The following is a 42,914-nucleotide window of genomic DNA, read 5'->3' as shown; positions in this document are numbered from 1 at the left end:
AAACTCTTTGATTAATTGGAAAAAAGGGTAAAAAACACGTTATAATAAAAAGAGCCTTAAAATAGGAGTAGATAAAAACGATGAAAAAACAGGTTCTTGCATTCATAGGGTTAATAAGCTTTATTATGATTTTAATAGGGTGCTCAAGTCAGCAAAGTGAAGATAACAAAGGGTACGTAATCCAAGGTCGCATCATGGAAGTGAAAGAGGATGAAATTTTAGTTGCGAACGTCATTCCTAGGGACGTAGCGCTTAATTATACGACAAACGAAGTATTAGGTGATGATACCATTCAGCCTATTTACTTAAAGGTGCCTGATTCATCTGTTACCTACAAAAAAGGTCAACTAGTGAAAGCATGGTTAAAGAAAGGTGAAAGCGTCAAGTACACAGTCCCAGCAAAAGGGAATGCGGAAGAAATTCAAGTGATTAAAGAAGGTAATTAACAGCCAGGTAAAGTGGAAAGCACGTGATCCGCTTTGCCTGGCTGTTTTGTGAGAAGCTGGAAACAGAAGTGAGGATACCAAAAAGTGAATTGACATAAAAGGAAATTATCACTATAATAGTTTTAGTTCATATAATTTGTATACTAATTATTTTTATGGAAATTAACATGATAATTGTTTAAAGGAAAGGAAGGAATGAAATGAGTAAGTCAAAGCTATGGACGAAAGATTTTGTAGCCGTCTCGATGACGAGCTTTTTTATTTTTGTTGTTTTTTATATGATGACAGTTACGCTTCCTTTATATGCTACAGACATTTTACAAGCAGATAAAGGCAGTTTAGGACTTATTGTTACAGTGTTTTTAATTTCAGCTATTATTTTTCGCCCGCTCTCTGGAAAATGGATGATTACCTTTGGTCAAAAGAGAATTCTAGTCATTGGAGCGGTGCTTTTTTTAATTGGTTCGGTTTTATATAGTCAAATCAATTCACTTTCAAGTTTGCTGCTGCTTCGCGTATTGCACGGAATTGGGTTCGGAATGGCAACAACAGCTACTGGGGGAATTGTAGCAAACGTTATTCCTGATGATCGTCGTGGAGAAGGAATGGGCTACTTTGCTACATTTATGAACCTAGCGATGGTAATTGGACCGTTTATGGGATTAACACTAATCGAAGTATCTGGGCATTCAGCCGTTTTTACAGTAGCAATTGTAGCATCAGTGTTAGGGTTATTATGTAGCTTGGTACTAAAAGTTCCAACGCTAAAAATAGTGAAAAACTCTACAGAAGTGAAGGCATCTTTCCTAGCAAGCCTATTTGAATTCAAAGCACTTCCGATTGCATTAGCTGGCTTTGTGCTTTCATTTGCGTACGCAAGCATTATTTCGTTTGTGTCTGTCTTTGCTAACGAGATGAACTTCACAAGCGTAGCAAGCTATTTCTTTGTTGTGTATGCGGTTTGTTTATTATTGTCTCGTCCATTTACAGGAAAATGGTTTGACCGCTATGGTGAGAACTTCGTTGTTTATCCAGCCATTCTACTGTTTACAATCGGTGTATTTCTTATCAGTCAAGCGTCTTCAGGGACGACTTTCCTACTAGCTGGTGGCTTGATTGGAATTGGGTTTGGAACGTTAACATCAAGCTTACAATCTATTGCAATAAAAGTATCACCACCGCAGCGTCGTGGAGTTGCCACAGCTACGTTCTTTGTTTTATTTGATTCAGGATTGGGAGTGGGATCCTCTGTATTAGCGGTTGTCTCTGGTTCAATTGGTTATCAAGGAATGTACGGTGTGTGTGCTATTATTGGTGTGATGGCACTTGTAGTTTATTATGCTCTGCACGGTCGCTATTCGAAAGTTACCTCTAGGGTAGCGTTGGAAAAACAGATAGTAAATAAATAAAAAATTGGTGAAAAAGCTTAAAAAAGCACAGTGAAGAAATTATTCGCTGTGCTTTTCTTTCGTTTCCTTACCCTTGTAAAATTATATATAGCACATTGACGCGTAATAAATAGTGTTCAAATTATTTACTTTGAGATAAAATGATTTACAAATATAAATGTAACTTTTATAATTAAATTAACTTACAAAAAGTAACCAAATGGAATGTAAAGCATCCAAATTGGAAGGATGACATTAATTAGTTTAAAATAAGAATGTAATGTGATTGTCAGGAGGAACCAATATGTTAAATGAAAAAGTGATAGATGCACTAAAAGATAAAGTAAATGTCATTAATAATCAAGATCATTATATATACGTTGTAGGACCAATTCGTTTACCGGTTAACTTAGAAGGAGAAACTAAAATCTTTCAATGGTATTCTTGGTTACGTTCGGATGATGTGGAACAAGGAGAACTTAGCTTAGAAGAGCTAGTTGAACAGATGAATTCTGCTAATTTAGCTGATTTACAGCAGTCTAGCGTACTTGTATATGGAGACTTTAAAGAAGCGGATCAAGCATTAATTCGCATGCACAGTATTTGTCATACAGGTGATATTTTTGGAAGCAAGCGTTGCGACTGCGGATTCCAGTTGAAACAATCCATGAAGATGATTACAGAAAACGGAGCGGGTGCCTTATTTTATTTAGCAAATCATGAAGGAAGAGGAATTGGCTTATTTAGTAAAGCCATGGCTTACGTGCTTCAAGAAAATGGGTTTGATACGGTTGAAGCGAACGAAGAGTTAGGGTTCGCTGATGATACTCGTCAATATAAAGAAGCAATCAGCGTGCTAAAGCAGATTCGTAGAAAGCCGGTTATTTTAATTACAAATAACCCAAAAAAGCTTACGGCATTAGAAGAGAACGGTGCTTCATTATCTGGCCGTATTCCACTTTGGGGAGACGTATCAGAGTTTAATGAAAAATATCTTCAAACAAAAGTGCAGCGCTCCGGTCACTTAGGTGAGGAGGTACTGGTTTGATTAGTCACGAATTTTACATGAACATTGCAATTCAAAATGCAAAGGCTACAAAAGGGCAAACGGACCCTAATCCACTTGTTGGATGCGTGATTGTAAATGATAACCGCATTGTAGGAATTGGTACGCATTTAAAAGCGGGGGGTCCTCATGCTGAAATTCATGCTTTAAATATGGCCGGTGAGTTAGCAAAGGGAAGCACGGCATATGTTACGTTAGAACCGTGTTCCCACCATGGTCGCACCGGTCCTTGCGCAGAAGCGCTTGTTCGAGCAGAAGTGTCAAAAGTCGTCATTGCTACGCTTGACCCAAACCCACTTGTGGCAGGACGAGGAGTAAGTATTTTAAAGAATGCGGGCATTGAAGTTGAAGTGGGGATATGTGAAGAAGCATCTCGTCAAATGAACGAGGTGTTTAATCACTTCATTACGGTAAAAAAGCCGTTTGTTATTTTAAAATCTGCCATTACGCTAGATGGCAAAATTGCAACGGCGTCTTCTCACAGCAAATGGATTACGTCAGAAGATGCTAGAAAAGATGTTCATCAACTTCGTCACGAAACAGGTGCAATTCTAGTCGGGGTTCAAACAGTTATTGAAGATAATCCATCATTAACAACTCGTCTTGAAGGTGGTCGCAATCCAATTCGCATCGTGTTGGATTCAAAGCTAAGAACGCCGCTGGACGCAAAAGTAGTGACGGATAAACAAGCGCCAACGTGGATTTTTACAACGAGTAATTATGATGATAGAAAAAGAAAATCTCTTGAAGAACAAGGTGTAAAAGTCTTTGTCACAAGCGGTGAAAAGCATGTGAACTTATCTCAAATGCTTGAAATAGTGGGTGAGCATTCGGTTTCTTCTCTTTTAATTGAAGGTGGAGGACAAGTGAACGCATCCTTTATTGAACAACAGCTAATTAATAAGCTCGAGCTTTACGTGGCACCAAAGATTGCTGGAGGTGAAGATGCCCCTACTTTTGTGGAAGGAAAGGGTGCTGAGAAAATGTCAGACGCACTAGAGTTTGAGCATGTTACCGTAACACAACTGGGCAGAGATTATAAATTTAGCGCGTATCCAATCTATGAATAAAAGCTGGCTCTTATAACCTGCATCTTAGCTGTTAGGCGTATTCTAACAGCTAAGATGCAGGTTTTTTATGTATGGTTTCGACAGTCAGTAGCTTATTTTGTGAAATTTGCGAAACTTATATTGTGTTTTATCGTTTATTTTGATACAAGGACCTATAAACGTCTTGGAAAGCGGATTTTATGTCTTTAGATAAAGGAATTTGCTTAAGAAAAAGAGAAACACATACTATTGGTTGAAATTTTATATAAGGGTGAGGAATGAGATGAGAGAGTACAGAATTGGGCGTGTCATGAGAGAACTTCGAAAAATGGCGGAGCTAACTCAACAAGAATTAGCAAAAGATATTTGTACCCAAGCGCAGATTAGCAAAATTGAAAATGGTGAAGAGTATCCTTCTAGCATTACGCTGTATAAGCTATCAAAGCGTTTGGGCGTAGATGTAAACTATTTTTTTGATACAGTTGAGTCTCCCCGATTAGATTATGTGGATGCAGTAAAATCACTTATCCGTCAATATATTCGCCAAAGAGACTATGAGGCGATTGACCATATTATAAAGAAGGAAAAAGAAAGTCCATTGTTTCAACCAACGCTAAATAAGCAGTTTTTAACGTGGCATGAAGGAATTTGTACGTATTACTTGCATAAGCAAAAAGAGAAAGCATTCAGTCTTTTATACGAAGCGATTGACTATACCAAGCAGTCGAAGACGTTTTATAAAGAAAAAGAAATTGAGATTTTAAACAGCGTAGCTATCATTTATCATGAAGAAAAAGAATATGAAAATGCAGAAGAACTATATAGACAAGCGCTAAAGCATATAACGGCACTTCCACAAATTCGTCAAGAGATGCTGAAGGTTCGTATTTTATATGGATTATCGAAAACATTAGCTGATATGAAACAGTACGAAGAGTCGATTACCTACAGCAGTAGAGGAATCGATCTTTGCATAACCAATGAGTCCATGTATTTATTTGGTGAACTTCACTACCAAACTGGTGAAAACTTAATAAAGCTTGGAAGAGTTAAGCAAGGGAAAGAATACTTAGAGAAATCCGTCCATATCTTCCAGTTACAAAGGAATGAAAAGTTCACGGAGTTAGTGAAAAGTGAAATTAATGAACTTTTCGTATGAAAAAACAAAAATATTCCTATTATTATAATTATTGAGAAAATAAGGCGAATTAGAAGAATAAGCCCGTTTAAACAGGTATATTCGCCCATATCATCAAATTCACGAAAAAAAATCTTATGCTACACTAACATTAATCACAATAAGGGGAGGAAATATCTATGAAAAAATTATTAGTAGGATTAACATTAGCATTTACATTGGTGGCAGGTGTAGCATCAGTTGGTGCAGTAACTCAGGAAAGTCAAGTAACAACTTTAGGGTTACCGAACCAACATTGATTATAACGATTTTCTCAATATCACAATAATAAGTCCGCTGTAGAGCTTTTTTCAGTAGACCCCCTCTATGAAATAAATGTATGAATTAAGCCCAACCTGTTCTTGGTTGGGCTTGTTTTTTGTTGTTCTCGTTAATTAAGGTGAAGTCTATAAAAGTTAAAATGAAATAACTGAAATGGCCATGACTATCATCATGGCCATTTCGGTTATTTCATTTTACGCATAATCACAAATTCATTTTCGTTTAACATCAAATCGTTTGATACGTGCTTATTTGTCCATAAATCAATGCTGTCAGCAAATGAAGTAGGAAATTTAACCTTTAATGAACGGTTTGTTGGATTAATGATAATGAGTAGCTCTTCATCACCAAGCGTTTTGCGATAGCTTACAAGAGACTCATTTATAGCATGGAACGAGAATTCTCCCTTGGAGAAAGCTGGGCTTTGTTGACGAAGTGAAATAAGTTTTTGAACAAAATGAAATAATTCAAGGTCCTGTTTGTTTTCATCCCATTCCATACACTTACGGCATAAGGGGTCATCTCCACCTGTCATGCCAATTTCGTCACCGTAATAAATACAAGGTGTTCCAGTGAAGGAAAGTTGGAACAAATAAAGCAGCTTTAAACGATTTGTATCTTCTTCACATACGGTTAAAATTCGCGCTGTATCGTGGCTACCTAACAGGTTAAAAGCAACCTCGTTTACGTGCTGCGGATAAGATTGCAACACGTGAACCAGTTCGTTTTGGAATTGCTCTACGGTAGTTTGTTTTTTTGCAAAAAAGTCAATCGCTGCGTTTGTAAAGCGGTAATTCATCACAGCATCAAATTGATCTCCCTGCAGCCAAGGCATTGCATCATGCCAAATTTCACCTAGGATATATGCGTCCGGTTTAATTGCTTTTACTCGGTTGCGGAACAATCGCCAAAAATGGTGATCTACTTCATTCGCTACATCTAATCTCCATCCGTCAATATCAAATTCTCGAATCCAATACTCTGCTACTTCTAGTAAATAATTTTGCACATCTTTATTTTCTGTATTTAACTTTGGCATGGTTGGCTCAAAGGAAAACGTACGATAAGATAGCTGGTTTCCTGGATTAAGCGGGAATTTGGCAATGTGAAACCAATCCTTGTATTTCGAGCTTTCACCGTATTTAATAACGTCTTGAAACGGTTCAAAATAGTAGCCGCTATGATTGAAGACGGCGTCAAGCATGATTTTAATATCGCGTTTGTGACATTCGTCTACAAGTCGCTTAAATGTCTCTTTATCTCCAAAATGTGGATCAATTTCAAAATAATCAATTGTATCGTATTTATGGTTGGTCATTGCTTTAAAAATAGGTGTGAAATAAATGCCGTTAATTCCTAGTTCAATAAGGTGATCGAGATGATTAATGACCCCTTCAAAATCGCCACCAAAAAAGCTGCTTTGAGTAGGTGTTTCTCCCCATGATAAGGTGTTCGTTGGGTTTAACTTTGGATTTCCATTCCCAAAACGCTCAGGAAAAATTTGATACCAAACCGTGTCTTTTACCCATGAAGGAGGGGAGAAAACATCTATTTTATTTAAAAATGGAAAAGCAAAATAGTAGTGACAATGGGTAGGAACATCTTCAAAAAATCCTCTTTCCGTATACGTTAAAGATTCTTTTCCATCGTTGCAAATAAATCCGTATCGTAAGCGAGCATGTGGAGGACGAATGATAGCCTGCCAATAATCGAACAAGTCATCAGAACCTACAAGCTTCATAGAACTTGTTGAATAAATCCATTCACCGTTTTCCCATATGTAAGGGTCACCATGAATAAGAGTCACATCTTGGAGATCTCCTTTTTGAGCCTGCAATCGGATATGTAGAGTTTCTTCATCGTACGCATACGCAAAATTATTTTTCGGTCGATGATAAATAGAAGAACGAAGCATTAGAAACATCCTTTCAAATTTAATTTATTAATTTGTTTAATTAATATTGATTGAATCTTATATTATGAGTATTTTAATAATGTGTCAATAGAAAAACATAAGAGTTTTATTTTAAAAAAGATGGTGTAAGTGCTTACAATAATAGAAAACCGGATTATAATGATGAACCATAAATAAATTAATTAAAATAATTAATTAATTGTTGGGTAGGGGGTTTTATTATGAAGATAAAGAAAATCATTGCAGCTTTACCTCATGATCAAATTGGTCAGCTAGCACTAGAAGGTGTCATTGCACCCGTGACAGTAGAGTCATCAACTGTATCGGCATTTACAGAACAATCAATCCGAGCAGAATCTTATGCTGGGAAACTTTACGGACTACCAAAAGCTATTGAAACACCTATTTTTCTATATAATAAAGACCTTATGAAGAAGGCGCCCAAAACGATGAATGAACTTTACGAAATTTCAAAATCTAATCAAAACGCAGGGCAATACGGTTTCTTGGCTCCATGGGATAATTTTTATTTTGCCAATGCTGTATTGAGCGGTATGGGAAGCTATGTGTTTAAACAAGAGAAGCAATCGCTAGATCCAACTGATATTGGACTACATAGTGATGGGGCGATAGATGGGGTCAGCTATATCTCAAAATGGTACAACGAAAACTTGTTTCCAAAAGCTATTATTGGTGAAAATGGTGGCTCTACCTTAGAAGCGCTTTTTCAGAAGGGAAAGTGGCGCTATTATTTCAATGCGTGCATGGTATAATAAAAAATACCAGTAAATACAAAGATGTAATAGGAGATAGAGAGATATGGTATTAAAAGGTCAAAATACAGCGCGAACAAAACAGTTAAATCAGTCATTGGTACTCAGAGTTTTGCTGCAAAACGGACCGATGTCGAGACAGAAAATTGCTGAGATTACACAGCTAACACCAGCAACAATTACTTATATTACAGCTGAATTGATCCAGGAAGGCTTTATCATTGAGCGCGGAGATGTTCAAGAAGGAACAAAGCGAGTAGGGCGAAAATCCATCGCGTTGGATTTACAAGGCGATGCTTATTGGGCAGTTGGAGTTCACATTAGTATGGAGACAATCCGAGTGGGGTTAGTAAACCTAAAAGGAGAGACGCGTAATATTCAAGTGGTTCCTGTTCCAGCAGATTTTAACCTGGAAGAGTATTTAGAGTTTGTGGCACGTAGAATTAGTGAGTATATTAATGCGCAAGAAGTAGACGTAGCGAGCATCGGGATCGGCTCATTGGGAGCAGTTGATTTGAAAGAAGGTAAGCTTTTAGGAAACGATATAATTGGTTGGCCTGATGTGCCCATTGTGCAATATCTAAAGCAGAAGTTAAAGCTTCCTATTTATTTTGATAATAACGTAAGTGCCTTAACTTTAGCAGAAAAGATGTTTGGACAAGGAAAGCAAGTTGCTGATTTTATGTGTTTGTACCTTGGATATCGTATCGGAGCAAGCTTAGTGTTGAAAAGCGAATTATATCGCAGTGGGTTAACAGGAGCAGGTGAGTTCGGCCATATGACATACCTGCCAGATGGAAAGCCATGTTGGTGCGGAAGCAGCGGCTGTCTCAATCAATATGCATCAGAGCAAGCCATTGTAGAAGAACTACAGGCACAAGATATCCAAGAAGTGCTACAGCGAGTAGCCAATCAAGAAGGTAAAGCTAGGCGCGTTGTTGAAAAAGCAGCTGAGCGAATAGCGGTCGTTCTGGCTTCGTTTGTGAATATGGTTCACCTTAAAAAAATTGTTGTGTCTGGTCCATTAACCCTTGCTGGCGTTGATCTAACGTCAATTATTAAACAGGAAGTGAATGAGCGATCTTTCTTAGCTCGTAAGGAGGAAGTAGAAGTTATTTCATCCGAACTTGGAGAATATGTCGAGATTATTGGTGCCGGTAGCTTAGCGTTATGGTATAGCGTGTATCAAAAACAAGTATAAAGGGTGTGAAAAGCGCTCTTTTCTTTTAAATATATTATTTAATTTAATGAATTAATATAAAGAGTGAATTAGTTTGAGTGATCATTCAATTGTTGAAATTTCAAATTTTAAATCTATTCATTTGCAGAACGAACGTAATTGGTATGTTTATTTACCACCTAGCTATAAACAAGCACAAAATACCACGTATCCTGTGCTCTATATGCATGATGGTCAAAATATTTTTCATCCAGCCTTCAACCGCCAATTATGGAACGTTCATCATGTGGTAAATAGACTTGTTGAGCAGGGGAAAATGCAAGAAATTATTATTGTTGGAATTGAAAATATGAAAGAAGAGCGAGCGAATGAATATAGTGTGCAAGTCCCTCCAGCTCTTGCTTGCATTCAACCGAAAGGAGAATATCAAGTTGAGAATGAACGCATCGTTTCAATTGCGAAAGATGGAACGATTATCCCTAAGTCTGTGGGCAAAACCGTTGTTCAGTTTCAGAGTGAAGGAATAGTAAGCTCAAAAGAAATTGAAATCGTAGATTACCTATCTGATAGAGTGCCCGTTTCCATTCAAGTGAACAGCAAAGATGCATTGTTAGATGCATTAAGGATTTACGCCGATTTACCTCTTAAGAAGGTGGATTCTCACCATTTCTATAATCGGTTTATACTACCTATTGATACTGGATTGGGTTTTCGTCTTTACTTAGATGATGGCAAAGGAGAAGTTGACGATTATGGTGCTCCGATTCATCATTGTATAATGATTACACATCCACTTCATAAAAAGTTCACGGTAAAAAGGTGGTTGTAAAAAGCAAGGGTCCGTTTGGATCCTTGCTTTTTATGTCCTATTAATTTGTTTTGCTATTTTGATCTTTGTTACGCTTATTTCCTTTTGAATTATCTCCGCTCGTAATTTCTTCGCCCATTTCAACCATTTGATGCTGAGTTTTTGGGTTGCTTTGATTTGCACTACCTTTATTGTTTTTCTTTGTCATAATCATCATTCTCCTTTTAAAAAGTTGGTAACGAATCTAAGTTGTTTGTTTTATCATGGTCAGGTACGCTGCGAATATATGTATCGCCGTCTTTTCCAATAAACGTCGTAACGTGTTCAATTTCACCGGAGGCGACACGCTTCATGGCTTCCTCGTAGTTCAGTATCTGACCACTTTGTGTTTTAAATTCAGTTAAGTTTCCTTTATCATCTTTGCGAACGGCAACAAATTGATCCATGTTTTTCACCTTCTTAGTTATGATTATGAAGAAACCTACACATTTTTATCATGGCTAAACTGTAGAGTTTTATTCCTTTTAAAAGGTAAAGAAGCTTTTGTCACGAATAACATAACAATAAATTAAAGTAGGAGGTACATACATGACAACATTTAACTGGCATCAGGAAGCACATTCACAGTGGAATCAAAAAGTTTCATTCTGGAATCAAAAAAGTGAAAATATGTGGAAAAACGGGAGTAGAAAAGGAGTTATCCCTTTAGTTCAACAGCATGTTAAGAAAGATGGTACCGTCATAGATATTGGATGTGGAGATGGGTACGGAACGAGGCTGTTAGCACAAGCGGGGTACAAAGCACTTGGAGTCGATTTATCAACAGAGATGGTTGAAAAAGCAAAAGAATTGCATGAGCACGTTGCGACATTTAAAGCAGCAGACGTTATGGATCTTCCTTTTGATGATGATTTAGCAGATGCTGTAGTCGTCATTAATGTCCTCGAATGGACAGAACAGCCGTTAGTAGCATTAAATGAAATCAAACGAGTGGTGAAGTCTGGAGGTCATGCATGTGTAGGAATATTAGGACCAACAGCACAACCAAGGACCAATAGCTATCGTCGTCTGTACGGAGAGAACGTCATTTGTAATACGATGATGCCGTGGGAGTTTCAACAGCTTGCTTTTGAAAATGGTTGGGAGATTATAGATGGTGAAGGTGTATATAAAAAAGGAGTAAACCAAGAAACACTTGTACCATTGTCTTCTGAGTTGAAGCAGTCATTAAGCTTTTTATGGTTGTTTATATTGAAAAAAATGTAAAAAACACATAAACCAAATGTAGCTCAACATACCAATGAAGTAAGACTGTCAGATTAAAGAGGGATGAACGTGGAGCAAAAAAGACATGAACTCACGAAAGAAAGTCGACCTCATTTCCCGTTGCTTCCTTTTTAGATGATAATGGAGATCCCGTTGCAGCACTACCTACACCCGCAGCAGATAATGTATATAACGTTTATATCAACGGAGTACTCCAACAAGCAGGATTAAGCGTTATTACTCCTGCGCAGGTAACAATCAGTGCACCTGTACCCCTTGGTGTTCCAGTGGTATTAGAGCTTGATGATTTCGCAGACGTGACCTCAACGTCTACTTCCATCACAAACTTAGATGTTGATACAACCATTAGTACGTAAGGAATATGCAGTACACCAAAGAAGGAGTAACAAATGTTACTCCCTTTTTGATGTGTGTTCAACTATATAAAAGGAAAGAGTCAATCTCTGTATCTAATGCAAGCTTTTTTCTTTAAACTCGTGGATGACGTTCGTTATTAACAGAATATCTTTGTAAATCTCATCTCGAATGCTTGAATTTGAACAATTACGATAATCTGCCAGCAGCCGATTTAACTCATGATGAAATAGAAACGCTTCTTTTTTTGTAATCATTTTAAAAACTCCCTAACGTTTCAGTAAAGACTTCTGAGGTAGAATGAGGAGCTGATAAAACAGCTATACAGCTTATCATTAACAGATTCATTTAACATCATTCTGTTAAAAGTCTCTTTATATAGTATTTACTCTGTATTTACATAAATTAAACCTCGGGTTACGTTCCTTTTTTTAGAAAATAGTTGAAGTGGGTTTCTGTACGTGTCGCTATAAGCGAATGCAGCATAATTTAAATATAGGGAGGAGACAAGCGATATGAAAAAAATTTATCTTGATGCAGGACATGGTGGTCACGATTCAGGGGCCGTGTCAAGTGGGCTGCTTGAAAAAAATTTAGTATTAAAACTTCAGCAATACATGATTCAATTTTTTAATGATCAATATACGGGGTTTACCATTCGCACTACGCGTACAACGGATGTGTTTTTGTCACTAAGTGAAAGAGCAAGTCGGGCAAACGCATGGGGAGCAGACGCATTTATGTCTATTCACGTGAACGCTGGAGGTGGAACAGGATACGAAGATTATATTTATACGGGTCGAAGAGTTAGCTCTGTTTCGTTGCGAAATGCAGTACATGGTGAAGTAAAGAAAGTAATAGGCGGTTACAACCATCCAAACCGAGGGAAAAAAACAGCCTCTTATGCCGTGCTTCGTCGTACAAATATGCCGGCTGTTCTAACTGAAATTGCTTTTATTGACCGAGCTGCAGATGCGACTTTGCTTAAAAACGAATCGTTTTTACAGAATATAGCCTATGCCTATGCAAAAGGAATGGCAACTTTTTTAAGGTTGCCTGCAAAATCAGGGGCTACACCTACGCCAACACCAACACCAGTTTCAACGCCGCCAAAAGCACCTGCAAAACCGCAGCCAACACCACCAAAGCCTTCAGCTCCGCCACCTTCAACTTCGGGAGATACTGTTATTCGTACCATTCAACAAACGTTAAATTCTCGCTATAAAACAGGCATTGCTGTAGACGGCATTTATGGACCTAATACAAAAGCAGCGCTTATTAAAGGTCTACAGTCTGAGCTGAACACGCAGTTTAATGCTCGCTTAGCCGTAGATGGTATTTATGGGAGTAATACAAGGAATGCCGTTGTAAATATTGTACAAGGGGCTCGTGGAAATTTAACATGGATTGCACAAGCCGCTCTTTATATTTCTGGCCATAATCCAGGCACTATTGACGGCATTTTTGGCACCAACACGTTAAGTGCAGTAAAAGCATTTCAGCGTAGCAAAGGCCTTTCCGTAGATGGAATCATTGGTATAAATACGTGGCGTGCATTATTTTAAAGAAATAAGCGGACTCTAGAGAGAGTCCGCTTTGTTTGTGACCAGGTTCTTTCATTTCCACTCATAAGGCGTTTCTTGGTAAACATAATAGTTTAACCAGTTCATGAATAATAGATTTGCGTGCGAGCGCCACGTTTTGAGCGGAGCACGGGTTGGATCATCATTTGGAAAATAGTGCTCAGGCAACTTTGCATCCATTCCTTTTGTTTTGTCCCGCATAAACTCATCTTGTAGCGTCTGAACATCATATTCAGGATGACCTGTTACGAAAATGAACTTTTCATCCTTTGACATGACTAAGTAGACACCTGCTTCTTCTGAGTGTGATAGCAACGTTAGATCGGGGTGAGTTTTCACTTCATTTAAGTCCACATCTGTATTGCGTGAATGAGGGGAGAAAAAGAGATCATCAAACCCTCGCAGAAGCTTAATAGGCTCTTGAAGAGAAGTATGTGTGAACACACCTGTACATTTTTCGTCAAGCGGTCTTTTATCAATGTTAAAATGATGATATAACCCAGCTTGAGCTCCCCAACAGATATGCATCGTTGACGTAACGTTTGTTTTACACCAATCCATAATCTCAGTGAGCTCCGACCAGTAATTCACATCTTCAAATGGAATATGTTCAATTGGTGCACCGGTGATGATCATGCCATCAAACTTTTGGTGTTTAATTTGCTTAAAGGTTTTGTAAAACTGCTCCAAATGATTTTTACTCGTTGTCTTCGCTTCATGGGTTGCTGGGTGCAGAAGCGTAATATGTACCTGTAACGGTGAGTTACCCAGCAGACGAAGCAGCTGTGTTTCAGTTTTTTCTTTTTCAGGCATTAAATTTAAAATCGCAATATTTAAAGGGCGAATTTCTTGATTAAATGCCCGGACATCATCCATGATAAAAATACGTTCTTTTTCTAAAATTTCTTTTGCTGGTAGATCACGCGGGATGTTAATAGGCAATAAAACTTCCTCCTGTTTTTTCGTAATATAACGTGCAATCAATCACTATATATAGTGAGCGCACAGATTTTTTTATCTCTTGAATGGTTTTTTCAAAGACGATTTTCATTTCTATATACAATACACTATTATATGAATATACAGAATATTAATCAACTGAATTTTCGAAAAAGTAGAGTTTCTTATTCGTAATTTAAGCCAAAAATGATACAATATCAACAGTAAGTGCTAGATAATACTTAGATAAGACTAATATACATAAATAAGGTTCTTTTAATGGTAAAAAGAGCGTGCATTCATTTGTATGAAAAAGGAGAAGGATAACATGACAACCAAGAAACAAGTGAAAAGTGATTTACAAATCGCTCAAGAAGCAAAGATGAAACCGATTAAGGATATTGCAGCTCAGCTAAGTGTTTTAGAAGAGGAGCTCGAGCCATACGGCCATTATAAAGGAAAGCTTTCATTGGACATTATGGAACGCTTAAAAGACCAAAAGGATGGCAAGGTTATTTTGGTGACGGCCATTAATCCGACCCCTGCGGGTGAAGGGAAGTCTACGGTAACTGTAGGACTGGCACAAGCCCTTCAACAGCTGAATGAAAAAGCAATTATCGCCATGCGTGAGCCTTCTTTAGGTCCAGTCATGGGAATTAAAGGAGGAGCAGCTGGAGGTGGCTATGCTCAGGTTGTGCCGATGGAGGACATCAACCTTCATTTTACGGGAGACCTTCATGCCATTACAACAGCAAACAATGCGCTATCAGCTATTATTGACAATCATATTCACCAAGGTAACGAGCTAGGAATTGATACGCGTAAAGTAACATGGAAGCGCGTCGTTGATTTAAATGATCGTGCACTTCGTCAAGTAGTAGTCGGGCTTGGTGGTCCAGTTCAAGGTGTACCAAGAGAAGATGGCTTCGATATTACAGTAGCATCAGAAATTATGGCCATTTTTTGTTTGGCAACAAGCGTTCAAGATTTGAAAAAACGATTAGCTCGCATTGTAGTTGGTTATACATATCAAAATGAGCCAGTAACGGTCGCTGATTTAAACTCGGAAGGAGCACTGACCCTTCTCTTAAAAGATGCGATTAAGCCTAATCTCGTCCAGACGTTAGAGCATACGCCAGCTCTTATTCATGGCGGTCCATTTGCTAATATTGCCCATGGGTGCAACAGCGTGATTGCAACGAAGATGGCGGCTAAATTAGGTGACTATGTTGTGACAGAAGCAGGATTTGGAGCTGATTTAGGAGCAGAAAAGTTCTTAAATATTAAAGCACGAATGGCAGATATTAAGCCTGAAGCCGTTGTGCTTGTTGCAACCGTCCGCGCATTGAAAATGCACGGAGGCGTTCCAAAAACTGAGTTAAGTAAGGAAAATATTGAAGCGCTACAAGAAGGCATGAAGAATTTAGAAAAGCATATTGAAACAATTCGCGCATTTGGAGTTCCGTGCGTCGTGGCAGTGAATCGTTTCGTTACGGATAGTACAGGAGAAATTGAAACGATTATGAGCTGGTGTGAAGAAAACAGCGTAAAAGTAGCCCTCACAGAAGTGTGGGAAAAAGGTGGAGCTGGCGGTATTGATTTAGCAAAAGAACTTCTCCAAATCATGAAAACAGAAGAGTCAAACTTTGCACCGATTTATGATTTATCAGCGACAGTTGAAGAAAAAGTAGAAACGATTGCAAAAGTAGTGTACGGAGCGAGTGGCGTAGATTTCTCTCCAAAAGCCCACAAGCAAATCGCCCAGTTTGAACAATACGGATGGTCGTACTTACCGATTTGTATGGCGAAAACACAGTATTCACTAAGTGATGATCAAGAACTATTAGGAAGACCTGAAAACTTCCGCATCACAATTCGTGAGTTTAAGCCATCGATCGGTGCGGGTTTTCTAGTTGCTTTAACAGGTTCAATTATGACGATGCCTGGCCTCCCGAAAAGACCAGCAGCGCTAAATATGGACGTCGACGAGAACGGACAAGCAGTAGGAATCTTTTAATAGGAAAAGGCGATGGGTGCATCGTCTTTTTCTTATTTTTTCCAAAGAGCGTATGTTATCACAGGAAATGGTTAGAACAAGTAAAGGATAAATTATTTTATTGTAAAGAAAGTAGTGGAACGATGTTTGATCCAATTGTATTTGATAATTTAAAAGTGGTTGTGGAAGGGGAAATATACGACTTAGATTTATCGGGGCAAGTATCGGTTGTAAATCGTGAAGACTTAATGGACTTAGCTCGGTTTACGAGGACGTATCGTATTTCATTTCAGCAGCATTCGTGCTGTACGGCAACCTTGGCTCTTTCAACGGATTTAGATAGCATCCATGCTGAGTTAACTCCGTCTCGTCAGGAAAAGCCAGGCTGTACGGTATTTATTGCTTTTTATATTAAGCAAGCTGTTGCTTATACGATTGAAGACTGCAATGAAATTCGCACGCTGTGTGAAAGAGTTTGGGGAGAGAATCGCGTAATTGAACAACGAGTGATTCATGAAGTTGACACTGACGAATATGAAAATGAAGTAAAAGTGATGTTTAACCGCTTTATTTATGAAGACCAAGTGGCCGATTTAATTGAGATGATTGACTATATGCTCCAAACAATGGACCAGTTGAAAAATTATTATGACCAGCAAGCACATGATAAGCGCTTATAAATTGTTGAAACGACATCTCATACATTACAATAAAGGTATGAACGATACTTTACTAAATGGAGGTCGAATGCATGTCAGTTTATAAGTATTCTGCAAAAACGATTAAAGGTGAACAAGTGTCGCTTTCCCAATACGAAGATAAAGTTTTGGTCATTGTTAATACAGCAAGTAAGTGTGGATTTACTCCGCAATATAAAGAGCTTCAAGCACTTTATGAAGAGATGAAGGACCAAGGTGTAGAGATTCTTGGATTCCCTTGTAACCAGTTTGGTGGTCAAGAGCCGGGTAGCGCAGGTGATATTGAACAGTTTTGTGAACTTAATTACGGAGTATCTTTTCCGATGTTTGATAAAGTGGACGTGAAAGGCGAACATGCACACCCTCTATTTACATACTTAGCTGAAGAGGCGCCCGGTGTGTTTGGATCTAAAACAATTAAATGGAACTTCACTAAATTTCTTGTGAACCGTCAAGGAGAAGTAATTAAGCGCTATGCGCCACAAACTTCACCAAAAGATATAAAGAAAGACATTGAAGAATTAATATAAGGCAAAGCAGGTGAGCGTAGTGTTCATCTGCTTTTTTGTTACTCAAACACCCTGAGCTTCTTTGTGGTAAAATGAATTGAATAAATGCGTTTCATAAGGAGGCTAAGATGAAGCGAACGATAAAAGAAGCAGAAGCATTTGTGAAAGAGAAGCTCGCACATGACACTACGGGCCACGACTGGCAGCATATTAATCGCGTGCGCAATTTAGCTATGATTCTATGTGAAAAAGAAGGTGGAAATAAACAGGTAGTCGAACTGGCTGCTTTATTTCATGATGTTGTAGATGATAAACTAGTGGTTGATGTTAATAAAGCTTACAAAGAAGTAGAAGAGTGGCTGATTGTTCACGGGATTAGCGAAAAGGATTGTCATCATATTATACATATTTTAAAAACAGTGTCTTTTAAAGGTGGAAACCGTCCGGACATGACGACGTTAGAAGGAGAAGTTGTGCAAGATGCGGATCGTTTGGATGCAATTGGAGCAGTGGGTATCGCGCGAACATTTATGTATGCAGGAGCTAAAGGAACACCTTTATACAATCCTTCAATTGAGATTCGAGACGTGATGTCGGAACAAGAATATCGAAATGGAAAGTCAACGGCTGTTGCCCATTTTTATGAAAAGCTACTGAAGTTGTACGAAGGAATGAATACATACACAGCTAAAGCAATTGCAAAGGAACGTCATGACTATATGCTTGGCTTTTTAGCACAATTTAAGAAAGAGTGGAATTATAACAATGAAAATGATTACGATTGAAGAATTAACAAAAACGTATGGGGAAAAGAACTTATTTAATCATTTAACCTTTACCATTACTGAAAATGAACGAATTGGCTTAATTGGTGTCAACGGTACAGGAAAGTCAACATTGCTAAAAATTATTGCAGGACTGGAAATAGCCGATGGTGGCGAAGTCATGCACGCGAAGGATTACCGCATTACGTATATGCCTCAACACCCGGATTTTAATCCTGAACTTACGGTGCTAGAGCAGGTCTTCAGCGGTGATACGCCGCTTCTTCAGTTATTAAAGCAATATGAGCTTGCGCTGTACGAGCTCCAGCAAGATGCTTCGAGTGAAAAAGCGCAGCAGAATTTATATGATCTTCAGCAAAAGATGGATGCAATGAACGCATGGGAAGCGAACTCTAGTGCCCAAGCCGTTCTAACGAAGCTTGGTATTACCAATATGCAAGAGAAAATTGGGGCATTATCTGGTGGTCAGAAAAAACGTGTTTCCATTGCTCAAAGCTTAATTCAAACGCCGGATCTTTTAATTTTAGATGAACCGACAAACCACTTGGACTATGAAACGGTAAAATGGCTAGAAGAATATTTAGCGAAGTATCAAGGTGCCGTTTTACTCGTAACGCATGATCGTTACTTCTTAGACGCCGTTACGAATCGCATCTTTGAATTAGATGGTGGTAATTTATACAGCTACAAAGGAAATTATGGAGCGTTTTTGGAAGGGAAAGCACTTCGTGAAGAGCAAGAAAAAGCAACGCAATCCAAGTTAAGTAATTTATACCGTAATGAATTAGCTTGGATTCGACGTGGTGCCAAGGCGCGAACAACGAAGCAAAAGGCGCGCATTCAACGATTTGAAGAACTTGAAGGAAAAGTAGGAAGTACTGAAAAAGAGGGACTGGATATAAGTTTAGCAGGCAGTCGTTTAGGGAAAAAAGTTGTTGAACTAAAAGAAGTGTCAAAAGCATTTGAAGGTAAGATGCTCTTGAACGATTTCACTCACATTGTGAAAAAAGGAGATCGGATTGGGATTGTCGGTAAAAATGGAAGCGGGAAGTCAACGCTTTTAAACATGCTTGCTGGTCGTATTGGACCTGATAGCGGAGAGGTTGATCGTGGGCAAACTGTTAAAATTGCGTACTATACGCAAGAAAGTGACGATATGGACTTAAATAAACGAATGCTAGATTATATCAAAGAGTCAGCTGAAATCGTCCAAACGACGGATGGAAAAGTAATTTCAGCTTCGCAAATGCTTGAACGTTTTTTATTTCCTTCTCATACACACGGAACGCCTATTCGAAAGCTTTCAGGTGGAGAACGTCGTCGCCTTTATTTATTGAAGCTTTTAATGACCTCACCGAACGTGTTGCTGTTAGATGAGCCAACCAATGATTTAGATACACAAACGTTAACGGTTCTAGAAGATTATCTAGAGGAATTTCCAGGCGTTGTTATTACTGTTTCACATGATCGCTATTTCTTAGATAAAGTCGCTGACTACTTGTTGGTCTTTGAAGGAGACGGCGTCATTTCAACCTATTACGGTGCTTATACGGATCAGCTGGAAGAAGCAAGACGTCAAAAGCAAAAACAAGTGCAAGAGACCAAAGTGAAAGAAGAAAAGCCTAGAGTACAAGAAAAGCAGAAAAAGCGTCGCTTATCATATAAAGAGCAAAAAGAATGGGATGAAATTGAAGATAAAATTGCAGCCAAAGAAGAGGAGATTGAACGCTTAACAGCTGAAATTGAACGAGCTGGAAGTGATTACTCCAAAGCCCATACCTTATCGATGGAACAAGAGCAAGCAAACGATGATTTAAATGAGCTGCTAGAACGCTGGACGGAGCTTTCGGAACTAATTGAAGAAATTGAAAATGCGTAAAAAAGCAGGTGATTAGACCCTCTGTTTTTGAGCATGTTACAATGTAAAAAAATGAAATTGAGGAGTATGAGTGTATGAAGATTAAATCTATTGAACCCACACCAAGTCCGAATACAATGAAGATCAATTTAAATGAAGTGTTGCCTGGAGGAAAAAGCAACAACTACCATAAAGATAATAGTCATGAAGCCCCAGCGGTTATTCAAGAAATCATGAAGGTTGAAGGCGTAAAAGGCGTATATCACGTCGCTGATTTTTTGGCAGTTGAGCGTAATGCAAAATATGATTGGAAACAAATTTTACCTCAGGTTCGCGCAGCTTTTGGAGAAGACATACAGGATGAGACTGAAAACCAGCAGATTAATGAGCACTACGGGGAAGTGAGCGTAGCTGTTCAACTGTTTAAAAATGTCCCTATGCAAGTAAAGTTAACGGATGGAACAGAAGAGAAGCGATTTGGGCTTCCAGATCGTTTTGCAAAAGCGGTTGCTGAAGTTCAGCAATTTGCATCAAACGTTGTATTGGAGCGTAAATGGAAAGAGCAAGGAGTTCGCTACGGTGAACTAGAAGCAATTGGAGAAGATGTTGTAGAGGAATTATCAGCAGCTTATCCTGAGGAGCGTTTGAATCGACTTGTCCAACTTGCAAAGCAAGAGGAAAGTGGAGAGCAAGTTGTAAAGCCACGCGAAGCATATAAAGTAACAGAAGAAATGTTAGATGAGGAAGATTGGACAGTTCGTTATGCTCATTTAGAGCAAATGAATCCAACAGAAGAGGATTTACCCGTTTTGAACAAAGCGCTTGATGATGAAAAAGCATCCATCCGCCGCTTAGCAACGGTCTATCTTGGAATGATTGAATCGAAAGAAGTCCTTCCATTCTTATATAAAGCTTTAAAAGATAAATCTGTAACGGTTCGTCGTACTGCAGGAGACTGTATGTCAGATTTAGGGTTTGAAGAAGGGATTGCGGCGATGTGTGAAGCGCTACAAGATAAAAGTAAGCTTGTGCGCTGGAGAGCAGCAATGTTTTTATACGAAGTAGGAGACGAAACAGCTTTGTCAGCCTTAAAAGCAGCGGAAAACGATCCAGAGTTTGAGGTTGATTTACAAATTAAACTAGCAATTGAACGAATTGCAGGCGGAGAAGAAGCAAAAGGATCCGTTTGGAAACAAATGACGGAAAGTCGTAAAGGGTAAGAGAAAAAAGAGCATTCAGATGAATGCTCTTTTTTTATGTGTGAAAAGGAAACTGCAATGGTTTCATTGTATTATTAATCGTCATAGATTGATAATGATTAGAATGTAAATAGGTTAATATAGTCGGCAAAGACTGTGCCGTAAAAGGCTTATCGTGAAATAAGATAACCGGTGTTTGTTCGCTTGCATTCACGTGTTCAATGTGTGGCTCAATGGATTGAATGATTTTTGGCGCAGAGCGTAGCGCCCAATCCTCACTGTCAATATTCCAGTCCCACAGCTGGTAACGAGAAGTCAGCTGTGTTCTATGCGGTTCCTTTAAGTACGGCACGCTACCAAAAGGTACGCGGATGAGCTTGCTATCAACGCCAGTCACGTCCTTAAGAGCTTTTAAGCACGTTGTCATTTCGTTTAAAGCAGCGCCATCTTGCCCGTACATCTGATGAATATCATGTGAAACTCCATGACATCCGACGCTATGCCCTTCAGCAACAATGCGCTTAGCGATGTCAGGATATCGGTCAATTTGATTCTTTAATAAAAAGAACGTTGCTTTGACGTTGTAGTCTCTTAGAGTATCTAAGATTTTTGGAGTATCATTGTTAGGTCCGTCATCAAACGTAATAAAAATTGGTTTAGTAAGCGGTTCGTTGCGATCGTTTAGCGTATTTGCTAAATACGCGCTGTGATGTAATGTGTTTAACGTCTTGCCTGCATAGTTTACACCGTTTTCTTTTTGTGGCATTGGTGTGTAAGCCAAGGGTTCTTTTGCTGCTGCACTCATTGTTTGTGCATTCGTATACTTGCCAATTGCCACCAATAAAAGAAAAATGAGTAGTACTAAGCTAATTCCAATGTAAAATTGTTTTGATTTCTGTAAAGCCGGTTTCAATTGAAAAAAATCCTTTCTATGTATAAACTTCTACCTATAACTATAGTATAAAAAATGGAAGAATAATAGTAAAATACGGCAAAAATTGAACGAATTTTAGTAATTGCTGTTTCTTCTCAATTTATGTGGTACTGAACCGAGCTCTAGCTAGATTTTTCCTGGCATTTGTAGTATGATGTGTGGATGAATCATTGTAAGGAGGAAGATTACGATGTCAATGGCATATGAAGAATATATGCGTCAGCTTGTTAAGCCGATGCGTGAAGAGTTAACTCGTGCTGGGTATAAAGAGCTTACAACAGAAGAAGCGGTAACAGAATTTATGGAAAATGCAGAGGGTACAACGTTTGTTGTTGTGAATTCCGTATGCGGATGCGCTGCTGGGTTAGCTCGCCCTGCGGCAACACAAGCATTTTTACATGCTGAAAATAAACCGAATCAAGCGGTTACTGTATTTGCTGGCCAAGACAAAGAAGCAACAGCAAAGATGAGAGAATATTTTGGTGATATTGAACCATCTTCTCCATCAATGGCTCTATTAAAAGGAAAAGAAGTTGTTCACTTCATTCCACGTCACGAAATTGAAGGTCAATCATTAGAAGCCATTTTTGAAAATGTTTTAGACGGTTTTAACAAGCACTGCTAATTTATAGCGTGCTACGAAGTAGGTGAATAATGTAAGACGCGAAAAGGATGTCTTCAGGCATCCTTTTTCTTCTGCGCAAATAATGTAGCTTAGGTGGAAAGGAGTAAAATCAATGATTGTAACGACAGCTGGGAGAACGGATGAAGAGATGATTAGATTTGCTAAAAGCGTAGCAAATGATTTGCACATTCCATACGTTGCTCGAGCAAAAACATCTGTGAAAACGTTGCAGAAAAAAGAAAAATCAGATCTTTTAGTTGTTGGAAAAGAGAGAATGGAACTACATATCCAAGAAGCAGAAGAACCATTTTTCTTTCATCCAAACTCAGCGATGTTTCGGGCAAAGCGGTTATTAAAAGGTGAACAAGACCCGTTTATTCAAGCCGCAAAATTAACAACTGGTATGAGCGTATTAGACTGCACGCTAGGACTTGCTTCCGATAGTATTATTGCCAGCCTTGCCGTCGGAGAAAGAGGGCTAGTAAAGGGATTAGAAGGAAATCGTTTTATGGCGTATTTATTAAAGCAAGGCTTAAAAACGTGGAAAAGTGGTATTCGTGAAATAGATGAAGCGATGAACAGAATCTCTGTCGTGCACCAAACATTCGAAACATATCTTCATTGCTGTGAAGATAATTCATTTGATATTGTCTATTTTGATCCCATGTTTGAAGCAAACCTTGCTGACTCTAACGGAATTCAAGGGTTAAAGCAACTTGCTTTATACACACCGCTAACGGAGCAAGTTATGACGCAGGCAAAGCGAGTTGCAAGGGAGCGTGTTGTGCTTAAAGATCATTACAAAAGCACGCGTTTTCATGAGCATCAATTTCATGTGTATAAGCGTAAAACCGCCGCTTTTCATTACGGTGTTATTGAGATAAAGGAAGGTAGATAAAATAAAAATATGGTTTATATTCACTATAAAAGAGGTAGAGGGAAACTAAAAGCAGTATAAAAAAATTTTTTAACTATATTTTTTAAGTAAGAAAAAAGTTTTAAAAAAAAGGTGAAAAAAATTGAAATATGATACAATACACACTATATTAAAAATAGTTGAATGAAAGAAGAATTGAAAGGATCGATAAAGATGCCTAGATGGTTGAAAAGAATGCTCGTTGTATTAATTACGGTATTTACATTTGGGCTTGTCACGCCACCTGAGTATTTATACGTTGATGACGCGAAAGCCGACAAGCAGCATAAATCAGGCTATATACGTGATGTTGTGCCTTCCACAACCACGTTTGAAGATGCTGAGCTTCCCTCTATCCACTTTAAGTTTGAAGATGTTGATTCATTTGTTGCATATGCAATGGACCAAGCAGAGAAACAGTCCGTTGAAAAGTTTGGAACGAAAATTGGCCCTGTTATTGAAGAGGAGTTTCGAGGGGCTGTCCTACCAGAGATTGAAAAAGTCCTTACTGATATTGGCACAGAAAGAGAACAAGATATTACAAACCTAGAGATAAGTGAGCATCCAGCTTCGGGTTACGGAGAGAAAATTTTTCACGTTTATGACCTGCAGTCTGGGCAAGATTTAATTCGCTTTCATGTGCGGCGAGAGAACCCTCCAAAAGATGGGTATTGGTTTAACTTCCATTATCATAAAGCAGAAGATAATTTTCAAAAACACTATACGTTAGGGAAAATTTATTGGAACCGTAATATGCCTCCAAAATGGATGTCGTAATCAGGTTCAGTGACTAAAACTAGATTTTGATAAATCTAGTTTTTTTATTTATCTCTGCTGATAGGTTGTATGAGAAGAGTAGATGCCAAGATTTGCTTGGGAGTCTCCCTAGCTTTATGTGATAGCATAAAGCTAGGGGAGGAACAGCAGGTGAAAAAGAGAATCTTATTTGTTTGCATGTTATTGCTTGGCATGGGTCCAGCAATAACGTATTCTTCGTTTGAAAGAAATTATACGCTATTAAAAAATGTGGATATTGGAATGGAAACAAGCAACCAATCATACATTTCTCGCTATCTAAATGAAATAGTTTACATCCCAAAAGACAACTATAACGAACAAGAAGTAATGACTAGCTTGCACTATATTAGTCGCATACCGTCCCCGCTCTTAAAAGAAATGGCTCAAAAAGAAATTAATATAAAGTTGTTTAATGGCCAGCTAACCGATGAGCCAGGTTTTTTATTTTTAAAAGGAAAAGTACCAAGAGGCTATGAGCTTTCGAGTAAAGTGTGGGACGACGTCCCTGGGGCGGGAGGTTCAAAAACGGTTTACGTAAAAATTGGTCACAGCAAAAAAGGGCAAGGGCACGGTTCGGTCAATCTAGAGCTTCACGAGATTGCTCACACGGTTGATCGTCATATTTTACACAACCTCCGTCATAAAGAGAAATTTTTAACGGTTTGGAACGAAGAGAAACAAATATTATTTCCAAATCAACATTACTTTTTAAACTACCCAGAAGAATACTTTGCTGAAGTATTTGCAATGTATTATGCAAATTCGTTTACGCGTACTTATTTGAAAGAAAATGCTCCGAAAACAGCTCGTTACTTAGAAGAAGTGATTGGTGGACGGAACTTTTAAGGTGCCAAGCAAGTAATATGATAAATCGAAATGAATTCGTTATAATAGAAATGAGTGATTTGACAAAGATTGTTAAACACGAACATAATTGTATGAAGTTTGGTATTGGAGGATTTAGTAATGAAAAAGATTACAGAGGAAAAGCAGTTTCATGAACAAATCAAAAGAGAAGAGCTAAGCGTTGGTATCTTCACAACAACATGGTGTCCAGACTGTAAACGCCTTGATATGTTTATTGGTGAAATTATTGAAGAAAACCAAGATAAAGCTTGGTTTGAAGTGGATAAAGATGAGTTTGAAGAACTTTCTGCAGCAAACAATGTAATGGGAATTCCGTCTCTTCTTGTTTATAAAAATGGTGAGAAAATTGCACATCTTCATAGTGCAAATGCAAAAACACCTGAAGCAGTGCGTGAGTTTTTAAGTTCAATCTAAGTTGATTAGCTACTTGTTTACATAAGCAAGTAGCTTTTTTGTATAGAGTTTTGCTAAACGTCCCGCTCTTATTTTTTTAGAGTCTTTCTTGTCTTTAAACACTTTATTAGATAAAAACAAGCTTGTAGAACACGAACGTACGTTTTATAATTTAAATGTGGGAATACATGGTAATATGGAGGGGTTTTGAATGTACATAACAGTAGAAGATTTTATTAAAGAGTGGAACCGCGAAGCCATGCTAACTCAAAAAGTTTATACAGAAGGTCGTACTCTAGGAAGAATTGTGTGGCACTTTACAACAAATATTCCAGACTATTTGGCTCATTTTGGGTTGGAGATAGATTAGCTAGCAAATGCTGAACATGTACCCTCTTCCGCTAAAGAGATTGCTGGAGTTTTCAATAGAATTAGCTTACAAGCAGCGAAAGCTATTAACCAGCAGTGGACAGATGAAACGTTAAAAGAAGTTCAAACAGCCTTTGGTCGACAAGAGACGAATGCTCAAATTTTAATGGGATTGATCAAACATATTATTCATCACCGTGGACAAGTTACGGTACTTATGCGTCAAGCTGGAATTGAACCTTTTGGTGTATACGGTCCCACCAAAGAAGGATGGGTTGGTGTAGGCGTGGAAAACCCTCCTGTTTAAAAGTAATTAGGCTATAAAAAAAGAGTCTTTTCACAGACTCCAAAGACTTACCCCTAAATTTTCAGCCTATCATAATGATACAATAGCAAAAATGTTTATATCTTACTATTACTTTGCTAGAACTTCTGACCTAAAATGTATGAAAGTTATGTCGATTTTCTATTTCCATTTTGAATGGAGTGCGTTATACTAAGACAGGTGAATAATCGTGAAGCAATAAGGTCTCAATTTTAACATTGAGTGAAAAGGGAAGTTTGGTGCAAGTCCAACGCGGTCCCGCCACTGTAAACGTTAGATGTCTAAAGATGCCACTGTTTGAAAAGTGGGAAGGCTTAGTACATCATATACGTAAGTCAGGAGACCTGCCTTATTGTCAACTGTGAAACCTTCGAGGAGAGGGGAAGCAGGGTATTTGACGTACATAAACAATGCGAAAGTCATTCGCATCATTTAACGTTACCTGCTTTACTTTCGATTGAAAGTAAAGTTTTTTTTATGTGTGCTGAGCGACTTCATAACCGATACATAATTAGGAGGGGTTATCAAAATGAAAAAGTGGTTATCATCTGTTATTGTTGCGATGTTCCTTGTTGTTCTTGCAGCGTGTGGGGCAACTGATGAAGGAAGCAAACAAACAGAGCAAACAAAGCAATCAGAAGAGCAAGCTGTTACGGTTAAAGATGCAAGAGGAGAAGAAGTAACGGTTGAACAAGCACCCAAGAAAATTGTTTCTCTTATGCCAAGTAACACGGAAATCGTCTATGAGTTAGGTCTTGAAAAAGAATTAATCGGAGTAACAAGCAACGATGATTATCCTGCAAGCGTGAAAGAAAAAGAGCAGGTAGGAGATATGAATATCAACGCAGAAAAAGTTATTGCATTAAATCCAGACCTTGTGTTAGCTCATGGTTCAAGCATGGGAATGTCGGATGAAGTTTTTAAGCAAATTGAAAGTGCTGGTATTCCATTATTTGTTGTAAATGATGCAACTGATTTCAATACTGTGTATGAAACGATTGGGAACATCGGAAAACTAACGAACAAAACAGATGAAGCAAATAAAACAGTAAAAGAAATGAAAGCTGCTGTTTCAGAAATTGAAGAAAAAGCGAAAGAAATTAAAGACGAAGATCGTAAGAAAGTATGGGTAGAGGTTTCACCTGCGCCTGAGATTTATACAACTGGTAAAGGTACGTTTATGGATGAAATGATTAAAATAATCGGAGCAGAAAACGTAGCTGGAAATGAAGAGGGATGGGTAAAACTTTCGGAAGAGAAAGTGGTTGAGCTAAATCCAGATACAATCGTTACAACACATGATGGTGACGCCAACGAAATCAAAAATCGTCCAGCATGGAGCGATATTACAGCTGTAAAAGAAAATCAAATCGTAAACGTTGATTCTAATAAAACAAATCGACCTGGACCACGAATTGTAGAAGGGTTAGAAGAGTTCGCGAAAGCCGTATATCCTGAGGTGTATAATTAATCGAGAAAAGGACCATATTCCAATTCAAAAAGGAATTGGTCCTTTTTTATCGTTACGTCTTGAGCAGGATGATGAATTATTAACGATGAAAACAAGTATACCGTTTAAAGCGTACAGTTCAGGCGTACTAGGAGATGGTATGCTTGAGACTAACGTTTTTTATAATCGTTTTGTACACAAATACTACCGTGCTGATTCACCTGCTGAAGAATATAGAGCATTTTTAAAAGAAAAAGGCTTCGTTTATGATCAAGTAGTAGGGTTGATGACGGCTGTTTATTTACGGAACAAATCGGTTTATACATATTGTAAAGATGGTCTTACAGTCTCATCTATTATTACTGCCGGAGTTGGTAATGCCGTTGATTTGACGTCTGATGATATTACTCCATTTTCTTCAGGGCCTGGAACGATTAATATGTTCATATTTATTGACGGGAAATTAACGGATGCTGCGTTTTTACAGCTGTTTATCGCAGCAACGGAAGTGAAAACGCGAATGCTTTACGAGCTGGGAGTGCAAGATTCGAACACAGAGACGCTTGCGACAGGAACATCTACTGATAGCATTTGTATTGCCGCAAGCCAAACCGGTAGCATGTATGAGTACGGTGGGTCCATGACGGCTCTGGGACAAGCGGTAGGAAAGCTCGTTAAGCTAAGTTTACTTGAAACCATTCAAAAAAGGTGATGTGTATGGACTTTCAACAATTAATTGTAGCGCATTTGCTAGCTATCTCAATGGCGCTTGTATTAGATGCTATTATCGGAGATCCCGTAAATTGGCCACATCCCGTCAGGTGGTTTGGACGCTGGATTTCTTTCATTGATAAGCGTTTAAACCAAGGTAAGTTTCAACGAATGAACGGTCTGTTCCTTGTATTAAGCATGGTAGTATGGTGTTTTGTACTACCTCTAGCTCTTCTAATCGCTCTATATGAAATTTCCTACTGGATTGGAATTATAGTCGAAGGCATAATGATTGCTACCACAATTTCAACAAAATCTTTGGGGGAAGCTGCCTATAAAGTAGCGCTGCCTTTACAAAAAGGTGACTTACAGGAAGCGCGCTTTCAAGTGGGCATGATTGTGGGAAGAGATACCGATCAGCTTGACGAAAGCGAAATTGCCAGAGCGACAGTTGAAACAGTGGCGGAAAACACAAGTGATGGCATTACAGCTCCTTTATTTTTTGCTTTTGTATTAGGCGGAGCAGGCGCTTTTTTTTATCGAAGTATTAATACGTGTGATTCAATGGTGGGCTATAAAAATCCTATGTATGAAAAGTTTGGATACTTTAGTGCGAAATTAGATGACTGGTTGAATTTTATCCCTAGTCGGCTGACAGCGTTTATTATGGTTATTAGTAACGTAATGCACAGTGAATTTACAGCAAAGCATGTGTTTAGCATAATTAAAAGGGATGCACCTAAACACCCGAGCCCAAACAGCGGCTATGGTGAAAGTGCTGTTGCCGCTTTGCTTGGCATTCAGCTAGGAGGTCGCAACACATACAAAGGAATTGTTTCAAATCGTGCGAAAATGGGAGATCCTCTTTATTCTTTAAATGTTAGTCATATTTTTAAAACAGTCCAAGTGATGAAGCGGACCGTTTGGTGTACTTGGTTTTTTTATCTGATAGGAGGGATACTGATTGGCATTACCTACACATGGAGCTAACCCCGCAATTTTTCTAGAGGCGATAGGCCAAAATGCAGAACGTTCATTCATTGATTTTAGCGTGAATACAAACCCTTTAGGAGCACCAAATATCATTAATGAAAATTGGGATGAACTTAGAGAAATCGCTTTTTCTTATCCTGATCCTGATGTGAAAAAGCTAACGGGCCTCATTGCTACTTACCATAAGCTTACTTCTAATGAAGTCTTAGTAACAAACGGTGCAGCAGAAGCCTTCTTTTTGCTTGCTTCCATATTTTCAAACGAAAAGGTAGGGATTTTACAGCCTACTTTTATTGAATATGAACAGGCGAGTTTAGCTCATGGCTGTGAAATCATTCATATTTCTCTGGAAGAAACAGATAATTGGAATTGGAATATGTCGGAAATAAAACAAAAGCTTCCAATCTTAAAAGTCATATGGATTTGTCATCCCAACAACCCTACCGGACGAATGTATGACATAAATGAGTGGGAAGAGCTAATTGACTTAGCTCATCGTGAGAAGACTTATCTAGTTGTTGATGAAGCGTTTATTGATTTTGTAAAGGGAGCTTTCTCGTTTGATCGATGGATTCAAAAGTATCCATATCTAATCATTGTTCGGTCTATGACAAAAATGTTCAATATTGCAGGGGTAAGGTTAGGGTATGTTTTAGCTCATCAAGGCATCATTACTAAGTTGATGCAAAAGCAGCCACCTTGGAGTGTGAATGGTATGGCGCAGCAAATTGGCCGGTGGTGCTTATCTGAAGCGGAGTTCGTGAATAAGACGGTCGAGTATATTGATACAGAAAGAAAGCGAGTGACAAACGAGTTACAAAAGCTAGGGTTTACCATATCTCAGTCGGCAACTAACTACTATTTATGCAGTATTCCAGAGAGTTACACTTCAGCTGGATGGCTGTCATTTTTAGCACAAGAAGGAATTGTAGCAAGACACACGGAGAATTTCCTAGGCTTAAATGGTCGTTATGTTCGATTAGCAGTCAAAACACAAGCAGAGAATGATCAGCTTATTAGCGTATTGAAAAAAGGGGTCGGGTTGTCATGTTAGTATTTGTAACCGGAGGTGTTCGCAGCGGAAAGTCAGCAGCGGCAGAGGTATTTGTTCAAAAGCTAATGACCAATCGTGCCGTCTATCTAGCGACTAGCCGCGTCACTGATCATGAAATGCAAGAGCGAATTTCGTTGCACCAACAGCAACGAAATGATTCTAACTTGTCATGGTCTACTCTTGAAGTTCCAAAAGATCTGTCTGGTATCTATTCATCGATTCAAGAAACGGATGTCATTTTGCTAGATTGTGCTACAAATTGGCTGGCAAACGAGCTTTTTACCAAGGAAGAAAAGTGGCAATCTCATTTGAAAGCAAACGAACTATTCAACAAAATGGTAGGAGTAATTCATCAATTGAATGAGCGATGTCAGCATCTTATCATTGTATCAAACGAGTTGTTTGAAGAGAGCGTCCTAAAGGGACCTACGTTTACATATATGAAGTTATTGGGGCGAATTCATCAGGAGATTGTGAATCAAGCAGACTTGGCGATTTGTGTAGAAGCGGGTATTTCCTGCTACTATAAGGGAGATGAAACAGCATGGCAGTAAAAGAGTGGATGGTCATCGCGCGCTTAGCACTGCAGTTTTTTACAATCTTGCCAACAGCAAAAACAATTCAATGGACGGAAAAGCGCACGGCCAAAGCACTTTATTTTCTACCATGGATTGGCGCTTGTATAGGAGCAGTTAGCTATGGGCTATTTTTAGGTCTAGAATGGTTAGGGGTTAGCGCTGTCACGACGGCTATTTTGCTTATGCTAGCTGGTGGGATACTCACAGGAGGCTTACACTTAGATGGATGGATAGATGTGAGCGATGCTTATTTTTCACATCAACCAAGAGAAAAAAAGCTTGTGATTTTAAGTGATCCTAACGTAGGTGCATTTGCAGTTCTGTCAATTCTAGCTCTATTAGCTCTGCGTTTTAGCGGAATAAATGAGCTGATTAACATTGAATCAATTAATTTAGTTACGTTCATGAGCGTATTTGTATTGCCTCGTATTGTAGCAGGGTGGATTTTGCTTTGGGATCAGCCTGCTAAAGAAACAGGGTTAGCTTCTTATTTTCAAAAAGGCTCAACTGAAAGACAAAAGTGGATCTATGCTGCAATGAGCATACTAATGATTGCAGGTCTTGTCTATTTAATGGAAAATAAAGCTGTAGTTTTAATTGGTGCTATCACTGTTTTTATATGGATTAAATTTTATCGCGCTCAGTTTGGAGGCATTACGGGAGATGTCATTGGAGCAACGATTGAAGGAGGGGAAACCCTTGTATGGTTGAGTATGTGGATATGCTATTTATTCGGCACGGTTTAACAGAACCTAATAAGCTGCGCCAGTACATCGGATGGAGCAATCCGTCGTTAAGTAGTGAAGGAATTGCAATGTTAAAAGCGTCGGATGTGGTGCCGGACTTAGTTGTTGGAAGTGATTTGAATCGTACAAGAGAAACGAGCGCAATATTATTTCCCAATCAGCCATATACTGTCTTTGAAGATTGGCGTGAACTTTCATTTGGCGATTGGGAAGAGCGTACATATGAGCAGTTAAAAAATGATTCCGCATATCGAAAGTGGATTGATGCGCCTTTTGAAGAGCAACCGCCCAACGGGGAAAGTTTTGAAGCCTTCTCTAGTCGAATTTGGAAAGCTTGGGATCGAACCGTTGATTTGATGCTGCAGCAAAAGGCTAGTTTAACAGCGGTTGTCACTCACGGTGGACCTCTTCGCTTCATTACCTCTTATTTTCTAGAACAGTCTTCATTTTGGGATCATTCTTTTTCGTATGGAGAAGGAATACGACTGCGTTTCAAAAAGGATGATATAAAGGAGAGAAAGCCATGCATTTCGTATTCGGTGGTGCGTTCAATGGGAAGCGAAAATGGGTAAAGAAACAGTATGAGAACCAAATTACAGAGTGGCATAGTGCTTATGAAGACTTTATAAAAATGCCTACACTCGTAAAAGGAGATCAATACATAGTTATAGAAGGAATGGAGCTATACATTAAAGAATTAATTGATAGCGGTAAAACTGTTGAAGAAGTGTGTTGCTATTTCAAAGAACAATTACAAGCATGGCGAGCTGAGAACCTGCTAGAAAATGTAATTGTTATTGGAACAGAAATTGGAAAAGGGATTGTTCCAATGAGCCAAAATGATCGCAGTTGGCGTGATGCATGTGGCTATGTTTATCAAATGCTTGTAGCAGAAGCGGAAACAGTTGACCGCATCTGGTATGGAATTTCGAATCGGATAAAGGAGGAATAAGGGAATGAATATCTATACAAAAACAGGAGACAAAGGGCAAACAAGTTTAATAGGAGGTCGTGTAAATAAAGACGACATTCGAGTGGAAGCTTACGGGACAATTGATGAGTTAAATAGCTATGTAGGTCAAGCAATTACTCAGTTAAATGATAGGGTATTTAATGAATTAAAAGAAGAGCTTGTGACAATTCAGCACGAGCTATTTGATTGTGGAAGTGATTTAGCTTTTGCGAGAGATGATCACCCTTATAAAGTTGAAGCAAGTATGATTGAAGTATTAGAACGAAGAATTGATGAATATATGAAAGAAGCACCTGAGCTTGAGCGGTTTATTTTGCCAGGAGGTACGCAAGCAGCAGCAACACTTCATGTGTGCCGCACCGTGACAAGAAGAGCCGAAAGATTGGTTGTTGGGGTTCAGCGAGAGTTTAAAATTAACGATGCGGTCCTTCAATATTTAAATCGTTTATCCGATTACTTCTTTGCAGCTGCGCGCATCGCCAACTCACGAGAAAATGTACAAGATGTTGAGTATATTCGCAGTGCGAAAGTATTTAAAAAAGGAAAGAAAAAATAAATAAAAAAGTGTGGATATTTTTTATCCACACTTTTTTATTTGTGAAATATTCGAAACCTGAAATAAATGTCTGTAAAAAATCAGCGGTTGCCTCTATAATAAAAGCAGTGTAAAGAAAGAGAAAAGAGGTTAGGAGAATGAATAAAGGTACATTGAAACAACCTTATCAAGCCGGCCTAGTATATACGGCTAGTGCGTATGTGATGTGGGGAGTGTTTCCTTTATATTGGAAGCTGGTAGATAACGTTCCTGCAGACGAAATTTTAGCCCATCGCGTGATTTGGTCGTTTTTATTTATGCTACTATTGCTGTGCATAACACGGCAGCTTGGTAGTCTTAAAGAAACCATTGGGTATTTATTTCGTCATCCAAAAAAAACGCTTATTTTATTTTCGGCGTCCTTATTAATTAGTCTTAATTGGTTTATTTATATTTGGGCTGTCAATAATGAAAGGATTATTGAAACCAGCCTTGGTTATTATATCAATCCTCTTGTGAGCGTGCTGTTAGGTATTGTTGTTTTAAAAGAAAAGCTGAATTTCTGGCAGGTTATCTCAGTAGGTTTAGCCGCTATTGGCGTGCTGTTTTTAACACTTCACTATGGAGAGTTTCCTTGGGTATCGTTAGGGCTTGCTTTTAGCTTCGGTATATACGGGCTTGTGAAAAAGACCATTCAGCTAGAAGCTAAAGTTGGTTTGACTCTCGAAACATTTATGGTCACACCAATTGCACTTGTGTACTTTATTGTGCTATATGCCAAAGGGGATTCTAGCTTTGTAGTTGGCAATCCGACAACAAGCTTACTGCTGATTGGAGGAGGCGTTGCGACGGCCATGCCGCTTTTATATTTTGCAAAAGGTGCACCTTTAATCCCTCTATCTATGGTTGGATTTTTACAGTATATTGCACCGACGATGACCTTACTTTTAGGTGTTTTTGTTTATCATGAAGCATTCTCTAGTGTTCATATGATTGCCTTTTTATTTATTTGGGGCGGATCGGTTATCTTTGCATTATCAAAAACAAAGTTCATGGTCGCTCATCAACCCAAGATTCGCAAGAGCCGTTCGGTAGGTTTGTAATATAAAGTTCAACATCTGTATGCTGGATGTTGAACTTTTTTTGTGAGAAAAATGAAAGGAGACGGTAGTATTAGGAATGAACACCACCGTATGTATATTATAGCTTGCGTTGAAAGTGAGCGTTTAACTGCCCACGTAGCATTTGATTTTTAACTTCTTTCATTTTTCGTTCTTCATCTTTTTTTGCTAGCTCAGTTCGAATTTCGCTTGTTTGTACCCCTTCTTCAATGCGATCTGCGATTTCCATTAACCGTTCTACGTCTGAAAAGGAATACTTTCGAATTCCTGTATTTGTACGCTCTGGAAACAATAAGCTGCGCTTTTCGTAATAGCGAATCTGTCTTTCAGATAGTCCCGTCAATTCCTTCACGATGCCAATTGACATAACCTTTTTGTCACGATAAGATGCTTCATTTGTGGACAATCTCCCTCACCCCTGAGTGTATGATAATTATGTTATATCCTTATTATAAAGGAAAAAAATACAAAAAAGTTATAACATGTTATATATTCTAACATAATTATGTGATATTTTTTAGATAAATGTGAGGAAAAATAACAAAGATGATGAAATTAGGAAATGATTCTTATAAAATAGAACAGAAAAAGTTACTAAGAAAGGAATAAAAAAGATGAGCGACAACGAAGTGATAAAGAAACAAGTTATAAAACTTGCTACAGAAATTATTGAGCTGGATTTAAAAAGAGATGAAAAGTTTGAAGAATTAACCGTTTTAGCAGGTAACCATGCTTATGAAATTCTCAGGAGAGTCCAAAATGGATAGTAAGGGGTAGTAATCCCCGTACGATAAAAAAACTCCCGCTTTGGCGGGAGTTTTGTGTTTAGACTTGATCTAAAGTTGTAAGCTCTTTTTTTAACTGTTCATGACGAAGATTTTCTCCGATGATGACAAGATTAGTTGGCATTTTCAACAGCTCTTTCATATATAAAGGCATTCCATACGAGTACTGAAATGAATACGTATCAGTAGAGTGAGTAAAGCGTAAATAACCTTTCATTCGATAAATTGTATCTGGCGTATGACATAGCCAATCTTCAAATTTTTCAAGGTCAACTGAATTTTTAAATTCATAAACAAATGTTTTTAAGTGTAACTGTTTTTCAACATGAGCTTGCTGGTGCGCTTGTTTCTCTGAAAGCTTCGCACTTGTTAAAAGTTTCAACTGAATAGAAGAATAACTTGTGAATACGCAAGCTGCTTGTGGGTTAATTGATTGAACTTCATACAGTAGCGCTGCTTTAGCTGATTCAGATAATGTGTCAGCTTTGTTCAATAGTATGACATCTGCATGTCGAATTTGTTCTTGGAGTAGCTTTTGCAATTGAATACTTAAGCTGCCTCTGTCTTGCCATCTGTGAACGTCTACCGTTGTCACGATACACTTTACAACGACATCGTTAGCAAAGAGGGGAGACATGCAGGCGTCTAGTACTTCAATTGGATGTGCTACACCTGTCGTTTCAATGTAAATGGCATCTAACTTATTTTCTTGTAGAAGCGAATGGAGCTGCGTTTCAAACTGTCCTTGAATGGTGCAGCAAACGCATCCGTTTAGTAATTCTTTAAGCGGCGTGTCTTCTTCTACTTCATCGGAGTCGATAGAGACTTTGCCAAGTTCATTCATAATAACGGCGATTTGACGGCCGTTTTCTTTTTCTTGCTTTAATGCATTTTTTAACAATGATGTTTTTCCGCTTCCTAAAAAGCCGGATAAGATATAAATTTCAGTTTTGTTTATCATTTTTCTAACTCCTGTATAAAATCGAAATGATTATGATTTATGATTATATACCATACACTATGTTTGCATTTTTGTATATATCTATCTAGGTAATACATTAAAAGCATGCTTACTCTACTATATAAATGGTATCACAAACGAAAATAAATTGGAAAAAGCGAAAAGATAAAATGAATATTCTCAATTTTAAAACGCTATTATGCTAAAATAGAATAATAGATAGCAAGTGTATAGAGGGAAAGGGAGATGCTTTCATGCGAATTTTAGTATTAGGAGCTGGTGGAGTAGGGGGCTATTTCGGTGGGCGCCTTGCTGAAAAAGGAGAAGATGTTACATTTTTAGTTCGAAGTCAAAGAAAAAAACAGCTTGAAAAAAGTGGATTAGTCATTAAAAGCATACATGGTGATTATTCATTTTATCCAAAGTTAATCACAGCAACCAGTGAGGGAGTACATCCCTTTGACTGCGTTTTATTTTCGACAAAAGCATATCATCTGGATCAAGCAATAGCTGATGTAAAACCGTTTGTAGGAAGTGATACTACTGTCATTCCACTGTTAAATGGAATTGATCATCTGTCTACGTTGCAAAGAGCTTTCGGAGAGGATAATGTAATAGGTGGTCTTTGTTTTATCGAAACGACATTGAACGCAGATGGGGAGATTATTCAAACAAGCCCTGCACATCGAGTCGTTTATGGAGAATTTAATGGTGAAAAAACAAATCGAATCGAGCGCTTAGAAACTGCATTTAGCTATACAAAAACTTCATTTGTGCTAAGCGATTGTATTGAACAAGAGATGTGGCATAAGTATCTATTTATTACAACCCTTTCTGGAGTTACTACCTTGATGCGTTCACCAATTGGGCCTATTCGTGATGTAGAAGGAGGTAGAACGTTTATTCAATCTCTTCTTCAAGAAGTGTATGAAATCATGGTAAGAGAAGGTGCTCCGGTTAGCGATGGAATTGTACAGCAGCATATGAAAACAATGGAATCGATGACTTATACTATGAAATCATCCATGCAACGAGACATTGAGAAGGGGTATATGACTGAAGCGGAACATCTTCAAGGGTACCTCCTACGGTTAGCACAAAAATATGATGTGAAATCAGACATTTTACATATTGTCTATCAACATTTAAAGGTATATGAGAAAGTTCAAAAAGGGACTGATAACCAGTGAGCTTGACAATTGATTTTGCAAAATTAGATGTGATAAAGTCTCTTGTTCCAGTTCAGCAGGTACAAAGCCTTTCCTCAAAAAAGGGTCTATATTTTCTCTTTGATATGGAAAAGGAACTTGTCTATATTGGTAGTACAATGAATTCATTAAAACAAAGGGTGTTTGCACATCTTAAAAGCGGTGATTTTCAAGAAAACCAGCCTATTGCGTTTATTGGCTGGTTGGAGATAGAAGGTTCAAAAGAAACGATCGAAGCGCTTAAAACGATGCTCATTAATGCGTATTTCCCTATCTATAATCAATATGGCATTAAGTATAAGCATAAGCGGCCTCTAAGAGCTGAGCATACTAATTGTCAGGTAGAGGTTAAAAAAGCTGTAGAGCCTGCTACATCCAAAGTGAAAAAAGTTGTTGGAAATAAGCGCTTTACTTCGGCTAGTGTAAAAGAAATAGCAAATGGAGATGAAGCGAAGAGGTTATGGTCTCGGAGTGAGGCTCGGGCAATACTTCATTTATCAGACGCTGAGATTATCACTTTAAGTGAGAGACTGTTGACGGAACAATATTTCTTTCAACGTGACATGAAAAAGAATCTTATATTTACGCTAAAAGATTTGGTTGTCATGCAGGTTTTATTAAATATTACTCAGCACCACGTCGTGAAGAAGAGAGAAATGAAAGAGGCTATTCGTTTAGTCCAAAAATTTGGATTGATTGAAGCGCTTAGAATTTCTGAGCGCTTAATTACGAAAATAAATATGTAGACGACAAAACCAAGCTGTATTCTATTACAGCTTGGTTTTAATACTTAAGCAATTTCGTCAATAACCCGTGGGAGGGCAATAATGGAAAGTATACATAAAGAGCTAACTACGTGATGCATTTCAAAGATAGCAATAATGAAAAACATAATGGACATGTATAGCTGCAATCCCTTTAATCCCCACGATCTTTGCGCAAGAAAGAAGTCACTTAACACGAATAAGAAAAAAATAAGCGAACTGCATACTATGACGACCGTACTTGACATCGTATGGTTATAAGCACTAATAAGCAATAGTGTAATAAGTAATAAAACGGCCGTTGTTTTTAACAATTTTATCATCATTTTCACCTTCAATACAAAGTGATCTGTGTTTTTATTTTATAGCATAGTCAATAAATCGGAAAGTCAAACACCATAAGTATAACAACAATTTAACATCTTTATAATGTATTTACAAAAAGTTGTCTTCTAAAACTAGCTCTTAGGCTGTTAAATTGACGATTAACAAGCATAATGCTATAGTATGTTTTCAAAAAATCCAGCTAATCCAGCAATGTGGAACGTTGTTAAATAAGTAAAAAGGACGTGTTTGTTTGAGCGAAAAATTATTATTAATTGACGGCTTTAATTTGCTGAGCCGATGCTACTTTGCTACATCATATGGGCGAGAAGAAGCTGATTTACCTCGCAATAGCAAAGGTTTATTTACAAATGCGCTGCGTGTAGTTGTTCAAAAGATGAATAATTTAATTAAGCAATATGAGCCAACGCACATCGTTGTCGCATGGGATGTAAAGCGTAACGAGACAAAACGCAAACAAGCATATAGTTTTTATAAAGAAACGAGAAATGATTTACCAGTATCATTAATTCAACAGTATGAAACGCTGCGTACTTTCTTTCAAACTGTAGGAATTCCTCAGCTCTCAGTTGAACTATATGAAGCAGATGATGTTATTGGTGCCTTTTCGTTAAAATGGACAAAACAAAAACAGTCTCCAGCATATATTTACAGCAATGATCGCGATTTGTTTCAGCTGTTAAATGAGCATGTATCGCAAATTGTGGCGAAGCCAAAAATTGGTGATGTTTTGTATACAGCTACGGACTTTAAATCTGAATATGGCATATCTCCCACTCAGTGGGTAGATGTAAAAGCTTTGTTAGGTGATAAGTCAGATAATATTCCAGGTGTTCCTGGTGTGGGTGAAAAAGCTGCATTACCTCTTATACAACAATATGGTTCAATTGAAGGAATTTATGCACAGGTTGACGATTTAGATGTAACTTTTAATCGATATAAGAAAAAACTAAAGAGCGGCCAAGAATTAGCTGAATTGAGCCTAGAGCTTGTAAAGATTGATACGGATATTGAAGCGGTTAATCTGACCGAGTGGCCTCAACTAAAATTTGAGCGAAATTTATCACTGTGGGAAGTAGAAATAAACCGGCTAGAACTAAACATTATGCTTCAAACGTAATTTTTAGTAAAATAAAAAAGAGGAAAGCTTGAAAGGAGTAAAAACGTTGCAACCAATTGATAAAGAAAGCGTACAAGCAAAATTAGAAACTTTTTTTCATAAAGATATATATGTTCATCTTGAAACAACAAATGGAGCATATGCGTCTCATATAAATGCAAAGGCAATGAACGTAGGAGCATTTATCCGCAATGGGAAAGTGAACGTATCAGGCGGCAAAATTACAGGTGAAGGGCCATATCGAGTAGGACTTCAAATTGATTTAGGCTGGATCTATGCGGAAGGCTTAACAGATTGGGAAGTTGATGACCATAACAGATTACTATTAGCGGGCCATGATTCGGATGGTCGTCTAGCCGTTGCGTTTCAATTAAGTGAAAAACCGTTTGAGTAAGAAAGGAGAATTATTGTGCAAGAACGATTATTAATTGTATTTCCACACCCAGACGATGAAGCGTTTGGAGCAGCTGGAGTGATTACGCTAGCAAGGCAAAAAGAAACACCGGTTACATATGCTTGCATTACGTTAGGTGAAATGGGACGAAATATGGGAAGACCGTTGTTTGCTAACAGAGAAACGCTTCCTAAGATTCGTAAAAAAGAACTTCAGGATTTAGCTGAAGTCCTTGATATTCAAGACTTACGTATGATGGGTTTACGTGATAAAACATTGGAGTTTTTAGATATTGAAGATTTTGCCGATCGTCTTGAATCTATTATTCAAGAGGTAAAGCCAACTCATATCATTACTCACTATCCAGGCTTTGCGGTTCACCCTGACCATAACGCAACTGGAGCAGCTACGCTTCATGCGGTAAAGAGAATGCCAAAAGAAGAGCGCCCGATCGTTTGGTGTCATGCCTTCTCACATGATCGCATCGAGCATATTGGTAATCCCGACGTTGTTATCGATGTATCGAGTGTAAAAGCAAAGAAGATTGAGGCATTAAAGGCGCACCGTTCACAAACAGAAGCGATGTTTGACGGCGTGGAGGTTGATGCTTTGTTATCCAACCCGCAGCTTGAAAGAATGCTTCTACGAGAAGAATTCTGGACGTATAAATGGGACGACTAAGATGACAAATCAAAAGGTATTATTTATTGGAGCAGGGCGAATGGCAGAAGCTATTGCGGCTGGGTTAATTCATACGAATGCTTCTATGAATGAACGTATCGTGATGACAAATCAACGCGATAAAAAACGTTTAGCAGAGCTTAAAGAAAAGTATGTTGTGGACGTGACGCAAGATTGGGAAGCAGAAGTTAAAAATGCTACAACTATTGTTTTAGCAATGCCTCCTGAGGTACATGACGAAGTTCTTGAGAAACTCTCTAAGCTTGTAACCAATCAGTTTGTCATTACAGTAGCAGCGGGAATTGGGCCTAGTTATTTAGAAGAGAGGTTGCCAGCTCATACAGCGGTTGCTTGGATCATGCCAAATACAGCCGCTACAATAGGTGAGTCAATATCGCTGTATGCCGTTGGAAGCTCACTGAGTGAAAGTCATAAACAAGCGTTAACAGTTATTTTAAATAGCATAGGATCCTCTCAGCTTTGCACAGAAGATGAAGTGAGATATCTTACCGCTATTACAGGGAGTGCTCCTGCGTTTGTCGCTTATTTCTCAGAAGCATTAATTGATTCAGCTATGAGCTACGGAGTGTCTAAAGAACTTGCCCAAAAGCTTGTTGTGCAGATGATGTCAGGTTCGGCTAATTTGATTAAACATGCAGCAAACCCATCAGCTGTAAGGAAGCAGGTAACAACGCCTGGAGGTGCGACAGCAGAGGGTTTAAAAGTGATGGAGCAGCATCGTTTTAAAGAAATGATTCATCGAGCTGTAGACGCTACCAATTCAAAGGCTAATGGAAGCATTTAAGGTGTAAAGAGAGAACGTCTAATATGACGTTCTTTTTTTTGCGAAGAATTAATCAATAAATCGCTTTTTCATATCTGGTGTTGGAATCATGCACTCACTCTGTTTTCCAAACCATTTATAGCGGTTTTTAGCAATGATTTTATAAAAAAAGTTGCGAAGAGGTTTTGGAATGATAATGAAAATAGAAGCAAATTTCCAAGGTGCTTTTAGATGGTTAGCAATTTTTAAAGCAGCAGTGGATTCAGTGTAAAGCTTATTGCCGTCAATATAAACGACGCTATCAAGCTGATTTCTTGATAAGTTAAACTCCCCTAATAAATGAGCGGCAGCTTCTGATTGTAGGGATGCAAATGAAAATAAAGCATGCTGATCGTGCTTAATAATGAATTGAACGCTGTGGTTACAAAGGTTGCACACACCATCAAATAAAATAATTTTTCTCACGTCTAAAAAGCCTCCTGCTCAGGTATCATTTAACCTATTTATACTTGGGTTTTAGCAAAAAGAAAGGTACGTTTAAAAGATGTAAGTAAAATGATCCAAAAAGATACGTTATTACGATTATATAATAAGGACTCAGATGAGTTAAAGGAGAAAGGTATGAAAGAACGCGTATTAGCAAATGTATTTCATGAAGATGAACGAGTGAGTGAACTATCGCATCATAAAGAAGAAATTAAGCAGAAGAATAAGATAAGGTCTACTAGCAGGTGGATGCCGTTATTAGCAGCGAGCTTATTTTTCTCATTAGTCGGAAATGGGTATCTACTGTTAAAGTCAGACAGTGAGCAGGAGGTAAGTGAGTCTCCGGAACTTTCTGAGACTGCGACTTCTATTCAAACGGTTACTTTACAGCCGACAAACCTGAAAAAGGAAAGGTAACAGCTTCTATTGTAGACGACAATGGAAAAGCAAACGTGGTCATTCAAGCAAGTCGCCTTCAACAACTTCAAAAAGATGAAGTCTATCAAGTCTGGCTTATTAAAGATGACAAGCCGGTTTCTGCAGGTGCGTTTGTAGCGGATGAACAAGGAAACGGAACAGTGATTTATAAAATGACAGAAGAGCAGCGGAAACAAAAGTGGGATACGATGGCAATTACTTTGGAGCCTAGTGCTAATAATAAATTACCACAAGGTGATATTGTGCTTAGCTCCGCATTATAATTAAT

At 38.2% G+C, this 42,914-nt stretch carries 50 protein-coding genes, 2 pseudogenes and 1 riboswitch; of the genes and pseudogenes, 42 read left to right on the top strand and 10 right to left on the bottom strand.

The window, feature by feature from the left end; all coding sequences use genetic code 11:
* The first annotated feature begins 80 nt into the window (after positions 1–80).
* The 5 genes from BFL01S_RS05105 (at position 81) to BFL01S_RS05085 (ending at position 5,108) form a co-directional block, all read left to right on the top strand.
* Positions 81–446 (top strand): DUF3221 domain-containing protein, encoded by a 366-nt coding sequence (locus BFL01S_RS05105; RefSeq protein ID WP_025907672.1) that lies wholly within the window; start codon positions 81–83, stop codon positions 444–446.
* Positions 447–646: 200 nt separating this feature from the next.
* Positions 647–1,855, top strand: coding sequence for an MFS transporter (locus BFL01S_RS05100; protein ID WP_061785051.1), 1,209 nt, complete (start codon positions 647–649; stop codon positions 1,853–1,855).
* A gap of 283 nt (positions 1,856–2,138) precedes the next feature.
* On the top strand, positions 2,139–2,882 hold the full coding sequence (locus BFL01S_RS05095; RefSeq protein ID WP_061785050.1) for a GTP cyclohydrolase II: 744 nt from the start codon (positions 2,139–2,141) through the stop codon (positions 2,880–2,882).
* A complete protein-coding gene (ribD, locus tag BFL01S_RS05090) occupies positions 2,879–3,970 on the top strand; it encodes a bifunctional diaminohydroxyphosphoribosylaminopyrimidine deaminase/5-amino-6-(5-phosphoribosylamino)uracil reductase RibD (RefSeq protein ID WP_025907675.1) in 1,092 nt (363 codons plus the stop codon). Before BFL01S_RS05095 ends, ribD begins: the two co-directional genes overlap by 4 nt.
* Positions 3,971–4,232: 262 nt before the next feature.
* Positions 4,233–5,108, top strand: a complete 876-nt coding sequence (locus tag BFL01S_RS05085) for a helix-turn-helix domain-containing protein (protein WP_061785049.1) — start codon at positions 4,233–4,235, stop codon at positions 5,106–5,108.
* Positions 5,109–5,592: 484 nt separating this feature from the next.
* Here BFL01S_RS05085 and BFL01S_RS05080 read toward each other — a convergent pair whose 3' ends face one another.
* On the bottom strand, positions 5,593–7,323 hold the full coding sequence (locus BFL01S_RS05080; protein ID WP_061785048.1) for a glycoside hydrolase family 13 protein: 1,731 nt from the start codon (positions 7,321–7,323) through the stop codon (positions 5,593–5,595).
* A gap of 221 nt (positions 7,324–7,544) precedes the next feature.
* On the opposite strand from BFL01S_RS05080, the gene BFL01S_RS05075 reads away from it, so the two are divergent.
* From BFL01S_RS05075 to BFL01S_RS05065, 3 genes are all read left to right on the top strand, one after another.
* Entirely contained in the window at positions 7,545–8,096 is a 552-nt protein-coding gene (locus tag BFL01S_RS05075) for an extracellular solute-binding protein (RefSeq protein ID WP_061785047.1), read from the top strand.
* A gap of 46 nt (positions 8,097–8,142) precedes the next feature.
* Positions 8,143–9,297, top strand: a complete 1,155-nt coding sequence (locus BFL01S_RS05070) for an ROK family transcriptional regulator (protein ID WP_025907679.1) — start codon at positions 8,143–8,145, stop codon at positions 9,295–9,297.
* 73 nt (positions 9,298–9,370) lie between these two features.
* Complete coding sequence (locus tag BFL01S_RS05065) at positions 9,371–10,105, top strand: alpha/beta hydrolase-fold protein (protein WP_061785046.1); 735 nt, start codon at positions 9,371–9,373, stop codon at positions 10,103–10,105.
* A 40-nt stretch (positions 10,106–10,145) separates the two neighbouring features.
* Here BFL01S_RS05065 and BFL01S_RS20645 read toward each other — a convergent pair whose 3' ends face one another.
* Positions 10,146–10,292, bottom strand: coding sequence for a hypothetical protein (locus tag BFL01S_RS20645; protein WP_167556148.1), 147 nt, complete (start codon positions 10,290–10,292; stop codon positions 10,146–10,148).
* 16 nt (positions 10,293–10,308) lie between these two features.
* Complete coding sequence (locus BFL01S_RS05060; RefSeq protein ID WP_061785045.1) at positions 10,309–10,530, bottom strand: DUF3892 domain-containing protein; 222 nt, start codon at positions 10,528–10,530, stop codon at positions 10,309–10,311.
* A 142-nt stretch (positions 10,531–10,672) separates the two neighbouring features.
* Here BFL01S_RS05060 and BFL01S_RS05055 point away from each other — a divergent pair, with 142 nt between their 5' ends.
* On the top strand, positions 10,673–11,350 hold the full coding sequence (locus BFL01S_RS05055) for a class I SAM-dependent methyltransferase (protein WP_061785044.1): 678 nt from the start codon (positions 10,673–10,675) through the stop codon (positions 11,348–11,350).
* Between the two features lie 179 nt (positions 11,351–11,529).
* A pseudogene (locus BFL01S_RS21365) lies at positions 11,530–11,727 on the top strand (DUF4183 domain-containing protein); the annotation flags it as partial.
* Positions 11,728–11,820: 93 nt separating this feature from the next.
* On the opposite strand, the gene BFL01S_RS20640 reads toward BFL01S_RS21365, so the two are convergent.
* Positions 11,821–11,982 carry a hypothetical protein gene (locus BFL01S_RS20640; protein ID WP_169799841.1) on the bottom strand — a complete coding sequence of 54 codons (162 nt, stop codon included), beginning with the start codon at positions 11,980–11,982 and terminating at the stop codon, positions 11,821–11,823.
* Between the two features lie 258 nt (positions 11,983–12,240).
* On the opposite strand from BFL01S_RS20640, the gene BFL01S_RS05050 reads away from it, so the two are divergent.
* Complete coding sequence (locus BFL01S_RS05050) at positions 12,241–13,290, top strand: N-acetylmuramoyl-L-alanine amidase (RefSeq protein WP_061785043.1); 1,050 nt, start codon at positions 12,241–12,243, stop codon at positions 13,288–13,290.
* 51 nt (positions 13,291–13,341) lie between these two features.
* On the opposite strand, the gene metA is transcribed toward BFL01S_RS05050, so the two are convergent.
* Positions 13,342–14,250, bottom strand: a complete 909-nt coding sequence (gene metA, locus BFL01S_RS05045; RefSeq protein WP_061785042.1) for a homoserine O-acetyltransferase MetA — start codon at positions 14,248–14,250, stop codon at positions 13,342–13,344.
* A 325-nt stretch (positions 14,251–14,575) separates the two neighbouring features.
* Between metA and BFL01S_RS05040 the strand changes: the two genes are divergently transcribed.
* From BFL01S_RS05040 to BFL01S_RS05015, 6 genes are all read left to right on the top strand, one after another.
* Positions 14,576–16,264 (top strand): formate--tetrahydrofolate ligase, encoded by a 1,689-nt coding sequence (locus BFL01S_RS05040; RefSeq protein WP_025907687.1) that lies wholly within the window; start codon positions 14,576–14,578, stop codon positions 16,262–16,264.
* 122 nt (positions 16,265–16,386) lie between these two features.
* A complete protein-coding gene (locus tag BFL01S_RS05035; RefSeq protein ID WP_061785041.1) occupies positions 16,387–16,923 on the top strand; it encodes a hypothetical protein in 537 nt (178 codons plus the stop codon).
* Between the two features lie 71 nt (positions 16,924–16,994).
* The gene (locus BFL01S_RS05030; protein WP_025907689.1) at positions 16,995–17,471 is read left to right on the top strand and encodes a glutathione peroxidase; all 477 of its coding nucleotides are present in this window, start codon (positions 16,995–16,997) and stop codon (positions 17,469–17,471) included.
* 107 nt (positions 17,472–17,578) lie between these two features.
* Positions 17,579–18,235, top strand: a complete 657-nt coding sequence (locus BFL01S_RS05025; RefSeq protein ID WP_061785040.1) for an HD domain-containing protein — start codon at positions 17,579–17,581, stop codon at positions 18,233–18,235.
* Positions 18,216–20,114 (top strand): ABC-F family ATP-binding cassette domain-containing protein, encoded by a 1,899-nt coding sequence (locus BFL01S_RS05020; RefSeq protein WP_025907691.1) that lies wholly within the window; start codon positions 18,216–18,218, stop codon positions 20,112–20,114. Before BFL01S_RS05025 ends, BFL01S_RS05020 begins: the two co-directional genes overlap by 20 nt.
* Positions 20,115–20,188: 74 nt before the next feature.
* A complete protein-coding gene (locus BFL01S_RS05015; RefSeq protein WP_025907692.1) occupies positions 20,189–21,313 on the top strand; it encodes a conserved virulence factor C family protein in 1,125 nt (374 codons plus the stop codon).
* A 34-nt stretch (positions 21,314–21,347) separates the two neighbouring features.
* On the opposite strand, the gene BFL01S_RS05010 is transcribed toward BFL01S_RS05015, so the two are convergent.
* Entirely contained in the window at positions 21,348–22,205 is an 858-nt protein-coding gene (locus BFL01S_RS05010; RefSeq protein WP_035319866.1) for a polysaccharide deacetylase family protein, read from the bottom strand.
* Positions 22,206–22,416: 211 nt separating this feature from the next.
* On the opposite strand from BFL01S_RS05010, the gene BFL01S_RS05005 reads away from it, so the two are divergent.
* From BFL01S_RS05005 to rarD, 16 genes and pseudogenes are all read left to right on the top strand, one after another.
* Entirely contained in the window at positions 22,417–22,851 is a 435-nt protein-coding gene (locus BFL01S_RS05005) for a BrxA/BrxB family bacilliredoxin (RefSeq protein ID WP_061785039.1), read from the top strand.
* Between the two features lie 112 nt (positions 22,852–22,963).
* Positions 22,964–23,749 carry a class I SAM-dependent methyltransferase gene (locus BFL01S_RS05000; protein ID WP_061785038.1) on the top strand — a complete coding sequence of 262 codons (786 nt, stop codon included), beginning with the start codon at positions 22,964–22,966 and terminating at the stop codon, positions 23,747–23,749.
* A 192-nt stretch (positions 23,750–23,941) separates the two neighbouring features.
* Positions 23,942–24,544 carry a YpjP family protein gene (locus tag BFL01S_RS04995; protein ID WP_025907695.1) on the top strand — a complete coding sequence of 201 codons (603 nt, stop codon included), beginning with the start codon at positions 23,942–23,944 and terminating at the stop codon, positions 24,542–24,544.
* A gap of 150 nt (positions 24,545–24,694) precedes the next feature.
* Positions 24,695–25,411: an anthrax toxin lethal factor-related metalloendopeptidase gene (locus BFL01S_RS04990; RefSeq protein WP_025907696.1), complete on the top strand. Its 717-nt coding sequence runs from the start codon at positions 24,695–24,697 to the stop codon at positions 25,409–25,411.
* A 120-nt stretch (positions 25,412–25,531) separates the two neighbouring features.
* Complete coding sequence (locus BFL01S_RS04985) at positions 25,532–25,846, top strand: thioredoxin family protein (RefSeq protein ID WP_025907697.1); 315 nt, start codon at positions 25,532–25,534, stop codon at positions 25,844–25,846.
* A gap of 190 nt (positions 25,847–26,036) precedes the next feature.
* Positions 26,037–26,501, top strand: a pseudogene (locus BFL01S_RS04980) (DinB family protein).
* Between the two features lie 202 nt (positions 26,502–26,703).
* Positions 26,704–26,885: riboswitch (cobalamin riboswitch) on the top strand.
* A 163-nt stretch (positions 26,886–27,048) separates the two neighbouring features.
* Positions 27,049–27,990: an ABC transporter substrate-binding protein gene (locus tag BFL01S_RS04975; RefSeq protein ID WP_061785037.1), complete on the top strand. Its 942-nt coding sequence runs from the start codon at positions 27,049–27,051 to the stop codon at positions 27,988–27,990.
* A complete protein-coding gene (locus BFL01S_RS04970) occupies positions 27,971–28,681 on the top strand; it encodes an adenosylcobinamide amidohydrolase (protein ID WP_501193723.1) in 711 nt (236 codons plus the stop codon). Before BFL01S_RS04975 ends, BFL01S_RS04970 begins: the two co-directional genes overlap by 20 nt.
* A gap of 5 nt (positions 28,682–28,686) precedes the next feature.
* Entirely contained in the window at positions 28,687–29,670 is a 984-nt protein-coding gene (gene cbiB / locus BFL01S_RS04965; protein ID WP_025907700.1) for an adenosylcobinamide-phosphate synthase CbiB, read from the top strand.
* Entirely contained in the window at positions 29,645–30,727 is a 1,083-nt protein-coding gene (gene cobD / locus BFL01S_RS04960) for a threonine-phosphate decarboxylase CobD (RefSeq protein ID WP_061785035.1), read from the top strand. The genes cbiB and cobD overlap by 26 nt, the downstream gene beginning before the upstream one ends.
* Entirely contained in the window at positions 30,721–31,281 is a 561-nt protein-coding gene (locus BFL01S_RS04955) for a bifunctional adenosylcobinamide kinase/adenosylcobinamide-phosphate guanylyltransferase (protein ID WP_061785034.1), read from the top strand. The genes cobD and BFL01S_RS04955 overlap by 7 nt, the downstream gene beginning before the upstream one ends.
* On the top strand, positions 31,272–32,051 hold the full coding sequence (locus tag BFL01S_RS04950; protein ID WP_061785033.1) for an adenosylcobinamide-GDP ribazoletransferase: 780 nt from the start codon (positions 31,272–31,274) through the stop codon (positions 32,049–32,051). The genes BFL01S_RS04955 and BFL01S_RS04950 overlap by 10 nt, the downstream gene beginning before the upstream one ends.
* The gene (locus BFL01S_RS04945) at positions 32,009–32,623 is read left to right on the top strand and encodes a histidine phosphatase family protein (RefSeq protein WP_035319883.1); all 615 of its coding nucleotides are present in this window, start codon (positions 32,009–32,011) and stop codon (positions 32,621–32,623) included. Before BFL01S_RS04950 ends, BFL01S_RS04945 begins: the two co-directional genes overlap by 43 nt.
* Positions 32,575–33,003: a bifunctional adenosylcobinamide kinase/adenosylcobinamide-phosphate guanylyltransferase gene (locus BFL01S_RS04940; protein WP_025907704.1), complete on the top strand. Its 429-nt coding sequence runs from the start codon at positions 32,575–32,577 to the stop codon at positions 33,001–33,003. Before BFL01S_RS04945 ends, BFL01S_RS04940 begins: the two co-directional genes overlap by 49 nt.
* Before the next feature lie 4 nt (positions 33,004–33,007).
* Positions 33,008–33,580, top strand: a complete 573-nt coding sequence (locus BFL01S_RS04935) for a cob(I)yrinic acid a,c-diamide adenosyltransferase (protein WP_025907705.1) — start codon at positions 33,008–33,010, stop codon at positions 33,578–33,580.
* 137 nt (positions 33,581–33,717) lie between these two features.
* Entirely contained in the window at positions 33,718–34,662 is a 945-nt protein-coding gene (rarD, locus tag BFL01S_RS04930) for an EamA family transporter RarD (RefSeq protein ID WP_025907706.1), read from the top strand.
* A 97-nt stretch (positions 34,663–34,759) separates the two neighbouring features.
* Here rarD and BFL01S_RS04925 read toward each other — a convergent pair whose 3' ends face one another.
* Positions 34,760–35,086 (bottom strand): MerR family transcriptional regulator, encoded by a 327-nt coding sequence (locus tag BFL01S_RS04925; RefSeq protein ID WP_025907707.1) that lies wholly within the window; start codon positions 35,084–35,086, stop codon positions 34,760–34,762.
* A 208-nt stretch (positions 35,087–35,294) separates the two neighbouring features.
* Between BFL01S_RS04925 and ykzB the strand changes: the two genes are divergently transcribed.
* Entirely contained in the window at positions 35,295–35,447 is a 153-nt protein-coding gene (gene ykzB, locus BFL01S_RS20635; RefSeq protein WP_167556146.1) for a protein YkzB, read from the top strand.
* A 58-nt stretch (positions 35,448–35,505) separates the two neighbouring features.
* On the opposite strand, the gene BFL01S_RS04920 is transcribed toward ykzB, so the two are convergent.
* Positions 35,506–36,426, bottom strand: coding sequence for a CobW family GTP-binding protein (locus BFL01S_RS04920; protein WP_061785032.1), 921 nt, complete (start codon positions 36,424–36,426; stop codon positions 35,506–35,508).
* A 254-nt stretch (positions 36,427–36,680) separates the two neighbouring features.
* Between BFL01S_RS04920 and panE the strand changes: the two genes are divergently transcribed.
* Together panE and BFL01S_RS04910 are read left to right on the top strand one after the other, a co-directional pair.
* Positions 36,681–37,616: a 2-dehydropantoate 2-reductase gene (panE, locus tag BFL01S_RS04915; RefSeq protein ID WP_061785031.1), complete on the top strand. Its 936-nt coding sequence runs from the start codon at positions 36,681–36,683 to the stop codon at positions 37,614–37,616.
* Between the two features lie 2 nt (positions 37,617–37,618).
* The gene (locus BFL01S_RS04910) at positions 37,619–38,380 is read left to right on the top strand and encodes a GIY-YIG nuclease family protein (RefSeq protein WP_169799840.1); all 762 of its coding nucleotides are present in this window, start codon (positions 37,619–37,621) and stop codon (positions 38,378–38,380) included.
* A gap of 44 nt (positions 38,381–38,424) precedes the next feature.
* Here BFL01S_RS04910 and BFL01S_RS04905 read toward each other — a convergent pair whose 3' ends face one another.
* A complete protein-coding gene (locus tag BFL01S_RS04905) occupies positions 38,425–38,724 on the bottom strand; it encodes a hypothetical protein (protein ID WP_156474897.1) in 300 nt (99 codons plus the stop codon).
* A gap of 251 nt (positions 38,725–38,975) precedes the next feature.
* Here BFL01S_RS04905 and BFL01S_RS04900 point away from each other — a divergent pair, with 251 nt between their 5' ends.
* Genes BFL01S_RS04900 through proC form a run of 4 tightly spaced genes read left to right on the top strand, consistent with a single transcriptional unit; the run spans position 38,976 to position 41,743 of the window.
* Positions 38,976–39,863: a 5'-3' exonuclease gene (locus BFL01S_RS04900; RefSeq protein ID WP_061785028.1), complete on the top strand. Its 888-nt coding sequence runs from the start codon at positions 38,976–38,978 to the stop codon at positions 39,861–39,863.
* A gap of 46 nt (positions 39,864–39,909) precedes the next feature.
* Positions 39,910–40,257: a YojF family protein gene (locus tag BFL01S_RS04895; protein WP_025907713.1), complete on the top strand. Its 348-nt coding sequence runs from the start codon at positions 39,910–39,912 to the stop codon at positions 40,255–40,257.
* Between the two features lie 15 nt (positions 40,258–40,272).
* Positions 40,273–40,938, top strand: coding sequence for a bacillithiol biosynthesis deacetylase BshB2 (bshB2, locus tag BFL01S_RS04890; protein WP_025907714.1), 666 nt, complete (start codon positions 40,273–40,275; stop codon positions 40,936–40,938).
* A gap of 1 nt (position 40,939) precedes the next feature.
* A complete protein-coding gene (proC, locus tag BFL01S_RS04885; protein ID WP_061785027.1) occupies positions 40,940–41,743 on the top strand; it encodes a pyrroline-5-carboxylate reductase in 804 nt (267 codons plus the stop codon).
* Between the two features lie 48 nt (positions 41,744–41,791).
* Here the strand turns inward: proC and BFL01S_RS04880 are convergent, their stop codons facing one another.
* The gene (locus tag BFL01S_RS04880; RefSeq protein WP_061785026.1) at positions 41,792–42,187 is read right to left on the bottom strand and encodes a thiol-disulfide oxidoreductase DCC family protein; all 396 of its coding nucleotides are present in this window, start codon (positions 42,185–42,187) and stop codon (positions 41,792–41,794) included.
* Positions 42,188–42,277: 90 nt separating this feature from the next.
* Between BFL01S_RS04880 and BFL01S_RS04875 the strand changes: the two genes are divergently transcribed.
* Both BFL01S_RS04875 and BFL01S_RS04870 read left to right on the top strand, forming a co-directional pair.
* Positions 42,278–42,625 (top strand): hypothetical protein, encoded by a 348-nt coding sequence (locus tag BFL01S_RS04875; RefSeq protein WP_061785025.1) that lies wholly within the window; start codon positions 42,278–42,280, stop codon positions 42,623–42,625.
* Between the two features lie 35 nt (positions 42,626–42,660).
* On the top strand, positions 42,661–42,909 hold the full coding sequence (locus BFL01S_RS04870) for an anti-sigma factor (RefSeq protein WP_051567048.1): 249 nt from the start codon (positions 42,661–42,663) through the stop codon (positions 42,907–42,909).
* The last annotated feature ends 5 nt before the right edge of the window (positions 42,910–42,914 follow it).

Origin of the sequence: Priestia flexa NBRC 15715 (assembly GCF_001591565.1) — a bacterium.
Taxonomy (GTDB): domain Bacteria; phylum Bacillota; class Bacilli; order Bacillales; family Bacillaceae_H; genus Priestia; species Priestia flexa.
Note: the sequence above shows the minus strand (reverse complement) of the source record. Positions and strands in the feature narration are given on the sequence as shown.

Coding starts and splice junctions, on each gene's coding strand:
- BFL01S_RS05105 (WP_025907672.1), top strand. CDS start 81: ATGAAAAAACAGGTTCTTGCATTCATAGGGTTAATAAGCTTTATTATG.
- BFL01S_RS05100 (WP_061785051.1), top strand. CDS start 647: ATGAGTAAGTCAAAGCTATGGACGAAAGATTTTGTAGCCGTCTCGATG.
- BFL01S_RS05095 (WP_061785050.1), top strand. CDS start 2,139: ATGTTAAATGAAAAAGTGATAGATGCACTAAAAGATAAAGTAAATGTC.
- BFL01S_RS05085 (WP_061785049.1), top strand. CDS start 4,233: ATGAGAGAGTACAGAATTGGGCGTGTCATGAGAGAACTTCGAAAAATG.
- BFL01S_RS05080 (WP_061785048.1), bottom strand. CDS start 7,323: ATGCTTCGTTCTTCTATTTATCATCGACCGAAAAATAATTTTGCGTAT.
- BFL01S_RS05075 (WP_061785047.1), top strand. CDS start 7,545: ATGAAGATAAAGAAAATCATTGCAGCTTTACCTCATGATCAAATTGGT.
- BFL01S_RS05070 (WP_025907679.1), top strand. CDS start 8,143: ATGGTATTAAAAGGTCAAAATACAGCGCGAACAAAACAGTTAAATCAG.
- BFL01S_RS20645 (WP_167556148.1), bottom strand. CDS start 10,292: ATGACAAAGAAAAACAATAAAGGTAGTGCAAATCAAAGCAACCCAAAA.
- BFL01S_RS05060 (WP_061785045.1), bottom strand. CDS start 10,530: ATGGATCAATTTGTTGCCGTTCGCAAAGATGATAAAGGAAACTTAACT.
- BFL01S_RS05055 (WP_061785044.1), top strand. CDS start 10,673: ATGACAACATTTAACTGGCATCAGGAAGCACATTCACAGTGGAATCAA.
- BFL01S_RS20640 (WP_169799841.1), bottom strand. CDS start 11,982: ATGATTACAAAAAAAGAAGCGTTTCTATTTCATCATGAGTTAAATCGG.
- BFL01S_RS05050 (WP_061785043.1), top strand. CDS start 12,241: ATGAAAAAAATTTATCTTGATGCAGGACATGGTGGTCACGATTCAGGG.
- BFL01S_RS05040 (WP_025907687.1), top strand. CDS start 14,576: ATGACAACCAAGAAACAAGTGAAAAGTGATTTACAAATCGCTCAAGAA.
- BFL01S_RS05035 (WP_061785041.1), top strand. CDS start 16,387: ATGTTTGATCCAATTGTATTTGATAATTTAAAAGTGGTTGTGGAAGGG.
- BFL01S_RS05030 (WP_025907689.1), top strand. CDS start 16,995: ATGTCAGTTTATAAGTATTCTGCAAAAACGATTAAAGGTGAACAAGTG.
- BFL01S_RS05025 (WP_061785040.1), top strand. CDS start 17,579: ATGAAGCGAACGATAAAAGAAGCAGAAGCATTTGTGAAAGAGAAGCTC.
- BFL01S_RS05020 (WP_025907691.1), top strand. CDS start 18,216: ATGAAAATGATTACGATTGAAGAATTAACAAAAACGTATGGGGAAAAG.
- BFL01S_RS05015 (WP_025907692.1), top strand. CDS start 20,189: ATGAAGATTAAATCTATTGAACCCACACCAAGTCCGAATACAATGAAG.
- BFL01S_RS05005 (WP_061785039.1), top strand. CDS start 22,417: ATGTCAATGGCATATGAAGAATATATGCGTCAGCTTGTTAAGCCGATG.
- BFL01S_RS05000 (WP_061785038.1), top strand. CDS start 22,964: ATGATTGTAACGACAGCTGGGAGAACGGATGAAGAGATGATTAGATTT.
- BFL01S_RS04995 (WP_025907695.1), top strand. CDS start 23,942: ATGCCTAGATGGTTGAAAAGAATGCTCGTTGTATTAATTACGGTATTT.
- BFL01S_RS04985 (WP_025907697.1), top strand. CDS start 25,532: ATGAAAAAGATTACAGAGGAAAAGCAGTTTCATGAACAAATCAAAAGA.
- BFL01S_RS04975 (WP_061785037.1), top strand. CDS start 27,049: ATGAAAAAGTGGTTATCATCTGTTATTGTTGCGATGTTCCTTGTTGTT.
- cbiB (WP_025907700.1), top strand. CDS start 28,687: ATGGACTTTCAACAATTAATTGTAGCGCATTTGCTAGCTATCTCAATG.
- BFL01S_RS04955 (WP_061785034.1), top strand. CDS start 30,721: ATGTTAGTATTTGTAACCGGAGGTGTTCGCAGCGGAAAGTCAGCAGCG.
- BFL01S_RS04950 (WP_061785033.1), top strand. CDS start 31,272: ATGGCAGTAAAAGAGTGGATGGTCATCGCGCGCTTAGCACTGCAGTTT.
- BFL01S_RS04945 (WP_035319883.1), top strand. CDS start 32,009: ATGGTTGAGTATGTGGATATGCTATTTATTCGGCACGGTTTAACAGAA.
- BFL01S_RS04940 (WP_025907704.1), top strand. CDS start 32,575: ATGCATTTCGTATTCGGTGGTGCGTTCAATGGGAAGCGAAAATGGGTA.
- BFL01S_RS04935 (WP_025907705.1), top strand. CDS start 33,008: ATGAATATCTATACAAAAACAGGAGACAAAGGGCAAACAAGTTTAATA.
- rarD (WP_025907706.1), top strand. CDS start 33,718: ATGAATAAAGGTACATTGAAACAACCTTATCAAGCCGGCCTAGTATAT.
- ykzB (WP_167556146.1), top strand. CDS start 35,295: ATGAGCGACAACGAAGTGATAAAGAAACAAGTTATAAAACTTGCTACA.
- BFL01S_RS04920 (WP_061785032.1), bottom strand. CDS start 36,426: ATGATAAACAAAACTGAAATTTATATCTTATCCGGCTTTTTAGGAAGC.
- panE (WP_061785031.1), top strand. CDS start 36,681: ATGCGAATTTTAGTATTAGGAGCTGGTGGAGTAGGGGGCTATTTCGGT.
- BFL01S_RS04905 (WP_156474897.1), bottom strand. CDS start 38,724: ATGATGATAAAATTGTTAAAAACAACGGCCGTTTTATTACTTATTACA.
- proC (WP_061785027.1), top strand. CDS start 40,940: ATGACAAATCAAAAGGTATTATTTATTGGAGCAGGGCGAATGGCAGAA.
- BFL01S_RS04875 (WP_061785025.1), top strand. CDS start 42,278: ATGATCCAAAAAGATACGTTATTACGATTATATAATAAGGACTCAGAT.